Annotated in this window: 53 protein-coding genes, 1 tRNA gene and 1 pseudogene (1 of these 55 running past the window's edge); 36 read left to right on the forward strand and 19 right to left on the reverse strand. The window is 61.5% G+C overall.

What is annotated here, in order from left to right; translation table 11 throughout:
• From glmS to AC1D3C_RS15510, 3 genes are all read left to right on the forward strand, one after another.
• Positions 1–1,644: glutamine--fructose-6-phosphate transaminase (isomerizing) (glmS, locus tag AC1D3C_RS15500; protein ID WP_477483511.1), on the forward strand; the 1,644-nt coding region annotated here is incomplete at its 5' end.
• 92 nt (positions 1,645–1,736) lie between these two features.
• Positions 1,737–2,420: a DUF502 domain-containing protein gene (locus tag AC1D3C_RS15505; protein ID WP_477483512.1), complete on the forward strand. Its 684-nt coding sequence runs from the start codon at positions 1,737–1,739 to the stop codon at positions 2,418–2,420.
• Positions 2,421–2,553: 133 nt separating this feature from the next.
• Positions 2,554–4,038 carry an esterase-like activity of phytase family protein gene (locus AC1D3C_RS15510; RefSeq protein WP_477483513.1) on the forward strand — a complete coding sequence of 495 codons (1,485 nt, stop codon included), beginning with the start codon at positions 2,554–2,556 and terminating at the stop codon, positions 4,036–4,038.
• 103 nt (positions 4,039–4,141) lie between these two features.
• Here the strand turns inward: AC1D3C_RS15510 and recG are convergent, their stop codons facing one another.
• Positions 4,142–6,247 carry an ATP-dependent DNA helicase RecG gene (recG, locus tag AC1D3C_RS15515; RefSeq protein ID WP_477483514.1) on the reverse strand — a complete coding sequence of 702 codons (2,106 nt, stop codon included), beginning with the start codon at positions 6,245–6,247 and terminating at the stop codon, positions 4,142–4,144.
• 90 nt (positions 6,248–6,337) lie between these two features.
• Here recG and AC1D3C_RS15520 point away from each other — a divergent pair, with 90 nt between their 5' ends.
• On the forward strand, positions 6,338–6,667 hold the full coding sequence (locus AC1D3C_RS15520) for an FAD assembly factor SdhE (protein WP_477483515.1): 330 nt from the start codon (positions 6,338–6,340) through the stop codon (positions 6,665–6,667).
• Between the two features lie 11 nt (positions 6,668–6,678).
• Positions 6,679–10,185: a transcription-repair coupling factor gene (mfd, locus tag AC1D3C_RS15525; RefSeq protein ID WP_477483516.1), complete on the forward strand. Its 3,507-nt coding sequence runs from the start codon at positions 6,679–6,681 to the stop codon at positions 10,183–10,185.
• Here mfd and AC1D3C_RS15530 read toward each other — a convergent pair whose 3' ends face one another.
• The 3 genes from AC1D3C_RS15530 to AC1D3C_RS15540 are packed head-to-tail and all read right to left on the reverse strand — an operon-like array spanning position 10,186 to position 13,653.
• Positions 10,186–11,124, reverse strand: a complete 939-nt coding sequence (locus AC1D3C_RS15530; RefSeq protein WP_477483517.1) for a DMT family transporter — start codon at positions 11,122–11,124, stop codon at positions 10,186–10,188.
• Positions 11,125–11,138: 14 nt separating this feature from the next.
• Positions 11,139–11,810, reverse strand: coding sequence for a DsbA family oxidoreductase (locus AC1D3C_RS15535; protein WP_477483518.1), 672 nt, complete (start codon positions 11,808–11,810; stop codon positions 11,139–11,141).
• A gap of 37 nt (positions 11,811–11,847) precedes the next feature.
• Positions 11,848–13,653 carry an extracellular solute-binding protein gene (locus tag AC1D3C_RS15540; protein ID WP_477483701.1) on the reverse strand — a complete coding sequence of 602 codons (1,806 nt, stop codon included), beginning with the start codon at positions 13,651–13,653 and terminating at the stop codon, positions 11,848–11,850.
• Positions 13,654–13,938: 285 nt separating this feature from the next.
• Between AC1D3C_RS15540 and AC1D3C_RS15545 the strand changes: the two genes are divergently transcribed.
• Positions 13,939–14,586, forward strand: a complete 648-nt coding sequence (locus AC1D3C_RS15545; protein ID WP_477483519.1) for an invasion associated locus B family protein — start codon at positions 13,939–13,941, stop codon at positions 14,584–14,586.
• A 116-nt stretch (positions 14,587–14,702) separates the two neighbouring features.
• On the opposite strand, the gene hspQ is transcribed toward AC1D3C_RS15545, so the two are convergent.
• The 4 genes and pseudogenes from hspQ to AC1D3C_RS15565 all read right to left on the reverse strand — a co-directional run bounded on the left by hspQ (position 14,703) and on the right by AC1D3C_RS15565 (position 17,121).
• Positions 14,703–15,032 (reverse strand): heat shock protein HspQ, encoded by a 330-nt coding sequence (gene hspQ / locus AC1D3C_RS15550; RefSeq protein WP_007753924.1) that lies wholly within the window; start codon positions 15,030–15,032, stop codon positions 14,703–14,705.
• Positions 15,033–15,126: 94 nt separating this feature from the next.
• Positions 15,127–15,240, reverse strand: a pseudogene (locus tag AC1D3C_RS15555) (DMT family transporter); the annotation flags it as partial.
• 63 nt (positions 15,241–15,303) lie between these two features.
• Positions 15,304–16,713 (reverse strand): type I glutamate--ammonia ligase, encoded by a 1,410-nt coding sequence (gene glnA, locus AC1D3C_RS15560; RefSeq protein WP_037087011.1) that lies wholly within the window; start codon positions 16,711–16,713, stop codon positions 15,304–15,306.
• Between the two features lie 69 nt (positions 16,714–16,782).
• Positions 16,783–17,121, reverse strand: coding sequence for a P-II family nitrogen regulator (locus tag AC1D3C_RS15565; RefSeq protein WP_038542987.1), 339 nt, complete (start codon positions 17,119–17,121; stop codon positions 16,783–16,785).
• A 343-nt stretch (positions 17,122–17,464) separates the two neighbouring features.
• Here AC1D3C_RS15565 and AC1D3C_RS15570 point away from each other — a divergent pair, with 343 nt between their 5' ends.
• On the forward strand, positions 17,465–18,946 hold the full coding sequence (locus AC1D3C_RS15570; protein ID WP_477483520.1) for an NAD(P)H-hydrate dehydratase: 1,482 nt from the start codon (positions 17,465–17,467) through the stop codon (positions 18,944–18,946).
• Here the strand turns inward: AC1D3C_RS15570 and AC1D3C_RS15575 are convergent.
• Entirely contained in the window at positions 18,943–19,755 is an 813-nt protein-coding gene (locus AC1D3C_RS15575) for a DUF72 domain-containing protein (RefSeq protein WP_477483521.1), read from the reverse strand. The two genes, AC1D3C_RS15570 and AC1D3C_RS15575, sit on opposite strands and share 4 nt — an antisense overlap.
• A gap of 24 nt (positions 19,756–19,779) precedes the next feature.
• Positions 19,780–22,701, reverse strand: a complete 2,922-nt coding sequence (gene uvrA, locus AC1D3C_RS15580) for an excinuclease ABC subunit UvrA (RefSeq protein WP_477483522.1) — start codon at positions 22,699–22,701, stop codon at positions 19,780–19,782.
• Between the two features lie 247 nt (positions 22,702–22,948).
• Between uvrA and AC1D3C_RS15585 the strand changes: the two genes are divergently transcribed.
• Positions 22,949–23,497, forward strand: a complete 549-nt coding sequence (locus AC1D3C_RS15585; protein WP_247136297.1) for a single-stranded DNA-binding protein — start codon at positions 22,949–22,951, stop codon at positions 23,495–23,497.
• Positions 23,498–23,546: 49 nt separating this feature from the next.
• On the opposite strand, the gene AC1D3C_RS15590 is transcribed toward AC1D3C_RS15585, so the two are convergent.
• Positions 23,547–24,695: an HPP family protein gene (locus tag AC1D3C_RS15590; RefSeq protein ID WP_477483702.1), complete on the reverse strand. Its 1,149-nt coding sequence runs from the start codon at positions 24,693–24,695 to the stop codon at positions 23,547–23,549.
• Positions 24,696–24,801: 106 nt separating this feature from the next.
• Positions 24,802–25,431: a MarC family protein gene (locus tag AC1D3C_RS15595; RefSeq protein WP_247033031.1), complete on the reverse strand. Its 630-nt coding sequence runs from the start codon at positions 25,429–25,431 to the stop codon at positions 24,802–24,804.
• 227 nt (positions 25,432–25,658) lie between these two features.
• On the opposite strand from AC1D3C_RS15595, the gene gyrA reads away from it, so the two are divergent.
• Positions 25,659–28,475 carry a DNA gyrase subunit A gene (gene gyrA / locus AC1D3C_RS15600; protein WP_247033034.1) on the forward strand — a complete coding sequence of 939 codons (2,817 nt, stop codon included), beginning with the start codon at positions 25,659–25,661 and terminating at the stop codon, positions 28,473–28,475.
• A gap of 119 nt (positions 28,476–28,594) precedes the next feature.
• Here gyrA and AC1D3C_RS15605 read toward each other — a convergent pair whose 3' ends face one another.
• Together AC1D3C_RS15605 and AC1D3C_RS15610 are read right to left on the reverse strand one after the other, a co-directional pair.
• A complete protein-coding gene (locus tag AC1D3C_RS15605; protein WP_247033037.1) occupies positions 28,595–28,738 on the reverse strand; it encodes a hypothetical protein in 144 nt (47 codons plus the stop codon).
• 29 nt (positions 28,739–28,767) lie between these two features.
• On the reverse strand, positions 28,768–28,923 hold the full coding sequence (locus tag AC1D3C_RS15610; protein ID WP_155414821.1) for a hypothetical protein: 156 nt from the start codon (positions 28,921–28,923) through the stop codon (positions 28,768–28,770).
• 435 nt (positions 28,924–29,358) lie between these two features.
• Here AC1D3C_RS15610 and coaD point away from each other — a divergent pair, with 435 nt between their 5' ends.
• From coaD to tgt, 5 genes are all read left to right on the forward strand, one after another.
• Positions 29,359–29,853, forward strand: a complete 495-nt coding sequence (gene coaD, locus AC1D3C_RS15615; protein ID WP_038542997.1) for a pantetheine-phosphate adenylyltransferase — start codon at positions 29,359–29,361, stop codon at positions 29,851–29,853.
• A 27-nt stretch (positions 29,854–29,880) separates the two neighbouring features.
• Positions 29,881–30,453, forward strand: a complete 573-nt coding sequence (locus AC1D3C_RS15620) for a peptidylprolyl isomerase (protein ID WP_477483523.1) — start codon at positions 29,881–29,883, stop codon at positions 30,451–30,453.
• Positions 30,454–30,531: 78 nt separating this feature from the next.
• Positions 30,532–31,041, forward strand: a complete 510-nt coding sequence (locus AC1D3C_RS15625; RefSeq protein ID WP_038543001.1) for a peptidylprolyl isomerase — start codon at positions 30,532–30,534, stop codon at positions 31,039–31,041.
• Between the two features lie 65 nt (positions 31,042–31,106).
• Entirely contained in the window at positions 31,107–32,192 is a 1,086-nt protein-coding gene (queA, locus tag AC1D3C_RS15630; protein WP_477483524.1) for a tRNA preQ1(34) S-adenosylmethionine ribosyltransferase-isomerase QueA, read from the forward strand.
• Entirely contained in the window at positions 32,189–33,319 is a 1,131-nt protein-coding gene (gene tgt, locus AC1D3C_RS15635; protein ID WP_477483525.1) for a tRNA guanosine(34) transglycosylase Tgt, read from the forward strand. The genes queA and tgt overlap by 4 nt, the downstream gene beginning before the upstream one ends.
• Positions 33,320–33,330: 11 nt before the next feature.
• On the opposite strand, the gene AC1D3C_RS15640 is transcribed toward tgt, so the two are convergent.
• Complete coding sequence (locus AC1D3C_RS15640) at positions 33,331–33,756, reverse strand: DUF4864 domain-containing protein (RefSeq protein ID WP_247033048.1); 426 nt, start codon at positions 33,754–33,756, stop codon at positions 33,331–33,333.
• A 282-nt stretch (positions 33,757–34,038) separates the two neighbouring features.
• Here AC1D3C_RS15640 and AC1D3C_RS15645 point away from each other — a divergent pair, with 282 nt between their 5' ends.
• From AC1D3C_RS15645 to AC1D3C_RS15660, 4 genes are all read left to right on the forward strand, one after another.
• Positions 34,039–35,193 carry an MFS transporter gene (locus AC1D3C_RS15645; RefSeq protein ID WP_247136293.1) on the forward strand — a complete coding sequence of 385 codons (1,155 nt, stop codon included), beginning with the start codon at positions 34,039–34,041 and terminating at the stop codon, positions 35,191–35,193.
• Between the two features lie 128 nt (positions 35,194–35,321).
• The gene (locus AC1D3C_RS15650) at positions 35,322–35,939 is read left to right on the forward strand and encodes a J domain-containing protein (protein ID WP_247136292.1); all 618 of its coding nucleotides are present in this window, start codon (positions 35,322–35,324) and stop codon (positions 35,937–35,939) included.
• Positions 35,940–36,013: 74 nt separating this feature from the next.
• Positions 36,014–36,493 carry a GNAT family N-acetyltransferase gene (locus tag AC1D3C_RS15655; RefSeq protein WP_247136291.1) on the forward strand — a complete coding sequence of 160 codons (480 nt, stop codon included), beginning with the start codon at positions 36,014–36,016 and terminating at the stop codon, positions 36,491–36,493.
• A 54-nt stretch (positions 36,494–36,547) separates the two neighbouring features.
• Positions 36,548–36,637, forward strand: a tRNA-Ser gene (locus AC1D3C_RS15660).
• 142 nt (positions 36,638–36,779) lie between these two features.
• On the opposite strand, the gene AC1D3C_RS15665 is transcribed toward AC1D3C_RS15660, so the two are convergent.
• Positions 36,780–37,625, reverse strand: coding sequence for an alpha/beta fold hydrolase (locus AC1D3C_RS15665; protein ID WP_477483526.1), 846 nt, complete (start codon positions 37,623–37,625; stop codon positions 36,780–36,782).
• A 221-nt stretch (positions 37,626–37,846) separates the two neighbouring features.
• Between AC1D3C_RS15665 and AC1D3C_RS15670 the strand changes: the two genes are divergently transcribed.
• The gene (locus tag AC1D3C_RS15670) at positions 37,847–38,320 is read left to right on the forward strand and encodes a winged helix-turn-helix transcriptional regulator (RefSeq protein WP_477483527.1); all 474 of its coding nucleotides are present in this window, start codon (positions 37,847–37,849) and stop codon (positions 38,318–38,320) included.
• Positions 38,321–38,448: 128 nt separating this feature from the next.
• On the opposite strand, the gene AC1D3C_RS15675 is transcribed toward AC1D3C_RS15670, so the two are convergent.
• A complete protein-coding gene (locus AC1D3C_RS15675) occupies positions 38,449–39,168 on the reverse strand; it encodes a Crp/Fnr family transcriptional regulator (protein ID WP_477483528.1) in 720 nt (239 codons plus the stop codon).
• A gap of 145 nt (positions 39,169–39,313) precedes the next feature.
• Between AC1D3C_RS15675 and AC1D3C_RS15680 the strand changes: the two genes are divergently transcribed.
• The 16 genes from AC1D3C_RS15680 (at position 39,314) to AC1D3C_RS15755 (ending at position 54,731) form a co-directional block, all read left to right on the forward strand.
• A complete protein-coding gene (locus AC1D3C_RS15680) occupies positions 39,314–39,562 on the forward strand; it encodes a DUF6894 family protein (protein ID WP_477483529.1) in 249 nt (82 codons plus the stop codon).
• Between the two features lie 256 nt (positions 39,563–39,818).
• Entirely contained in the window at positions 39,819–40,874 is a 1,056-nt protein-coding gene (locus tag AC1D3C_RS15685) for a septal ring lytic transglycosylase RlpA family protein (protein ID WP_477483530.1), read from the forward strand.
• A 67-nt stretch (positions 40,875–40,941) separates the two neighbouring features.
• Positions 40,942–42,108 (forward strand): D-alanyl-D-alanine carboxypeptidase family protein, encoded by a 1,167-nt coding sequence (locus AC1D3C_RS15690; RefSeq protein WP_477483531.1) that lies wholly within the window; start codon positions 40,942–40,944, stop codon positions 42,106–42,108.
• Between the two features lie 49 nt (positions 42,109–42,157).
• Positions 42,158–42,856 carry a dTMP kinase gene (gene tmk / locus AC1D3C_RS15695; RefSeq protein ID WP_304655747.1) on the forward strand — a complete coding sequence of 233 codons (699 nt, stop codon included), beginning with the start codon at positions 42,158–42,160 and terminating at the stop codon, positions 42,854–42,856.
• Complete coding sequence (locus AC1D3C_RS15700; protein WP_477483532.1) at positions 42,853–43,881, forward strand: DNA polymerase III subunit delta'; 1,029 nt, start codon at positions 42,853–42,855, stop codon at positions 43,879–43,881. The genes tmk and AC1D3C_RS15700 overlap by 4 nt, the downstream gene beginning before the upstream one ends.
• Positions 43,882–43,987: 106 nt before the next feature.
• Positions 43,988–45,541 carry a methionine--tRNA ligase gene (metG, locus tag AC1D3C_RS15705; RefSeq protein WP_477483533.1) on the forward strand — a complete coding sequence of 518 codons (1,554 nt, stop codon included), beginning with the start codon at positions 43,988–43,990 and terminating at the stop codon, positions 45,539–45,541.
• 10 nt (positions 45,542–45,551) lie between these two features.
• The gene (locus AC1D3C_RS15710) at positions 45,552–46,334 is read left to right on the forward strand and encodes a TatD family hydrolase (protein WP_477483534.1); all 783 of its coding nucleotides are present in this window, start codon (positions 45,552–45,554) and stop codon (positions 46,332–46,334) included.
• A gap of 3 nt (positions 46,335–46,337) precedes the next feature.
• Positions 46,338–47,159: an MBL fold metallo-hydrolase gene (locus AC1D3C_RS15715; RefSeq protein WP_038543026.1), complete on the forward strand. Its 822-nt coding sequence runs from the start codon at positions 46,338–46,340 to the stop codon at positions 47,157–47,159.
• 256 nt (positions 47,160–47,415) lie between these two features.
• Positions 47,416–47,574, forward strand: coding sequence for a hypothetical protein (locus AC1D3C_RS15720; protein ID WP_167551672.1), 159 nt, complete (start codon positions 47,416–47,418; stop codon positions 47,572–47,574).
• 272 nt (positions 47,575–47,846) lie between these two features.
• Positions 47,847–48,194 (forward strand): DMT family protein, encoded by a 348-nt coding sequence (locus AC1D3C_RS15725; RefSeq protein ID WP_038543032.1) that lies wholly within the window; start codon positions 47,847–47,849, stop codon positions 48,192–48,194.
• Between the two features lie 65 nt (positions 48,195–48,259).
• Positions 48,260–49,177: a DUF72 domain-containing protein gene (locus AC1D3C_RS15730; protein ID WP_477483535.1), complete on the forward strand. Its 918-nt coding sequence runs from the start codon at positions 48,260–48,262 to the stop codon at positions 49,175–49,177.
• A 118-nt stretch (positions 49,178–49,295) separates the two neighbouring features.
• Positions 49,296–51,179: a peptidylprolyl isomerase gene (locus AC1D3C_RS15735; protein ID WP_477483536.1), complete on the forward strand. Its 1,884-nt coding sequence runs from the start codon at positions 49,296–49,298 to the stop codon at positions 51,177–51,179.
• Between the two features lie 19 nt (positions 51,180–51,198).
• Complete coding sequence (trpD, locus tag AC1D3C_RS15740; RefSeq protein ID WP_477483537.1) at positions 51,199–52,215, forward strand: anthranilate phosphoribosyltransferase; 1,017 nt, start codon at positions 51,199–51,201, stop codon at positions 52,213–52,215.
• A 4-nt stretch (positions 52,216–52,219) separates the two neighbouring features.
• On the forward strand, positions 52,220–53,035 hold the full coding sequence (trpC, locus tag AC1D3C_RS15745; protein ID WP_477483538.1) for an indole-3-glycerol phosphate synthase TrpC: 816 nt from the start codon (positions 52,220–52,222) through the stop codon (positions 53,033–53,035).
• Positions 53,035–53,514: a cyclic pyranopterin monophosphate synthase MoaC gene (gene moaC, locus AC1D3C_RS15750; protein WP_477483539.1), complete on the forward strand. Its 480-nt coding sequence runs from the start codon at positions 53,035–53,037 to the stop codon at positions 53,512–53,514. Before trpC ends, moaC begins: the two co-directional genes overlap by 1 nt.
• A 2-nt stretch (positions 53,515–53,516) precedes the next feature.
• Positions 53,517–54,731 carry a molybdopterin molybdotransferase MoeA gene (locus tag AC1D3C_RS15755; protein WP_477483540.1) on the forward strand — a complete coding sequence of 405 codons (1,215 nt, stop codon included), beginning with the start codon at positions 53,517–53,519 and terminating at the stop codon, positions 54,729–54,731.
• A 60-nt stretch (positions 54,732–54,791) separates the two neighbouring features.
• On the opposite strand, the gene AC1D3C_RS15760 is transcribed toward AC1D3C_RS15755, so the two are convergent.
• Positions 54,792–55,223 (reverse strand): VOC family protein, encoded by a 432-nt coding sequence (locus tag AC1D3C_RS15760; RefSeq protein ID WP_477483541.1) that lies wholly within the window; start codon positions 55,221–55,223, stop codon positions 54,792–54,794.
• A 93-nt stretch (positions 55,224–55,316) separates the two neighbouring features.
• A complete protein-coding gene (locus tag AC1D3C_RS15765; protein ID WP_477483703.1) occupies positions 55,317–56,459 on the reverse strand; it encodes a citrate synthase in 1,143 nt (380 codons plus the stop codon).
• Between the two features lie 79 nt (positions 56,460–56,538).
• Here AC1D3C_RS15765 and AC1D3C_RS15770 point away from each other — a divergent pair, with 79 nt between their 5' ends.
• Positions 56,539–56,636, forward strand: the 5' end (the start) of a protein-coding gene (locus AC1D3C_RS15770) for a citrate synthase/methylcitrate synthase (protein WP_477483542.1). It continues 991 nt past the right edge of the window; the window shows 98 of its 1,089 coding nt (coding positions 1–98); the start codon lies at positions 56,539–56,541; its stop codon lies off the right edge, out of view.

A 56,636-nucleotide genomic window follows, 5' to 3' on the forward strand; every position in this document is an offset into this window, starting at 1 on the left:
CCGCTGCCCGGGACGATCGGCATCGCCCATACCCGCTGGGCGACCCACGGTGTCCCGAATGAGACCAACGCCCATCCGCATTTCGTTGATGGCGTCGCCGTCGTCCATAACGGCATCATCGAGAACTTTTCCGAGCTGAAGGATGAACTGCTGGCCGAAGGCGCCGTCTTCGAAAGCCAAACCGACACGGAAGTCGTCGCACATCTGCTCGCAAAATACACCCGCGAAGGCCTCGACCACCGCGCCGCGATGCTGGCGACGCTGAACCGGGTCTCCGGCGCCTATGCGCTGGTGGTGATGTTCGAGGACGACCCGGGCACGATCATGGCCGCCCGTTTCGGACCGCCGCTCGCGATCGGCCACGGCCGCGGCGAGATGTTCTTGGGCTCCGATGCCATCGCGCTGTCTCCGTTTACCAACGAGATCACCTATCTAGTCGACGGCGACTGCGCCGTCATGACCCATAAGGGCGCCGAGATCATCGATTACGACGGCAAGCCGGTGACGCGGCAGAGCCAGATTTCCCAGGCGTCGGCCTTCATGGTCGACAAGGGCAATCACCGCCATTTCATGGAGAAGGAGATCTACGAACAGCCGGAGATCATCTCCCATGCGCTCAGCCATTATATCGATTTCGCGACCCATACGGTGAAGGCGAACGATACGGCGATCGATTTCGGCAAGGTTTCCGGCCTGGCGATCGCCGCCTGCGGCACCGCCTATCTGTCCGGCCTGATCGGCAAATACTGGTTCGAGCGTTATGCGCGTCTGCCGGTCGAAATCGACGTCGCCTCCGAATTCCGCTACCGCGAACTGCCGTTGTCCCCCTCCCAGGCGGCACTGTTCATTTCCCAATCGGGCGAAACAGCCGATACTCTGGCCTCGCTGCGTTACTGCAAGGACAACGGCCTCAAGATCGGCGCGGTCGTCAACGTCAGGGAATCGACCATCGCCCGCGAATCGGATGCGATCTTCCCGATCCTCGCCGGCCCGGAGATCGGCGTCGCCTCCACCAAGGCCTTTACCTGCCAGCTTGCGGTTCTTGCTGCACTCGCGATCGGTGCCGGCCGCGCCCGCGGCACGGTGACGGCGGGCGATGAGAAAGCGATGGTGAAACACCTCGCCGAAATGCCGCGGATCATGAGCCGGGTACTGAACGACATCCAGCCGCAGATCGAGGCGCTGTCGCGCGAGCTGTCGCGGTTCAAGGATGTCCTTTACCTCGGCCGCGGAACCAGTTTTCCGCTCGCCATGGAAGGCGCGCTGAAGCTCAAGGAAATCTCCTATATCCACGCCGAAGGTTATGCCGCCGGCGAGCTGAAACATGGGCCGATCGCGCTGATCGACGAACATATGCCGGTAATCGTCATCGCGCCGCATGACCGTTTCTTCGAAAAGACCGTTTCCAACATGCAGGAAGTGGCCGCGCGCGGCGGCAAGATTATCTTCATTACCGACGAAAAGGGTGCGGCGGCTTCCAAGCTGCCGACCATGGCGACGATAGCATTGCCGAATGTCGACGAGATCATCGCTCCGATGATTTTTTCGCTGCCGATCCAGCTGCTTGCCTATCATACGGCTGTCTTCATGGGCACCGACGTCGATCAGCCGCGCAACCTGGCAAAATCCGTCACGGTGGAGTGATATCCACCGGCTTTTCCTTGCATCGCAACATCGCATCCGGCATTGTCGCAACAGATGATTGCGGCGATGCTCAGGGTATGCAGGAAAATCGGATGAGCGACAGTCCAGAGCGAATATCGCTGGCCGGCCGTCTCAGGAACAACTTCCTAACCGGCCTGATCATCTGCGCGCCGCTTGCCATCACCATCTGGCTCACCTTCACCTTTATCGACTGGGCCGATAGCTGGGTTACGCCCTACATTCCGCGGCGCTACGATCCGCAATATTATTTCAACATCACCATTCCTGGCACCGGTCTGCTGATCGCCGTGGTGCTCATCGCCATTATCGGCTTTCTCGGCAAGAACCTGATCGGCCGCTCGATCGTCAAGTTCGGCGAATCGATCCTGCACCGGATGCCGCTGATCCGCAGCATTTATAAGAGCATCAAACAGATCTTTGAGACGGTGCTGAAGGAACAGTCGACCTCCTTCAAGAAATGCGGGCTGATCGAGTTTCCGAGCCCCGGCATGTGGGCGCTGGTCTTCATCTCCGGCGACGCGCAGGGAGAGATCGCGGCAAAGCTCAATGCGGACGGAGAGGAAATGGTCGGTGTCTTCCTGCCGCCGACCCCGGTTCCGACCGCCGGCTTCCTGATGTTCGTGCCGAAAAGCAAGATCATCATGCTCGACATGACGCCGGAAGAGGGTGCCAAGCTGCTGATATCGGGTGGCCTCATCGCGCCGGACTACAAGCCCATCCCCGGCCTGCCGACCGCCGTCCTGCCGGCACCATAAGCGCCCGTGCGGGCGTCACGTCAGTGTCACCGCAGCCGCCTAAGAGGAAGCAGGGAGCGCGCGTCGCAACATTCATTCGACGCGTAACGGCGGAAAGCCGCTGGCCCTCCGAGGCTCAACAAGGAACTATTCCATGGGTTATGCGCATAAGGCCGCACTGCTTGCGGCCACAATGATTGCTTCGTCTTTGATTTCGAACTCGGTCCTGCTGGCCGAGACAAGTGCAACGGGCGCCGGCATCACCGTCGTCAACAAGGGCCTCGTTGCCGTCGGCCGCATTCCGGCCGGCCAGCGCGACAAGTTCGGCGAGACTTTCGGGTCCGGTTCCGGCATGGCGATCGACCCGACCGACTGGAAGAAGGATGCCGATGGTTATGCCGGTTCCCTCTGGTTGCTGCCCGATCGCGGCTACAATGTCGACGGCACGACCGATTACAATTCGCGTATCAACAAGATCGAGATCCGGCTGGCGCCGGCTGCCGCCGGCCAGGCCCTGTCCTCCGACAAGCAGCAGGCTGGCGTTCAGGCAAAGCTCGCGGAGACCATGCTGCTGACCGACGACGCCGGCAAAAATATGACCGGTCTCGATCCGGAATCGGGCGTTCGCGCCGCTGCTGCCAAAATGCCGGCCATGCCGCAGGCCTCGACCGGCAAGGTCTCCCTCGATCCCGAGGCCGTCATCCGCCTGGCGGACGGTTCGCTTTTGATCAGCGACGAATACGGCCCCTATATCTATCACTTTTCCATTGATGGTAAGCTGATCTCCGCCACTCAGCCGCCGAAGGCCCTGCTGCCGATGCGCAAGGGCCGGTTGGACTTCTCTTCCAACAATCCCGGCCCTGGCGGCAAGGTACCGGATCCGAAGGATCCGGAAAGTGGTCGCCAGAACAACCAGGGCCTCGAAGGCATGGCGATGACCCCGGATGGCAAGTTCGTGATCGCTCTGCTGCAGTCCGCGCCCATTCAGGATGGCGGCGACTCCAGCTCGACGCGCATGAATACCCGCGCCTTGGTCTATGACGCTTCCGACATCGACAACCTCAAGCTCGCGCATGAATATGTCGTCCCGCTGCCGACCTTCGACAACAAGGGCAAGGTTGCCGTTGCGGCCGAGAGCGAAATCCTGGCGCTGTCCGACAAGGCCTTCCTGGTTCTGGCGCGCGACAGCAATAGCGGCCAGGGCGTGAAGGGCGACACGTCGGTCTACCGCAAGATCAGCCTGGTCGATCTCACCAGTGCCACCGATATTGCCGGCACCGATTTCGACGGTCTCAAGCCGGTCGCTTCGAAGGGCAAGGTCGACGAGACCGTGAAACCTGCGGTCCTGACGTCGTTCATCGACATAAACGACGCCCAGGAACTCGCTCGCTTCGGCCTTCATAACGGCGCGCCGAACGACAGGAACAATCTTTCGGAAAAATGGGAAGCCATGTCGATCGCAAGCGCGCTCGATGCCTCGGCTCCGGATGACTTCTTCCTGTTCGTCGCCAACGACAACGATTTCCTGACCCAGGACGGTTTCCAGGTCGGCAATGCCTATAAGGCGGCCGGCGGCGCAGATGTCGACACCATGTTCCAGGTTTTCCGCGTCACGCTTCCGGGCGTTGCCAAGAAATAAGTCCCTAACGCAAGCCTTCTCCCCGACGGTCGGGGGGAAGGGGGAAGGTCGAAGATCAACGTCAGATGATCTTGACCATCGTACCCCCCTGCCGACGGCCGCATCACCCGGCTCTCAGGAACCGGATCGCCTCGTCGCGGCGGTGCAGATAAAGCAGCACGCGCATGTTCTGGCCGCGCTCGCTGGTGAGTTCGGGATCCCGCTCCAGCAGATAGGCCGCGTCCTTGCGGGCGATTTCGAGCAGGTCCGCATGCGCCTCCAGGCTGGCAATCCGAAAACCGGGCGTGCCTGACTGCCGGGTGCCGAGCAGTTCTCCTTCGCCGCGCAGCTTCAGATCCTCCTCCGCGATCAGAAAACCGTCCTCGCTGTCGCGCAGGATCGAAAGCCGCGCCCGGCCAGTTTCGCTGAGCGGCCCTTTGTAGAGCAGAATGCAGGTCGAAGCCTCGTCGCCGCGCCCGACACGGCCGCGCAGCTGGTGCAACTGGGCAAGGCCGAACCGCTCTGCATGTTCGATGACCATGATCGTCGCATCCGGCACGTCAACGCCGACTTCGACGACGGTGGTCGCGACCAGCAGCCGGATTTCGCCGGTCTTGAAGGCGTTCATCACCGCGTCCTTCTCAGGCCCGCTCATCCGGCCATGGATCAACCCGACATCACGACCGAGTTCCCTGGCGAGAACAGCATAACGCTCCTCCGCCGACATCAGGTCGGAGGCATCCGATTCTTCGACGAGCGGGCAGATCCAATAGGCTTTTTTTCCTTCGCCGATCGCGCTCCTGAGCCGGGCGATGATGTCGCCGATTCGTTCGGTTGGGATGGTGACGGTCTGGATCGGCTTGCGGCCGGCCGGTTTTTCGGTGAGCTTCGAGACGTCCATATCCCCGAACGCGGCGAGCACCAGCGTGCGCGGAATGGGTGTCGCGGTCATTACCAGCATATGCGGTGAAATTCCCTTGGCCGTCAGCCGAAGGCGCTGATGCACGCCGAACCGGTGCTGTTCGTCCACTACGGCGAGCATCAAATTGTGATAGTTGATCGCATCCTGGAAGAGCGCGTGGGTGCCGACGATGATCTGCGCTTCGCCTGACGCAATCCGCTCGATGATCTGGTCGCGCTCGCGTCCCTTGGTGCGGCCGGTCAGCACCTCGACCGCGACGCCTGCAGCACCTGCGAGCTTGGAGATCGTCGCAAAATGCTGGCGGGCGAGAATTTCGGTCGGCGCCATCAGCACCGCCTGGCCACCAGCCTCGACGGCCGCCGACATGGCGAGCAGCGCCACCAGCGTCTTGCCGGCGCCGACATCGCCCTGTAACAGCCGAAGCATGCGGTCTTCGCCGGCCATGTCCTGGATGACATCCGCGACAGCCGCCTTCTGGCTGGGCGTCAGCGAGAACGGCAGGTTTGCGATGATCTTTGCGGCAAGATCGCCTTTTACCCGGATTGGCTGGCCCGGGACCTTACGTACTCGCTGGCGCACCAGCGACAGCGACACCTGTCCGGCGAGGAACTCGTCATAGGCAAGCCGCCGGCGGGCAGGGGCCTGCGGATCGATATCCGCTGCGTCGCGCGGATCGTGCAGCCCGCGAAAGGCTTCCGCGACCGAGGGAAAGCCCTGGCGCAAGGCCAGTTCGGCATCGGCCCATTCCGGCAGGTCCGGCAGCCGAGCTACGGCACCGTCCACGGCCTTGCGCAGAACCTTGGGCGTTAGGCCGGCCGTCATCGGATAGACCGGTTCGACCAGCGCCAGGTTTTCAGCCTCGGAGGATTTGACGATGAAATCCGGATGCACCATCGAGGGGCGGCCGTTGAACCAGTCGACCTTGCCACTGACCATCACCATCTCGTCGATCGGCAGCGACTTTTCCAGCCAGTTGCCTTTGGCACGGAAGAAGGTCAGCGCCAGCTCCCCGGTATCGTCATGCAGGAATACGCGGTAGGGCATGTTGGATTTGCCGGGCGGTGGCGGCTGATGCCGGTCGACCCGGCCCTCGATCGTGACGATCGCTCCTTGCGGCGAAAGCGCGATGCCCGGCCGGTTGCGCCGGTCGATCAGCGAGGAGGGGGCATGGAAGAGCAGGTCCACGACACGACAATCGTCAGGGTCCTCACGGCCGGTGACGCGGGCGATCAGTTCGGCAAGCTTCGGCCCGACACCGGCAAGCGAGGCGACGGGCGAGAACAGCGGATCGAGTATGGCGGGACGCATGGCGCGCAAAATGCGATGGATTTTGCCCATTTGGCAAGGTGACGAGGGCGGAAAAGCGTCCTATATGAACGGCAAAACAAGGACACGGCCATGACAGGACTATCCCGCACCAGCGCGGATCTCGACCCGCGCCGCCGGCGCATCCTCTATCGCTGTTGGCATCGCGGCATCCGCGAGATGGACTTGGTTCTGGGTAGCTTCGCGGAAGCCGAGATCGCCAATCTTGGGGATGCGGAACTCGACGAGTTCGAGGCGATCATGGGCGAGGACGACCACGACCTGCATGCCTGGATCACCGGGGCTCAAGTCCTGCCCGAGCGCAGGAAGACACCGCTTTTTGCGCGCGTCGCTGCCTATAACCCCGATTTCGATCCCGTCACCAAAGCCTCCCTGGAAGCAAGGCTCGGAAACAAGATATGAATTCTGGCCCGATGATTCCTGGATTCGACGCGAAGAAGATCGCCGCGGCGCAGACCCCGCTGACCATAGGCAACGTGCCACCGGGCATGGAGCCACTGATCCTTGCCGAACTCGCTCGTGCCGGCCAGGCGGTCGCCTATGTCATGTCGGACGGCCAGCGCATGCTTGATCTGGAGCAGATGTTGTCCTTCGTGGCTCCGGAAATCCCGGTCCTGACGCTGCCCGCCTGGGACTGCCTTCCCTATGACCGCGTCTCGCCGAGCGCCGACGTTTCGGCTCGCCGGCTGGCGGCCCTGTCCGGCCTGATCTCTCATGCCAGGAAGCCGCATGCAGCGATTGTGCTCGTCACCGTCAATGCAATGCTGCAGAAAATCGCTCCCGCCGAGATCATCGAAAGTCTCGCGTTCTCAGCCAAGCCGGGCAATCAGATCCGCATGGACGACATCGCCGCACGGCTGGAACGCAACGGTTTCGAGCGCGTCGCGACGGTCCGCGAAGTCGGTGAATTTGCGGTGCGCGGCGGCATTCTCGATGTCTTCGTGCCGGGCACCGAGGAACCGGTACGTCTCGATTTCTTCGGGGATACCCTGGAATCGATCCGCTCGTTCGATCCCGCCAGCCAGCGTACGACCGGCCAGGCGCGCGCCCTCGACCTGAACCCGATGAGCGAGGTGACGCTGACGCCGGACACCATCAGCCGCTTCCGGAAGAACTACCTCTCTCTCTTCGGCGCCGCGACCCGCGACGATTCGCTCTATCAGGCAGTTTCGGAAGGCCGGCGTTACCCCGGCATGGAACACTGGCTGCCGCTGTTCTACGACGGGCTCGAAACCGCCTTCGATTACCTCAAGGGCTTCCGGATCGTCACCGACCACACGGCCCGCGAAGCGGCCGCCGAGCGTTCGAAACTGGTGCTCGACTATTACGAGGCACGGCGCGACAGCGGCACCCAGGGCAAGGGTGCGGCCGCTCAAGCGGCGCCCTACAAGCCGGTTTCACCGGGGCAGCTCTACCTCGAAAGTAAGGCTTTTGCCGCAGCGCTCGATGCGGTCAACTCGGTGCGGCTGACGCCGTTCAACGAGATGGATGCGGAAGGTCGCCGGGTGGTGACTTTGGGCGCACATGCCGGTCCGCGCTGGGCGAAAAACCAGACGGAAGAGAAAGATCGCGACGAACGCGTCAACGTCTTCGACCTCGTGGTCAAACATATCGCCGACAAGCGTGCCGAGGGCGCCAAGGTTCTTGTCACCGGCTGGTCCGCAGGCTCGCTCGACCGGCTGCTGCAGGTGCTCGACGAGCGCGGGCTGAAGCGCATCAACCAGATCGATAAGCTCGCCGATCTCGACAAACTCGAGAAAGGCGAGGCGGCTTCTGCGGTCCTCAGCCTCGAAGCCGGTTTCGAGACAGGCAATATCGTCGTCATCGGCGAGCAGGACATTCTCGGCGACCGCATGGTCCGCCGCGGCAAGCGCCGCAAGCGCGGCGCCAATTTCCTGACCGAAGTCGCCGGCCTCGACGAAGGTTCTCTGGTCGTCCATGCCGAGCATGGCATCGGCAAATTCGTCGGCCTGGTGACGATCGAGGCCGCCGGCGCCCCGCGCGCCTGCCTCGAACTCCACTATGCCGACCAGGCAAAGCTCTTCCTGCCGGTCGAAAATATCGATCTCCTGTCGCGCTACGGTTCGGACGCCGCCGAAGCCCAGCTCGACAGGCTCGGCGGCGGCGCCTGGCAGGCTCGCAAGGCCAAGCTCAAGAAACGCCTGCTCGATATGGCGGACGCGCTGATCCGCATCGCCGCCACCCGCATCACCCGCCGCGCACCGGTTCTGACCACGCCGGAAGGGCTCTACGACGAATTCGCCGCCCGTTTCCCTTATGACGAGACCGAAGACCAGGCGAATGCCATCGATTCCGTGCGTGACGATCTCGGCGCCGGCCGGCCGATGGACCGCCTCGTCTGCGGCGACGTCGGTTTCGGCAAGACGGAAGTGGCGCTGCGTGCCGCTTTCTTCGCGGCGATGAACGGCGCGCAGGTCGCGGTCGTCGTGCCGACCACGCTTCTCTCCCGCCAGCATTTCAAGACGTTTCGCGAGCGTTTCCGCGGTCTGCCGATCAAGGTCGAGCAGGCCTCGCGGCTGGTGCCTGCCAAGGAACTGGCCCAGACCAAGAAGGACATTGCCGATGGCAAGGTCGATATCGTTGTCGGCACCCATGCGCTGCTTGGCGCTGGCATCCAGTTTGCCAATCTGGGGCTGCTGATCATCGACGAGGAGCAGCATTTCGGCGTCAAGCACAAGGAACGGCTGAAGGAACTGAAGAGCGACGTGCATGTCCTGACGCTCTCGGCAACGCCGATCCCGCGCACGCTTCAACTTGCCATGACCGGCGTACGCGAATTGTCGCTGATCACCACGCCGCCGGTCGACCGCATGGCGGTCCGCACCTTCATCTCGCCCTTCGATCCGCTGGTCATCCGCGAAACGCTGATGCGCGAGCATTATCGCGGCGGCCAGAGTTTCTACGTCTGCCCGCGGCTCGCGGACCTGCCGGAAATCCAGGCTTTCCTCCAGTCCGACGTGCCGGAATTGAAGGTCGCGGTTGCGCATGGCCAGATGGCGGCGGGCGAACTCGAAGACATCATGAATGCCTTCTACGACGGCAAATACGACGTGCTGCTCTCGACCACGATCGTCGAATCCGGCCTCGACGTGCCGACCGCCAATACACTGATCGTCCATCGCGCCGACATGTTCGGCCTTGCGCAGCTCTATCAGCTGCGCGGCCGTGTCGGCCGTTCCAAGGTGCGCGCCTTCGCGCTGTTCACCCTGCCGGTCAACAAGACGCTGACGCAGATGGCCGAGCGCCGCCTCAAGGTGCTGCAGTCGCTCGACACGCTCGGCGCAGGCTTCCAGCTCGCCAGCCACGACCTCGACATCCGCGGCGCCGGCAATCTGCTCGGCGAAGAGCAATCAGGCCATATCAAGGAGGTCGGTTTCGAGCTCTACCAGCAGATGCTGGAGGAAGCGGTCGCAGAAGTGAAGGGCGATGACGAGATCACCGATGCCGGCTGGTCGCCGCAGATTTCCGTCGGCATCACCGTGATGATCCCCGAAACCTACGTTCCCGACCTGCATTTGCGCATGGGCCTCTACCGCCGTCTCGGCGAAGTCACGGACCTGTCGGAGATCGATGGTTTTGGCGCGGAAATGGTCGACCGCTTCGGCCCGATGCCGGTCGAGGTGCAGAACCTGTTGAAGGTCGTCTACATCAAGTCGCTCTGCCGCAAGGCAAATGTCGAGAAGCTCGACGCCGGCCCGAAGGGCATTGTCGTCACCTTCCGCGACAAGCAGTTCCCGAACCCCGCCAATCTGGTCGGTTATATCGCCAAGCAGGGGACGCTCGCAAAGATCCGGCCGGACCACAGCGTCTTCCTCACCCGCGACCTGCCGTCCCCCGAAAAGCGATTGACGGCCGCAGCCCAGGTGATGACCCAGTTCGCCGAACTGGCAAAATCGTGACTATGTGTCGGAATTATTGTCGGGGACGGTGACGACGGCGGCTTGCTGATCGGTCGCGACGGACGCGGGCAGACGCACATCGCGTGCCCGCTCACGGGCGAGCGTCAGAAGGCCAGAGCCGATGATCAGCACGATGCCGACCAGCATCGGCAGGTCGACCTTGTCGCCGAAGATCAGATAGCCGAACAGGATGGCCCAGAGCATCTGGCTGTATTGGGTCGGCGCGATCACGGCGGCGGGCGCGTGATTGGCGGCATACATCAGCCAGACGGTGGCGAGCGCCGCCAGCAGGCCGTAACCCGCCAGCATCGCCCATTGCGGTAGTGTCGGCCAGTGGAAGTCCGGGATCATCAGGATGCCGAGGATGACGAGAACGCCAAGGACGCCGGCGCCGTAAAGCGAGATGTGCTTCTCCGATGGCCCGACGGCGCGATAGACGATGATCGAGATCGCCCCGGAAAACCCTGCAAACACCGCGCCGACATGCCCGATCGAAAGCTCGCGGAAACCGGGGCGCAGGATGACAAGAACGCCGATGAAGCCGATGATCACGGCGCTCCAGCGCCGGATACCGACTGTCTCCTTGAGGAACAGCACAGACATGATCGTCACGAAGGACGGCAGCAGGAAAATCAGCGCGAAGGCTTCCGCCATCGATAGATAGGTGAAGGCTGCGACGCTGCCGATCGTCCCCATCGCGGCTGAGAAGAAGCGCAGGATCCATAGCGGCCGGTTGGTACTTCTTACCACGTCGAGCCAGCTGTCGCCTGGTTTCATGAGATAGGGAAAACCGGCCAGCATGAAGACGGCGCCGAAAAAGCCCATTTCATAGGGCGTCAGGGCGCCCTCGATCATCTTGACGCTGGCATCGCTCCACGAATAGGCGGCAAACGAGGCGAAGGCGAGAAGAACGCCTTTCAGGGTCTGGTCGGTACGCACGCGTTTCGCCGTTCTCAGATCATGCCCTTGCGGGCTTCCGCCTTCAGCTTGGCGATTTCGCGCAGCGCGTTGGCAAATACGTCCGGCGTCTGGGCGCCGCTCACGGCATACTGCCCGTCGATGATGAAGAACGGCACGCCGGTCACGCCCATCTTCTGGGCCGCCTCGATCTCCCCAAGGACGGTGTCCTTGTCGGCGTCGCTTGCCAGCAGGTTTTCGATGACCTTCCGGTCGAGGCCCGATTTTTCGGCGATGTCGGCGAGCACGGCGTGGTCGCCGACATTGCGGCCCTCCTCGAAATTCGCCTTGAACAGGGCCGTCGCGACCTTGTCCTGAATTTGGCGGTCTTCGACGATCGCCCAATGCAGCAGGCGATGCGCATCGAGCGTATTGGGGCCGATCTTGATCGCCTCGAAGTCATACTTGATCCCGACCTCTTCGCCGAGCTTCTTCAGCATGCTATGGGCGCGTTCGACGGCATCCCTGCCGCCAAGCTTGGCGGCAAGATCCGCCTGATGGTCGACGCCTTCGGGCGGATGGTCCGGGTTGAGCCGATAAGGGCGCCAGTTGATGTCGACCCCGATCTCGTCCTGAACTTCGGCGACCGCCAGTTCCATCCTTGCCTTGCCGAGGTAACACCAGGGGCAGACGATGTCCGAAACGATGTCGATGGTTACGCGCTCCATGGCGGCGTCCTTTCTTCGGTAACCGTTAGAGACTGGATTATTGCGCCCGCTTATCCCACCAGGTGTTGAGCTGGTAGCCATAGAGCGGCAGTTTCTCCGGATAACCGATATACTTGCGACGCGCCACCCATTGATCGGGGATATGATAGAGCGGAACGAGATAGTGACCTGAAATCAGCATTCGGTCATAGGCACGCACGGTCGCCTCGAAATCCTCCTTGCTGCGCACCGTCAGCATGGTCTCGATCAGCTTGTCGAGATCGGCATCCGCAGTGCCGGCAAAATTGAAACTGCCGTCGCGATTGCGGGAATCCGATCCCCAGCGCCCGGCCTGTTCGATGCCGGGCGACAGCGACGAGGGATAGGATTTGACGATCATGTCATAGTCGAAATTGCCGGAGCGGGCCTGGTATTGGGCATCATCGACGGTGCGGATCGACATCTCGACGCCGATCATCTTCAGCGTCCGCTGATAGGCGATCGCCAGCTTTTCCTGGTCCTGGCTCTGTGTCATCACCTCGAAGGCAAGTGGTCTGCCGGAAGCGTCCGACATCCTGCCGTTCTTGATCGCGTAACCGCCCTTCTTGAGAAGATCGACCGCATTGCGCAGCACCTTGCGATCAGCACCGGAGGCATCGGTTTTCGGGAGGTGGTAGGTGCCAGTGAGGACAGCCGGCTCGATCCTGTTCTTGATGGCCCCCAGGATCTGGAGCTCCCGCTCGTCGGCCGGCTTGCCGAGCGAGGAGAGGGGCGAGTTCTGCCAGAAACTTTCGGTGCGGGTATAGGCGCCTTCGAAGAGGTTCTTGTTGGCCCATTCGAAATCGAAGGCGAGCGACAGGCCGGCGCGTACGTTCACATCGGCAAAGATCGCTCTTCTCGTATTGAACACGAAACCGAGCATGCCGGTCGGCAGCTGCGGCTTGAACGCATCCTTGATCACATCGCCGTTCTGGACCGCCGGGAAATCATAGGCCCGCGCCCAATGTGTCGGGCTGCCATCGAGATAGATGTCGATCGCGCCTTTCTTGAAGGCTTCGAACAACGTGTTGTCCTGCAGGAAATATTCGACGCTGATCTGATCGTAATTGTCGAAACCCACCTTGGCGGGAACATCCTTGCCCCAGTAATCCGGATTTCGCTCATAGACGATACGCTCTCCGGGAGAAACGGATTTGACCCGGTATGGGCCGGAGCCGACCGGCGGCTTCAGCGTCGACTGGTCGAACGTAGCCGGATCGATCACGTGTTTCGGCAGGATCGGCGTCGAGGTCGCGAGAATCAGCGGAAATTCCCGGTCAGCCTTGGCATTGAAGGTGAAGCGGACCCCATGCTCGCCGACCTTTTCAACCTTGTCGACCGGTGAGAGCCGGCTCGAAAACGGGATGCGCCCCTTGTCGCGAAGCAGCTCAAAGGTGAAAATCACGTCGTCAGGCGTCACCGGCTGTCCGTCGGACCATTTGGCTTTCGGATTGAGATTGAACTGGATGAAGCTGCGGTTGTCGTCCCATTCCACGCTTTCCGCCAGCAGTCCGTAAAGCGTGAAGGCTTCGTCGCTGGAGCGGGTCATCAGCGGTTCGTAGATCAGGTGCCCAAGGATCGTATCCCAGAGGCCACGCGCCGTCGTGCGCATGCTTTTGAGGATGAACGGATTGAGGTTGTCGAACGTGCCGACGACGCCATAGGAAATCTTGCCGCCCTTCTTCACGGCCGGGTTTACATAGGGGAAATGCTTGTAATCGGGGCCGAGCGCCGGGCTGCCGTGCATGGCTATCCCATGGACCGGTTCGGCAAATGCCGGAGCGCCGATCAGAAATGCGGCGATGAGGGGAAGGAAGCGTCGCATGGCACCCATGGCGGTGAAATCCTCGCTGATTCGCCTGCAAAATAGCGCATGCCATCAGGCCCACCAACCACCGCCATGTGCAAAAGAGTGATCGTCGGCATTAACTCCTTGTCAAAAAATACGAAAGAGGGACTGGATATCGATGCCTGCCCGATGTAACAGGTTGGCCAGACGGGCGGGTCATTCAATTGCCTCATTTGACCGACAGGTCACAGGCAGTAGGACACCCCGAGGGAGTTGACGGCGTCTGCCGTACCCAGCTGATTTCAGGAGACGGATCTCGTTATGATGCTTAAGGCAACCCAAGTTCTGCGGACGGCAATGTCTGCTCTCGCTCTTTCGGCCGGCGCAATCGCGCTGCCGGTTGCAGCTCTTGCACAGGATGCTCCGGCCGCGGGGGCTCCTGGCGCACCGCCGCTCGGCTGGTTCAAGACCTGCACAAAGCAGGACGACAGCGACCTCTGCGTCGTGCAGAACATCATTGCTGCCCAGAACGGTCAGCTCATCACCGCCGTCGGCCTGATCACGGTCGAAGGCAAGGTCAACCGCAAGATCATGCAGGTCTCTGTACCGACCGCGCGCCTCGTGCCGCCCGGCATCGTCATGCAGATCGATGGCGGCAAGGGCCAGAAGCTCGATTATATCGTCTGCCTTCCGGACAAGTGCACTGCCGAAGTGCCGCTGACGGACGCGATGGTCGCCAGCCTCAAGAAGGGCAGCGAGGTGGTCTTCACCTCGATCAACTTCCGTCGCGCGCCGAACCCGATCAAGGTTCCGCTGACCGGCTTTACCGGCATCTTTGATGGCCCGGCCATGCCGCAGGAACAGATCGCCCAGAGCCAGCGCAGCCTTGAAGAAGGCATGCAGCGCAAGGCGGAAGAAACCCGCAAGAAGCTGGAAGACGCCCAGAACGCTGCAAAGCAGGGCCAGTAAGCTTTCAGCGGGAGCCAGACAATTTCAAAGCCCGGCCACGCGCCGGGCTTTCTGATTCCGGACACAAAAAAGCGCCGGCTGGGATGCCGACGCCTTTCCAGTTCTCGGAATGGAGTTTAGTGGGCCAGTATGATCTTGGGCTTCAACTGGCCCGATGGTCCGCGATCGAAGATCTGGTAGACCTGCGGATTGCGCAGCGGGGCATCATTTTCGTCATGCTCCAGGTTTTGCTCTGAAACATAGGCGACATATTCCGTCTCGTCATTCTCCGCGAGGAGATGATAGAAGGGCTGGTCCTTGTTCGGCCGGATTTCTGCGGGAATGGAATTCCACCATTCTTCCGTATTGGCGAATTCCGGATCCACATCGAACACGACGCCCCGAAACGGAAAAACCTTGTGGCGGACCACTTCTCCGATGGTAAATTTAGCGTTGCGTTGTTTCATGGTGCGATGTCCTTTCGCATCCTAATGTGGGAATAAAATTCTCCGACATCAAGAGATTAATGCAGACCGGCCCGTATCGTTCCACGGGATAGACTTAAGGCTTAGTAGCCCCCTGCGGCCGTTTCGTCGCCAGAACTACGCCGCCCGCAACGAGAACGATGCCGGGTGCGCGAGATGTTTCGAAAGTCTCGCCGAGGAATATCGCTGCTATGGAACGACAAACGGCGGGCTTGCGACCCGCCGTTTCCAGTTTCACGAGACACTGATCGGATCAGGCCGAGTAATACATGTCGAATTCGACCGGATGCGGCGTCATTTCGAAGCGCATGACTTCCACCATCTTGAGCTCGATATAGGCATCGATCTGGTCGTCGTCGAAGACGCCGCCGGCAGTCAGGAACTTGCGGTCGCGATCGAGGTTTTCGAGCGCTTCACGCAAAGAGCCGCAGACCGTCGGGATCTTCTTCAGCTCCTTCGGCGGCAGGTCGTAGAGATCCTTGTCCATGGCCTTGCCGGGATGGATCTTGTTCTTGATGCCGTCGAGACCGGCCATGAGCATGGCGGCGAAGGCCAGATAGGGGTTTGCCAGCGGGTCCGGGAAACGGACTTCGACGCGCTTCGACTTCGGCCCGGTGCCGAACGGAATGCGGCACGAAGCCGAGCGATTGCGGGCCGAATAGGCAAGCAGAACCGGCGCTTCATAACCCGGAACGAGACGTTTGTAGGAGTTCGTCGTCGGATTGGTGAAGGCGTTGATCGCCTTGGCATGCTTGATGATGCCGCCGATATAGAAGAGGCAGCTTTCGGAAAGGCCGGCATATTCGTCGCCGGCGAAGGTCGGCTTGCCGTCCTTCCAGATCGACTGGTGCACGTGCATGCCCGAGCCGTTGTCGCCGAAGATCGGTTTCGGCATGAAGGTCGCGGTCTTGCCATAGGCATTGGCGACCTGGTGGACGACATACTTGTAGATCTGGATCTTGTCGGCGTTGCGCACCAGCGTGTCGAACTTGACGCCGAGCTCGTGCTGGGCGGAAGCCACTTCGTGGTGATGCTTTTCGACGACCACGCCCATTTCGGCGAGCACGGTCAGCATTTCGGAGCGCATGTCCTGGAGGCTGTCGACCGGCGGAACCGGGAAATAGCCACCCTTGACGCGCGGACGGTGACCAAGGTTGCCGGTTTCGTAATCGGTGTCGTCGTTCGACGGCAGTTCCGACGAGTCGAGCTTGAAGCCTGTATTATAAGGATCGGCCTTGTATTTGACGTCGTCGAAGACGAAGAATTCCGGCTCGGGGCCGACAAACACCGTATCGCCGATGCCAGATGCCTTCAGGTATGCTTCGGCCTTCTTGGCGGTGCCGCGCGGATCGCGGTTATAGGCTTCGCCCGAGATCGGATCGAGAATGTCGCAGAAGATGACCATGGTCGACTGAGCGAAGAACGGGTCCATGTGGACCGTCGCCGGGTCCGGCATCAGCACCATGTCCGACTCGTTGATGGCCTTCCAGCCGCCGATCGAGGAACCGTCGAACATGACGCCATCGGCAAACATGTCCTCATCGACGCAGACGACGTCCATGGTCACATGCTGCAGCTTACCCTTCGGGTCGGTAAAGCGCAGGTCCACGAACTTGACGTCGTTTTCCTTGATTTGTTTCATGATTTCGCTTGCGCTCGTCATATGACCTCCTCGATGTACGATGACGATGAAACCCCGGCCTTTGGCCTTGGGGCGGTATTTTGCGGGCGTTTAGATGGCGTCCACGCCCGTTTCACCGGTGCGGATGCGAATGACTTCCTCGATGTTGGAGACGAATATCTTGCCGTCTCCGATCCGTCCAGTCTGTGCAGCGTTGCGGATCGCCTCGATGACCGCATCCGCATTCTCGTCCGCCAGGACGACCTCGACCTTCACCTTGGGCAGAAAGTCGACGACGTATTCAGCGCCGCGATAGAGCTCCGTATGGCCCTTCTGGCGGCCAAAGCCCTTGGCTTCGGTCACTGTGATCCCCTGCAAGCCGACTTCCTGAAGGGCTTCCTTCACTTCGTCGAGCTTGAAAGGCTTGATGATCGCTTCGATCTTTTTCATGAGAAACTATATCTCCGCTTCTCTCTTGAAGCAGGCCGTTACCCGCTCGCCCATGCCAATGCAGTTATCGTGCCAAACTCACATGGCACTTTCAAAAAAACAATGCGGTTTTGCACCGATTCCCCATAAAACAGCAGGTTCAGTGGCAAAACTGCTTCCGTTTTTCTCGAAATTTGTGCGTTGCGACACAAGAATCGGAGTTTTTTGAAGTTTTTTCGGAACTTAAGTGATATCGAATATAGTCAAGGCGAGGTCACTTATTTAGGCAATTGCATAATTTTTATGCCATTCTGGCTAGAGAAGTGGCGCTTGTTTTCTGATCATCTTTCCGTTCAATAGCGCTATGGATGCTTCGCTTGTTTCACTGCTGCTGACGCCTGACGAGATGACGGCGGCGGATGCCGCCTCTGCCCGATCCGGCATTCCGTCCTTCGACCTGATGGACAGGGCAGGCCGCGCGATTTCTGCCGCCGCGCTTCGGCATTTTCCCGGCGCGTTGCGTTTTGTCGCACTCTGCGGTCCCGGAAACAATGGGGGGGACGGATATGTCGCGGCCCGCGCGCTTGCCGAAGCCGGCGCCGCCGTTGACGTCCATCATCTCGGCGATCCCAGAACACTGAAAGGCGATGCAAGACGGGCGCGCGACCTCTGCGGCCTGCCGTCGAAACCGCTCGAAGCCTATCAGCCGCGGACCGGTGACGTGGTGGTCGACGCGCTGTTCGGTGCCGGCCTGACGCGCGAAGTGCCGGACATTGTCGCGGAGGTGATCCGCGAGGTCGGCGAGGCGGGGATATCAGTTCTTGCGGTGGACCTGCCGTCCGGTCTCTGCGGGAGGCGGGGCGTGCCGCTCGGCGCCGCCTTTCAGGCCGCCCATACGGTCACTTTCATGACTCGCAAGCCGGGCCACCTGCTGCTGCCGGGCAGGTCTCTCTGCGGTGACGTCGAAGTTTTCGATATCGGCATTCCAGCCCGCATCATTCGCGAGGTTGCCGGCAGGACGAAAGAGAATTGCCCTGAATCGTGGCGCGGTCTCCTGATCGAGCCGGGAAGTGAGACCCATAAATACCGACGGGGACATCTGGCCGTGTTTTCCGGCGAGGCCGGCAAAACCGGGGCCGCCCGCCTTTCGGCAACCGCGGGCCTGAGGGCCGGGGCAGGGCTGGTGACGGTCGGTTCGCCGGAGGACGCCATGCCGGTCAACGCGGCCTCGCTGACCGCGATCATGCTGCACCGGGTGGACACGCTCAAAGACCTGGAAAACTGGCTTCGCACGGCAAAACTTGCCGCTTTCGTGCTCGGACCGGGTTTCGGCATCGGCAAGAAGGCGAGGCAATTTGCACTGGCGTTGAAGGACCGCCCCCTGGTGCTCGACGCCGACGGCATTACCTCCTTCAAGGAAAAGCCCTCGGACCTGTTCGATGCCTTTGCCGGCGGAGAGCCCCATCTGGTGCTGACGCCGCACGAAGGCGAATTCGCCCGGCTTTTCCCCGACATCGCCGCGGATGACAACCTGAGCAAGGTGGAAAAGGCGGTGGCGGCTTCCGCCCGCGCTCACGCTGCCATTGTCTACAAGGGCGCCGACACGGTGATCGCCAGCCCCGACGGACGCGCCTACATCAATACCAACGGACCGCCGTGGCTGGCGACTGCCGGTTCCGGAGATGTGCTCGCGGGCATGATCGGCGCATTGCTCGCCCAAGGCATGACCGCATTCGAGGCGGCCGCTGCGGGCGTCTACCTGCATGGCGAAGCCGGCAAGTGGGCGGGCAGGGGCGTGACGGCCGAAGACCTCGCCACCCATGCCGGCGTACGGCTGGATCTCTAACTGCGGCTTTCCAGAAGTTCGCGCATCGCCATCGCGCCATAGGGCGCGTTCACCTTGCCCTCATGGATGAAGAAGGCGAAAACGTCGCGCGGCTCCTTCTTCGGCTTATGTTTGTTATCGACCAGCGGCAGGTCGTCCGGCACGCCGCCCTCGGCCCAGGTTTCCAGCCTTTTCGCCCAGGCCTTCATATCCTCTTCGGCGTAGCAGGTTTTGATCTCGTCCGAGCCTTTTTGCAGGCGCGTGTAGACGAAATCCGCCGTGACATCCGCGATCATCGGATAGTCGAAATGGTCGGCACAGACCGGCGCGATATTATATTTCGCCAGCAGCGCGATAAATTCCGGGACCTTGAACGTGTCGTTGCGGACCTCGACCACATGGGTCAGCTTCAGCCCGTCCAGCTTGTTCGGCAGCAATTTCAGGAAGGCCTCGAAATCGTCCGCTTCGAACTTCTTGGTCGGCGCGAACTGCCAGAGCAGCGGCCCGAGATGATTGCCGAGCTCGGTCAGGCCCTGGGTCAGGAATTTTTCGATCGACTCCCCCGCCTCGGCCAAAACCTTGCGGTTGGTAGTGAAGCGGCTGGCCTTCAGCGAAAAGATGAAGCCGTCTGGAACCTCGGATGCCCATTTGGCAAAGGTCTCCGGCTTCTGCGATCCGTAATAGGTGCCGTTGACCTCGATCACCTTCAGCTTGCTTGCGGCATATTCGAGCTGTTTTTTCTTGGCCAGTTTTTCAGGATAGAACGTGCCTTCCCACGGCTCGAAGGTCCAGCCGCCGATGCCCGTGCGAATTGTCCCGGCTTTGGTCATCAATTCCCTCCCACATGCAGAGATTCACTCCGCCGCTTCCACCTTCTTGACCGGCCGACGCTCCAGCAGTTCCTTCAGGAATTGGCCGGTATAGGACCGCTTTTCCTTGACGATCTGCTCGGGCGTGCCGGCCGCGATCACTTCGCCGCCGCCTGTGCCGCCTTCAGGGCCGATATCGATGATCCAGTCGGCCGTCTTGATGACCTCGAGATTATGCTCGATAACCACCACGGAATTGCCCTGGTTCACCAGTTCCTGCAGCATTTCCAGAAGCTTGGCGACATCATGGAAATGCAGCCCGGTCGTCGGCTCGTCGAGGATATAAAGCGTGCGTCCCGTCGAGCGTTTCGACAGTTCCTTGGCTAGCTTGACGCGCTGCGCCTCGCCACCCGAAAGCGTATTGGCCTGCTGGCCGACCTTGATATAGCCGAGCCCGACCTCGAAAAGCGACTGCAGCTTGTCGCGCACCGCCGGTACCGCCGAGAAGAACTCGACGCCTTCCTCGACCGTCATGTCGAGCACGTCGGCGATCGATTTGCCCTTGAAGGTGACGTCGAGCGTTTCGCGATTGTAGCGCTTGCCGTGGCAGACGTCGCAGGTGACGTAGACGTCGGGCAGGAAGTGCATCTCGATCTTGATGACGCCGTCGCCCTGGCAGGCCTCGCAGCGGCCGCCCTTGACGTTGAACGAGAAACGGCCCGGCTGGTAGCCGCGGGCTTTTGCCTCCGGAAGACCGGCAAACCAGTCACGGATCGGCGTAAACGCGCCGGTATAGGTGGCCGGGTTGGACCGCGGCGTGCGGCCGATCGGCGACTGGTCGATATCGATCACCTTGTCGATATGCTCGAAGCCGTCGATCCTGTCGTGTTCGGCCGGAATCTCGCGCGCACCCATGACGCGGCGCGCGGCGGATTTATAAAGCGTCTCGATCAGGAAGGTCGATTTGCCGCCGCCGGACACGCCTGTGACGGCGGTGAAGACGCCGAGCGGAATGGCAGCCGTGACATTCTTGAGGTTATTGCCACGGGCGCCAAAAACCTTGATTTCCTTGCCCTTCTTCGGCTTGCGGCGCTCGGCCGGTACCGGCACGCCGAGCTCGCCCGACAGATATTTGCCGGTCAGCGATTTCGGATTGGCCATCACCTCGCTGGGCGTGCCTTCGGCCACCACCTGTCCGCCATGGATGCCGGCCGCTGGGCCGATATCGACCACGTAGTCGGCACTCATGATCGCGTCTTCGTCATGCTCGACGACAATCACCGTATTGCCGATGTCGCGCAGGTGTTTCAGCGTGTCGAGCAGGCGGGCATTGTCGCGCTGGTGCAGGCCGATTGACGGCTCGTCGAGAACGTAGAGCACGCCGGTCAGGCCGGAGCCGATCTGCGAGGCAAGCCGGATGCGCTGGCTTTCGCCGCCGGACAATGTGCCGGAATTGCGCGACAGGCTGAGATAGTCGAGGCCGACATCGTTCAAGAACCGCAGGCGTTCGCGGATCTCTTTCAGAATGCGGACCGCGATCTCGTTCTGCTTGGCGTTCAGCTGCTCCGGCAGCACCTCGAACCAGTCGCGCGCGATCCGGATCGACATCTCGGTAACCTGGCCGATATGCAACTTGTTGATCTTGACCGCCAGCGCTTCGGGCTTGAGGCGATAGCCGTTGCAGGCCGGGCAGGGGGCCGCCGACATGTACCGTTCGATCTCCTCGCGCGCCCAGGCGCTGTCGGTTTCCTTCCAGCGGCGCTCGAGGTTCGGCACGATGCCTTCGAAATTCTTGACCGTCTTGTAGGAGCGGGCGCCATCGGCATAGTGGAATTCGATCTTTTCCTCGGTGCCCTCGAGGATCGCCTTCTGTGCGTCCAAGGAAAGCTCGTTCCAGCGGCTGGACAGCTTGAAATCGAAAACCTTGCCCAGTGCTTCGAGCGTCTGATTGTAATAGGGCGAGGTAGATTTTGCCCATGGCGCAATCGCGCCGTCGCGCAACGTGCGGGCAGGCTCCGGTACGATCAGCGCCTCGTCCACCTTCTGTTGCGAGCCGAGACCGTCGCAGGTGGGGCAGGCGCCAAATGGATTGTTGAACGAAAACAGCCGCGGTTCGATCTCCGAAATGGTGAATCCGGAGACGGGGCAGGCGAACTTTTCAGAAAACAGCACCCGTTCGTGCGTTTCGTTGAGGGACTTGTTGGCGGATCCGCCGGCCGAAGTCTCTTCCGGCGGCAGCGGCTTGTCGGCGAATTCGGCAACCGCCAGCCCATCGGCAAGTTTCAACGAGGTTTCGAGACTATCGGCCAGGCGCGCGGCAATATCGGAGCGAACCACGAGCCGGTCCACGACGATATCGATATCGTGCTTGTATTTCTTGTCGAGCGCCGGAACGTCGGCGATCTCGTAGAACTGGCCGTCGACCTTGACGCGCTGGAACCCCTTTTTCATCAGGTCGGCGAGTTCCTTTTTATACTCGCCTTTGCGTCCGCGGATCATCGGTGCCAGAATATAAAGACGCGTACCTTCCTCGAAGGCGAGGATGCGGTCGACCATCTGGCTGACCGTCTGGCTTTCGATCGGCAGGCCGGTCGCCGGCGAATAGGGCACGCCGACGCGCGCAAAAAGCAGGCGCATGTAGTCGTAAATTTCGGTGACAGTGCCGACCGTCGAGCGCGGATTGCGCGACGTCGTCTTCTGCTCGATCGAGATCGCCGGGGAAAGCCCATCGATCTGGTCGACATCTGGCTTCTGCATCATTTCCAGGAACTGGCGCGCATAGGCCGAAAGGCTTTCGACATAACGCCGCTGGCCTTCCGCATAAATCGTGTCGAAGGCGAGCGAAGACTTGCCCGAGCCCGAAAGGCCGGTCATGACGATCAGCGAATTGCGGGGCAAATCGAGATCGATGCCCTTCAAATTGTGCTCGCGCGCACCACGTATAGAAATGCTCTTCAGTTCGCTCATCTTCATGCTCTCGGGAGGATTGAAGGTCCTTATGTAGTGATTGATCCGCGGCTGTCGAGACGAAACTGCTGCGATGCGGCGCCGTTCCCGAGTCGGTTGACAGCACTATAGGAATAAAATAGAACAAATAAAGAACAAATTTGCCTGTGGATTAAAGATCGCAAAAGCCCAACGGCTGGCCCCAATGGGCTAGAGTGTCGCGATTGATTTTTGGTGCCGTTACCGGGCGGCAGATGAGGTGATGAATATGGCTGGTAGTGTGAACAAGGTAATCCTGGTGGGGAATGTGGGGGCTGATCCTGAAATCCGCCGGACGCAGGACGGCCGGCCGATCGCCAACCTTCGCATCGCCACGTCCGAAACCTGGCGTGACCGCAACAATGGCGAACGCCGCGAGAAGACCGAATGGCATACGGTCGTCGTCTTCAATGAAGGCCTCTGCAAGGTCGTCGAGCAATATGTGAAGAAGGGCGCCAAACTCTATATCGAAGGCGCGCTGCAGACCCGCAAGTGGCAGGACCAGACCGGCAACGACCGTTATTCGACGGAAATCGTGCTTCAGGGCTTCAACTCGACGCTGACCATGCTGGACGGTCGCGGCGAGGGCGGCGGCGACCGTGGCGGTGCTGGCGGCAATCGTGTCGGCAACGATTTTGGCGGCAACGACTTCGGCGGCGGCGACGATTACGATCGCCGGCCTGCTGCGGGCGGTGCGAGCCGCGGCGGTCAGTCCTCCGGCGGTCAGCCGGCAGGCGGCAATTTCTCCCGTGATCTCGACGACGACATCCCGTTCTGATCTGTCGGTTACCATCGATCTCTGAAATGGCGGCTGCCTGAATTGTTGTTCAGGCGGCCGCCTTGTCGGCGAGCATCGCGACCAGGACGTCTGATTGCGATAGAATGCCCACCAGTTTGTTGTTCTCCCGGGTGACCGGCAGGTAGTGCAGCCCTTCTTCGGCAAAGATGACGATCGCATCTGCGATCGGCGTGGCCGGGCCAACCGTCCTGACCGGCGCCGTCATGATGTCCTTGACCGTGTCGTTCGGTGCGCTGGCGCCCGACAGGACGAGGCGCATACGCTGGGCAAAACCGATTTTCGGCCGACCTCTCGTCCAGTTCGCCTTGTCGAGAAAATCTGTCTGGGTGACGATCCCCACCACTTCCGCCCTGTCGTTGGTAACCGGCAGGGCCTTGAAATGGTGGGCGCGCATCAGGTCGTGCGCCTCCTTCAGCGTATTGTCGGGTGCGACCGCCACCACGTCGCGCGACATGATGCTGGCGCAATCGAGGTGGCCGGCGCGCCGGCGATAGGAGCGCAATTCCGTCCGGCGCAGGATCGTTTCGAGGTCGTCGCGATCGATATCCAGGAACTCGTCGTATTCTTTCAGGACATCGTCGAGGTCGGCGGAGGTAAAGCCGATGCGCTGGATCGAGGCGGGATCTCTCGTGCCGTGATCGGCCGCCGCCGGCTTGGCCGCGTGCGGGTAACGACGTCCTGTCAGATTGTTGAAGGCCAGCGCGATCAGCAGCAGGACGAGCGAATTGCCGGCGACCGGCCAGATCACGAAACCGTATCCGAGTTCATGGATCGTCGGTCCGCCGAGCACTGCGGTCAGCGCGATCGCGCCGCTCGGGGGATGCAGGCAGCGAAGCGTCATCATCGCCGCGATGGCAACGGCGATCGCCACCGCCGAGGCCAGGAACGGATTGGTTATCAAAAGAGCGGCGGTCACGCCGACCAGGGCGGCGACGATATTGCCGCCAATGATCGACCAGGGCTGTGCAAGCGGGCTGGAAGGCACTGCAAACAGCAGCACGGCCGAAGCCCCCATAGGGGCGACCAGTGCCGGAAGCGTTGCATCTGCCTTCAAAGCCAGGCTTCCCAGCAGTCCGGTCACCAGAATGCCCGCGAGTGCGCCAAGCGCTGCACGCAATCTTTCCTTGGGACTGACGGGGGTGGCTTCCGGCAGGAGCCGGCGCAACATGCGGCGCATCATGGAGACCTTCGAGTGAGGTGGGGTTGAATCGCGTTTTAGCAGAAAATTCCGCTCTGTCGCCCGGGTCTTACCGAAGGCTGCGTCCTACCCGAAGAGTGCGGGCCTAAAGATTGAAGGCCGAGCGTACTCCGTCGACGACGAACTGGACGGAGAGCGCCGCAAGGATCACGCCGAGCAGACGGGTGAGGATTGCCCGTCCGGTGACCCCGAGAAAACGGTCGAGCCGTTCGGCGACCAATAGCGTTGCGTAGACGAGCAGCATGATCAGCGCGATGACGCCGATAAGAAGCGCCCGGTCGAGAATGCCGGGCAGGGTGCCGGAAAGCAGGACTGTGGCTGAGATCGCGCCCGGACCGGCAATCAGCGGCAACGCCAGCGGAAACACCGCGATATTGTGGATATGGTCGATGGTGATTGCGGCCTGGGACGTCTTTTCCTTCCGCTCCTGGCGTTTCTCGAACACCATTTCGAAGGAGATCCAGAAGAGCAGCAGGCCGCCGGCAATGCGGAAGGCGCCGATCGATATGCCGAGCAGCCCGAGCACGCTCGAACCGAACAGCGCAAAGACGGCGAGGATGCCGAAGGCGATCAGCGATCCTCGGAAGGCGACCTGGCGGCGCTGAAGGGCAGTCATGCCGACGGTCAGGCCCAGAAAGACCGGCGCCAGCCCGGGCGGGTCGAGTGTCACGAGCATCGTGGTCAGGGCATTGACCAGCATATCGGGGGTCGCCATATCCTCTCCCTGTCAGGCTGCAATCCTTGCAGTCGCATGCGAAGATTGTTAGGACAGGCCGGCAGCGAAAGAAACCCCACTCCGTCCGCGTCGCGGCATGTTTCGACCTTGTTCAAAAGCCGTGTTAAAGCCGCAAAAGCTGTTCAAAACCATTGTGGAAATTGGCGCTCGGAACCGCTTTCCGCTATAAAAAAGAAACTGATTCCGAACAGAGATCGTGATCCGATTTGACTGAGCAAAGCACACCCGGCGGCGGAAAGCTGCCTCCAGGCATCGAACCCATTTCCATCATGGAAGAGATGCAGCGGTCCTACCTCGATTACGCAATGAGCGTCATCGTCAGCCGCGCCCTTCCTGACGTCCGCGACGGATTGAAGCCGGTCCACCGGCGCATCCTCTACGGCATGTCGGAACTCGGCATCGACTGGAACAAGAAATACGTCAAATGCGCCCGTGTGACCGGGGACGTGATGGGTAAATTCCATCCGCACGGCAACTCGGCGATCTATGACGCGCTGGCCCGTATGGCGCAGGATTGGTCGCTCCGCCTGCCGCTGATCGACGGTCAGGGCAATTTCGGTTCGATCGACGGCGACCCGCCGGCAGCCGAACGTTACACCGAATGCCGCCTCGAGAAGGCCGCCCATGCGCTGCTCGACGATCTCGACAAGGAAACCGTCGATTTCCGCGACAACTATGACGGCACGCTCTCGGAGCCCGTCGTGGTGCCGGCGAAATTCCCGAACCTTTTGGTCAACGGCGCAGGCGGCATCGCCGTCGGCATGGCGACCAACATCCCGCCGCACAATCTGGTGGAAGTGATCAACGGCTGCATCGCCCTGATCGACAACCCGGCCATCGAACTTCCGGAAATGATGGAGATCATTCCCGGTCCGGACTTTCCGACAGGGGCGCTGATCCTCGGGCGCGCCGGTATCCGTTCCGCTTACGAGACCGGTCGCGGCTCGGTGATCATGCGCGGCGTCGCGGCGATCGAGCCGATGCGCGGCGATCGCGAGCAGATCATCATCACCGAAGTTCCCTTCCAGGTGAACAAGGCGACCATGGTCGAGAAGATCGGCGAATTGGTGCGCGAAAAGCGTATCGAGGGCATTTCCGACCTGCGCGACGAATCCGACCGCCAGGGTTACCGGGTTGTCGTCGAGCTGAAGCGCGATGCTAATGCGGACGTGATCCTCAACCAGCTCTATCGCTACACGCCGCTGCAGACCTCCTTCGGCTGCAACATGGTGGCACTGAACGGCGGCAAGCCGGAACAGCTCGCGCTGCTGGACATGCTGCGCGCTTTCGTCTCCTTCCGCGAGGAAGTGGTGAGCCGGCGCACGAAATACCTGCTGCGCAAGGCTCGCGAACGCGCCCACGTCTTGGTGGGCCTTGCGATCGCAGTCGCCAATATCGACGAGATCATCCTCCTGATCCGCCGCGCTCCCGATCCGCAGACGGCGCGCGAGCAGTTGATGACCCGTCGTTGGCCGGCTCAGGACGTCGATGCGCTGATCCGCCTCATCGACGATCCGCGCCACAAGATCAATGAGGACGGCACCTACAATCTGTCCGAGGAACAGGCCCGCGCCATCCTCGAGCTCCGTCTCGCCCGCCTGACGGCGCTCGGCCGCGATGAAATCGGTGACGAACTCAACAAGATCGGCGCCGAGATCAGCGACTATCTCGACATCCTGTCGTCGCGCCTGCGCATCCAGACGATCGTCAAGGACGAACTCGCCGCCGTGCGTGACGAATTCGGCACCCCGCGCCGTACGCAGATCCTCGATGCCGGCCTCGAAATGGACGACGAGGATCTGATTGCCCGCGAGGACATGGTCGTCACCGTTTCGCATCTCGGTTATATCAAGCGCGTCACGCTCGGCACCTATCGCGCCCAGCGTCGCGGCGGCAAGGGCCGTTCCGGCATGGCGACGCGCGACGAGGATTTCGTCACGCGCCTGTTCGTGGCCAATACCCACACACCGGTACTGTTCTTCTCCTCGCGCGGCATCGTCTACAAGGAAAAGGTCTGGCGCCTGCCGATCGGCACGCCGCAGTCCCGCGGCAAGGCCCTGATCAACATGCTGCCGCTGGAACCCGGCGAACGCATCACCACGATCATGCCGCTGCCCGAGGACGAGGCAACCTGGGATAACCTCGACGTCATGTTCTCGACCACTCGCGGCACCGTTCGCCGCAACAAGCTGTCGGACTTCGTGCAGGTCAACCGCAACGGCAAGATCGCCATGAAGCTCGAGGAGGAGGGCGACGAAATCCTCTCCGTCGAGACCTGCACCGATCAGGACGACGTGCTGCTGACCACCGCGCTCGGCCAGTGCATTCGCTTCCCCGTCGGTGACGTGCGCGTCTTTGCCGGCCGCAATTCGATCGGCGTGCGCGGCATCACGCTGGGCGACAGCGACCGCATCATCTCCATGACCATTGTCGGCCATGTGGATGCGGAGCCCTGGGAGCGTGCGGCCTATCTCAAGCGTTCGGCGACCGAACGTCGCGCCGCTGGCGTGGACGAGGAGGACATCGCTCTCGTGGGTGAGGAAGTCACCGAAGAGGGACAGCTCTCCGACGAGCGTTACGAGGAATTGAAGGCACGGGAACAGTTCGTGCTGACGGTTTCGGAAAAGGGTTTTGGCAAGCGGTCGTCCTCTTACGACTTCCGCACATCGGGCCGCGGCGGCAAGGGCATCCGCGCCACCGATACGTCCAAGACCGCGGAGATCGGCGAACTGGTCGCCGCCTTCCCGATCGAGGACAACGACCAGATCATGCTCGTGTCCGATGGCGGCGTGCTGATCCGCGTTCCGGTCAACGGCATCCGCATCGCCAGCCGCGCCACGAAGGGCGTCACGATCTTCTCGACGGCGAAAGACGAGAAGGTTGTTTCGGTCGAGCGTATCAGCGAGCCGGAAGGCGACGAGGAGAACGGCAATGGCCTGCCGGAGGAAATCGTCAGCGAAACCGGTGATCTCGGCGCCGCCGCCCCGGAAGCCGGCCCGACGGATGAGGGTGCGGCCGAATAGGCCGCATTCCCCCTAAAAACCGGGCACACTAAAAAGCCGGAGGATGAAAATCCTCCGGCTTTTGTTTGAACCGCTTGCGACGGGAAAGTCTGTGAAGGCGGTTCGCTACAGTGAAATCGTCAGAATGCGCTGTGACGGCGCGCGAAATCCCTGAAATCCTTCATGTCGGCACGTTCGCGCTGGAGCTCGGAAATCGTTGAGGCCACGGAAGCCACGAACATGATGCTGATCAAACCTGCAAGTACTGTCAACGTCACGAACATGGGAATCCTTTCTGGTCCATGTATCCGCCTCAGTAGTACGAGAGATCGCTATAACGACCCGTTACCTGCGGATAATTCAGATCTGCCAATTGGGATTTATCTTGATAAAGGGTTACTGTTGCCGTCAGCATCACCGCAATCATGGCCGTCCAAACCAGGTTGATCATGGTGATCTTGTCCAGCATGATCGTTTTCCTTCTCGCGATCATCGCCATCTGTCCTTCTTGTTAGCCTGAACGCGCACCGCGCAAACAGGTTCCACCGCATTTTGAGAGATACTTAACCTTGCCGCTCTGAAGCCTCCTTGAATGCTCTGTTCATCTGGCGTTCAGAATTCAAAGTCTTTCAGGCTTCTTCCGATCCGAAGGCGACAACGAAAGCCTCCAGTGCAAAAGCGAGAACCACGGCTCCCATCACCATCAAAGCCAGCATTTGTCGTCGTTTCTCCCGAGATACGGACGGGTCTTTCACCCGCCACGATCGTCATAAGACCACAGGGCCGCTGAAACGCCCTTGAACGGGCCATTCATCTTTCGTTCAGAATTGCGAGATGCTTGCGGTAGAGCGGCTTCCGTGACAAAAGGCGTCAAAATTTCGCTGAAACAGGCCCGGACCTCGGCATGACAACTGCTTTTTATCCCGGTTCTTTCGATCCGATGACACACGGCCATCTGGACGTGCTTGTCCAGGCGCTGAATGTCGCGGACACGGTAATCGTCGCCATCGGCATTCATCCAGGCAAGGTGCCGATGTTCACCTTCGAGGAGCGGGCCGAACTCATCAGGGCGTCGCTTGCAGAGGCGCTGCCGGACAGGGCGGGCCATGTTTCGGTCGTTTCATTCGACAAGCTGGTGGTTGACGCCGCCCGCGCCAACGGCGCCGGGCTTCTGATCCGAGGCCTGCGCGATGGCACCGATCTCGATTATGAAATGCAGATGGCTGGCATGAACCGGCAGATGGCGCCGGATATCCAGACTGTTTTCCTACCGGCCGGCACCGCCTCGCGGCCCATTACGGCCACATTGGTCCGGCAGATCGCGGCCATGGGCGGCGACGTCAGCGCCTTCGTGCCTGCCGCGGTCCTCAAGGCCCTGAACAACAAGCTGAAACGCTGATCGTTTCCGAACCCCGGAGTTCTTCCCATGAGACTGCTTCGTCTTGCCGTTGCCGGCGCTTTTGCACTCGCTTCGATGGTCCTGCCGGCTCTTGCCGCGCCGGATGACTTCCTGACCATCCAGCTGAAGGATGGCCCGGTGGTGATCCAGCTGATGCCGGAAGTCGCGCCGAAACATGTGGCGCAGATCAAGGCGCTCGCCGTCAAGGGCGAATACGACAACGTCGTCTTCCACCGCGTCATCAACGGCTTCATGGCCCAGACGGGCGACGTGCAGTTCGGCAAGCAGGGCGGCAAAAGCTTCAACCCGGCCCGCGCCGGCATGGGCGGTTCTGAAATGCCCAACATTCCGGCCGAATTCTCGAAGGTACCGTTCGAGCGCGGCATCGTCGGCATGGCGCGCTCGCAGGATCCGAATTCCGCGAACTCGCAATTCTTCATCATGTTCACCAAATATCCGAGCCTGGACGGCCAGTACACGGCGGTCGGCAAGGTCGTGTCGGGCATGGAATTCGTCGACAAGATCAAGCGTGGCCAGGGCGGCAACGGCGAGGTCACCGATCCCGACAAGATGATCAAGGTCACTGTCGGCAAGAAGTAGGCGCCCAAAAGGCGAAGAACTAAACGAAGGGCGCCCCGTCGCGGACGACAATCGGGCGCCGAATTAAGGAGAAAGCACATGGCCGAGATCAAGGATCCGGAAAACACCCTCATTGTGGAAACCACCAAGGGCAAGGTTGTCATTTCGTTGCTTCCGGATCTGGCGCCGGGCCACGTTGCCCGCATCAAGGAACTTGCCCGCGAAAATGCCTATGACGGCGTCGTTTTCCACCGCGTCATTCCCGATTTCATGGCCCAGACGGGTGACGTGAAGTTCGGCAAGCAGGGCTCCGAGAGCTTCAACCCGGCCCGTGCCGGCATGGGCGGCTCGGAAAAGCCGGACCTGAAGGCTGAATTCTCCGCCGTTCCGCATGTCCGCGGCACCTGCTCCATGGCCCGTTCGCAGAGCCCGAACTCGGCCAATTCGCAGTTCTTCATCTGCTTCACCGATGCACCGTGGCTGAACAAGCAGTACACCGTCTGGGGCCAGGTCATCGAAGGCATGGACTTCATCGACCAGATCAAGAAGGGCGAGCCGGTCAAGGATCCGGACTCGATCGTTTCGGTCCGCGTCGCCGCCGACGTCTGATCTCGACGGAATGAATAGCCCGCTCCGTCTGCCGGCGGGGCGGGCTTCGCTTTTTTGGAAAATCCATGCGCGTCGATCTCTTCGACTTCGATCTCCCGGAAAAAAATATAGCGCTGAGGCCCGCCAGCCCGCGTGACAGCGCCCGGTTGCTCGTCGTGCGGCCGGAAGCCCAGACGGTGCTTGCCGATCACCGCGTGTCGGATCTGCCGGGTTTCCTGAGACCGGGCGACGCGCTGGTCTTCAACGACACCAAGGTCATACCGGCGCAGCTGGAAGGCATCCGCCATCGCGAAGGAGCCGGCGGCCAGCAGGTTTCCGCGACGCTCCATATGCGCGTCGCCCCAGATCGCTGGAAGGCCTTCGCCAAGCCTGGAAAACGCATCAAGACCGGCGACCGGATCGAATTCGGTGATAGTGGCAACGCCTGCCTGATCGGTTCGCTTGCCGCAACCGTGGAAGGCAAGGGCGAGGGCGGCGAAGTCACCCTGCGCTTCGATCTTTCCGGCCCGGCACTTGACGAAGCGATCATGGCGGTAGGCCACATTCCGCTGCCGCCCTATATCGCCGCCAAGCGCCCGGAAGATGCACAGGATCAAAAAGACTACCAGACCATCTACGCCCGCGAGGAGGGTGCCGTCGCGGCTCCGACCGCCGGCCTGCATTTCACGCCGGAGCTTTTCTCGAACCTCGACGCCGCCGGTATCGAACGGCATTTCGTAACGCTGCATGTGGGGGCAGGGACGTTCCTGCCGGTCAAGGCCGACGACACGGCCGAGCACAAGATGCACCAGGAGATCGGCCATGTCAGCGCCGAGACCGCCTCCCGGCTGAATGCGGTGAAACGCGCCGGCGGGCGCATCGTCTGCGTCGGCACCACCTCGCTGCGGCTGATCGAAAGCGCCGCTGCCGATGACGGCACGATAAAACCCTGGAGCGGCGCGACCGGCATATTCATCACGCCGGGCTACCGCTTCAAGGCGGTCGATATGCTGATGACCAATTTCCACCTGCCGCGATCGACGCTGTTCATGCTCGTTTCGGCCTTCTGCGGTCTGGAGACGATGCGGGCGGCCTATTCCCACGCGATCGAAACCGGTTACCGCTTTTACTCCTATGGCGATTCCAGCCTTCTTTTCCGGGACAACCGATGACCGAGACTTTCCAGTTCAATCTCAAGGCCACCGATGGCGGCGCGCGGCTCGGTGAGATCACCATGCCGCGGGGCACGATCCGCACCCCGGCCTTCATGCCGGTCGGCACGGTCGGCACCGTCAAGGCCATGTATCTCGACCAGGTGCGCGATACCGGCGCCGATATCATTCTCGGCAATACCTACCACCTGATGCTGCGCCCGGGTGCGGAGCGCGTCGCGCGGCTGGGCGGTCTGCATGAACTGATCCGCTGGAAACATCCGATCCTCACCGATAGCGGTGGTTTCCAGGTCATGTCGCTGTCGGGGCTTCGAAAGCTCGACGAGAAGGGCGTCACCTTCAAGAGCCATGTGGACGGCAGCCTGCATCATATGTCGCCGGAGCGTTCGATCGAGATTCAGGGCCTGCTCGGCTCCGACATCCAGATGCAGCTCGACGAATGCGTGGCGCTGCCTGCCGAGCCCAAGGAGATCGAACGGGCGATGGAACTGTCGCTGCGCTGGGCCGAGCGCTGCCGCGCCGCTTTCGGCGATCAGCCGGGTAAGGCGATGTTCGGCATCGTCCAGGGCGGCGACCAGCCTGAGCTTCGCATTCGCTCTGCCGAAGGGCTGAAACAGCTCGACCTGAAGGGCTATGCGGTCGGCGGCCTTGCCGTCGGCGAGCCGCAGGACGTCATGCTGAAGATGCTCGAAACCACGCTTCCCATTCTGCCGTTCGAAAAGCCGCGTTACCTGATGGGCGTCGGCACGCCGGACGACATGCTGAAATCGGTGGCGCGCGGCATCGACATGTTCGATTGCGTGATGCCGACCCGTTCGGGCCGCCACGGGCTTGCCTTCACCCGGCGCGGCAAGGTCAATATCCGCAATGCCCGCCATGCGGAGGACATGCGGCCGCTGGACGAGGAATCGAACTGCCCGGCGGCGCGCGATTATTCCCGCGCCTATCTGCACCACCTGGTGCGAGCCGACGAAGCGCTCGGCGGCATGCTGCTCTCCTGGAACAACCTGAACTATTATCAGGACCTGATGAATGGCATCCGTCAGGCGATCGCCGAGGGCCGGTTCGCCGATTTCTATGCCGAAACCCAGGAAATGTGGGCGAAGGGCGATATCGATCCCGTCTGATCAAACGGGCGTCAGATACCCTGGCTGGCGGTGTTGCGGATCATCCGCACGCCGTTGACCTTGTAGGACCCATCGTCCATCAGCCGCATCTCGTAGATGGCCGTCCAGTCCTTGCCTTCCCTGGCGCTGATCATCACTTCCTGCAGCACCACTTCACCGCCGCCGATCATCTTCGAGCGGCCGAAGGCATAGTTGCCGGCGTGATAGACCGGCTCGTAGGTTTTCCGCACCATATCCAGGAACCGATCCTTGTTGGGATAGAGACTGCGGATCCCGGGCGAGGCGAAGAAATAGGCCTTTTCCGCGTCGTCATGCATCAGCGCAGCGATCTGGCTGGAAATCACCGCCTGCGCATTGGCGACGGGGTCCTCGGCTTTGACGGCGGTAAAGGAACAGAGAGCGAAACACAGAACGACAGCAACAAATCGAACCAGCATCGGGCTTTCTCCAAGGGCGAGCACCAGAAGGCTAGCGCCTTTAGGCGCAAGGAGAAGATGGCGCCTGCAAAAATTTCGCGCAACGCCTTCCTGAAGGCAAGCGAATCCGAATGATTACAGAATGATGACGTGTCGAAGCGGCCCCTGCCGTTATCCGCACGTTTTCGTGATATTCCGCCTGTGGGTGGCGCAAGGCAGCGTCCCGTTATCGCGGCTTGTCGGTATCCATCGACGCTGTCAGGAATGCAGCGGGAAATTTGATTCGCCCGGACATGCATTTCGATGAAAAATCTTTTACCGCCGGCGCTGCTTTATTTCAGCAATGCCATCCTCTTCATTTCGCTGTTCACGCGGTTGCCGGCTATCCAGGCGTCGCTTGGAATCGACAAGGCCGGCCTCGGTCTGGCCCTGCTGAGCGCACCTGTCGGCACCTTTCTCGCGTTGCCGCTGGCCGGCCGCATCAACGACCGTCTGACGCCGCGGCTGACGGCGCTCGTCACCTTGCCGATCTGCGCCCTGCTAACGCCGGCGCTGACAATTCTTCCGGTCGCCGGGTTCGTGATCTGTTTCTTTCTGTTCGGTTTTTTCCGCACCATTTTCGACGTGGCGGCCAACATGATTTCCGCCGGCATAGAGCAGCGGACGGGCCGGAAGGTACTGTCCCGCAGCCATGGTTTCTGGTCGGTCGGCCTGCTGGCCGGCTCTCTTTGTTCCGGCTTCCTCGCCGAAAAGGCGGTGACGCCCTTTGTGCAGCAGACGCTCGCCACCGGTTTCGTTATCGCCGCCTGTTTGTTCGTCTTCTGGGTTACCCCAAGAGACCCGGCACCGGAGACGCCGCCCGATCGCAAGGGATCTGCCTACGTGCTTCCCGACAGGACGATCGTGTTGATCTGCGTGATGGTTTTCGGCCTCTGCATCGTCGAGGGCGCGGTCTACGACTGGGGCATCTTTTTTCTGCGCGAACAGCTGAAGGCCGACCCGGCGATTGCCGGCGTGCTTTATGCTGCCTTTACCGTCGGTATGGGGTTGACGCGGCTTTCCGGCGACATGCTGCGGGATAGTTTCGGCCCCATGATCCTGGTGCGGGCCTCGGCCGTTTCCGTTGCTCTTGGGATTGTACTCCTTGTGGCGATGCCGAGCCTGACGCTTGCCGGCGCCGCACTTTTTCTGATCGGTTGCGGCGTGGCGCTGGCTTTTCCGCTGGCAGTCTCGACGACGATCGCGCTCGGCAAGGGCAGGCCCTCGGAAAACCTTGCGGCGCTGTCGCTGACGCTGATGCTGTCGACGATCGGCGTGCCGCCACTGCTCGGCTTCATCGCCGAGCATGTCAGCCTTGTCGCGACCTTCCTGGTATTGTTGCCCTGCGTGCTGGTCAGCTTCCTGATGGCGCCCGTCGCCGAAGGCCGCCGCCTGTCCTGGCCGCGCCGGCGGAGATAGCCCGAACGGGCCAGCCTGCGGGCCCATCGGACTAGCCTGTGGGAAAGGCGGGCAGGGGCATGACCCTGCCCATAATTGGCCATAACAGTGGGCGAGGGGTTGAGACCACTGGCCTTAGCCGTTAGACAATGAAATCGGATTTGCCGAAAACAGGTGACACTGTGATCGACCCTTATGAGATGCTTGGTGTTTCGCGGGAGGCGGATGGCGTTGCCATCAAGTCGGCCTATCGCAAACGCGCAAAAACGGTTCATCCGGACGCCGGCGGCGACGTCGATGCGTTCGGAAAACTGACGGCATCCTATGAACTTCTTTGCGATCCCGTCCGCCGCAAGGTCTACGACGACACCGGTTACGACCCGGAACTCGCCGATACCAAGGATCTGCAGGGGCTGATGATTCTCGAAACGCTGGTCAACGAGATCATCCTCGACGAGCGCGAGCCAGGCAGTTTCGATCCGGTCGCTGCCATGCGCCGCAAGCTGACCGACAAGATCGTCAACGCCCGCTTCCATATTCTGGAGATGGAGCGCCATCGCGCCCGCATCCGCAATCATATCGATCGCATCGGCCGCAAGCCTAACGCGGACGTCCTAGGGCGCATGCTGAAATCCCGCTGCGTGGCGATCGACGACGCGATCGGCAAGGCCGAGACCGAGATTGGCAACATCGAGCAGGCCTATGGCATGCTGGATGGCTATTCCTACGAGGTCGAGGTGATCGAGATCAAGACCGCGGCGGAGTAGGCCGTACAGCCGGTCTTGACACCCAATATAGCTTCAAGACATAGCTTCAGCCCGTTCAATCCAAAGGGTTTTCGATGGCGTTGACCATACGTGAGGCCGTCCGCGAGGATGCGGCGACATTACTCGGTTTCATCCGCGAGTTGGCGATCTACGAAAAAGCCGAGCACGAGGTCGCGGCGACCGCCGAGACGATTGGGAACTCCATCTTCGGCACCGGATCGGTGACCCATGCGCTGGTCTGCGAACAGGACGGCATTCCCATCGGCATGGCCATCTGGTTCTTCAGCTATTCGACCTGGCAGGCGAGAAACGGGCTTTATCTCGAAGACCTGTATGTGACGCCGAAGGCGCGCGGGCTCGGCGCCGGCAAGGCGCTGCTGAAACGGCTGGCGCAGATCGCCATCGACAACAATTGCGGCCGTTTCGAATGGAGCGTACTCGACTGGAACGAACCGGCGATCCGCGTCTACGAGGCGATCGGCGCCGAGCCGATGAACGAGTGGATCCGTTACAGGCTTTCCGGCGAGACGCTGAAAAGCTTTGCCGAGGGCTGATAGAGCAGGTGAGGTTGACGCTGGACCTGCGACCGTTATAAAGCCAGCGCACGGGGAAGAGTGTCCGAGTGGTTTAAGGAACCGGTCTTGAAAACCGGCGTGCGGGAAACCGTACCGTGGGTTCGAATCCCACCTCTTCCGCCATCCCGCCGCCGATTTCCCGGTTGCATCCTCCATAGCTGTCGATTGCCGCAGCGTCCCAGTCGGGAATAGTGGCTGCGCCAATGCGGACTTCGCCCCAGTGAGAACGCCACTCGTCTCCTACGCCGACCCGCTCGCGCCGTGATCAGGTTTCGCCGATGAAGTCCGAGATCAGGCCGACGACGGCTTCTGGCGAATCCTCGAAGCAGTAATGCCCGACGCCCGCGAGACGTCTAACTGGCGCCGCAGGAAAAACCGCAGTGAAGACTTGGAGGAAATGCTCGGCCCGGAGGGTGCGGTCCTGCTCGCCCCAGATCGCCAGGGCCGGCTTGCCGCGGATGATCCGGTCGGCCGCGGGATCGGGCGTCTCGAAGCGGTGCATGCCGGTCGCAAAGCCTTTCGCCCAACCGATCGCGCCGCGGCAGTCGGCGGGACTTGCGAAGGGCGCGCCATAGGCGGAGAGCCATGTGTCGGTGATGAGCGCATTGTTCTCGAAGCCGTTGAGTTTGAGGGTGCTCAGGATGTTGAAGCCGAGCTGCCCGAGGACGGGCTCGAGAGTACCGTCCGCCTCGGCCTTGGCGATCCACTGAAACCAGGGCGAGACGGAAGCATTGGCCGTGACGTGGTCGATAAGGTCCGGCTGGCCGAACGGTGTCGGCCCATTTGCCGAGATGATCCGGCGGATGCGTTCCGGCTGCCGGGCAGCCAGCCCCATGCCCGCGGGACCGCCGAAATCGTGCATCACAAGGCTGATATCGGTGAGACCGAGGGCAAGGACGAATTTCTCCAGATTGTCGATGTGGTCCTGTAGCCAATAGCTTCGGTCGGAAGGCGTCTCGCTCTTTCCGAAGCCCATGTGATCCGGGACGATCACCCGGTGCGTCTGGCGCAGGACCGCAATCAGATGGCGGAACAGATATCCCCAGGTCGGCTCACCATGCAAGCAGAGAACGACCTCGCCGTCGCGCGGCCCTTCGTCAACATAGTGCATCTGGAACCCTGGGGCTCCGGTAAAATACGGCGCGAAGGGGAATGTGTCACCGAACGTGGCTTTGGGTGGGATCATCGTGGTCCTCGACAAATTGTGGTTTCAAATTAAAACCACTGATGCTTAGCGCTTGTAGTTTTAACTTGCAACCATTATGATCACAGCAGGAGCCGCCGCCTTTCCGGATAGGTCACGCACGGCAATGAGAGGACGGGCTGGTAACGATGGCCAAAAGGATAAGTCACAAGCACGCGCCGTGCGGCGTCGCTCGCCCACTGGATGCGATCGGCGACTGGTGGTCGCTGCTGATTGTCCGCGATGCCTTCGATGGCCTGCGTCGGTTCGGGGAGTTTCAAAGGAGCCTGGGGCTGGCCAGGAACATCCTCTCGGCCCGCCTGCGCAGTCTGGTGGCGCATGGCATCATGGACACCGAACCTGCGTCGGACGGCAGCCCCTATCAGGAATACATCCTGACCGAGAAGGGACGCGGGCTGTTCCCCCTTCTTGTCGCGCTTCGGCAATGGGGGGAGGACTTTTTCTTTGAGCCAGACGAGATGCGTGCGCAACTGGTCGACAGGAAGACCAGCCAGCCGGTTCAGAGATTGGAGCTACGTTCGCAGGACGGGCGCATACTCGGGGCGTCGGATACTGTGGTGCAGTTGCCGCCTGCGGCGAACGAAGCCCCGCATTCAAGCTGAGCCGCGCAGATGAGTATGGCAGACCGCCCGTGACATCGACTTCCGCGCGGTGTCGTTAATGGCGCGGTGGCGCAGGGTCTGCCATCCCCCTGGCGTATCTTGATACCGCAGCGATAGCTTACCTCTTGTCACCGCGGCTCCACGGAGAGGCTCAGGTAGGTCGGGTCGAATTCCGCCACTTCCTGCAACCGGTCCCAGTCGAGAATGGTGATCGTGTGGTTGGACCAGGAGATCAGGCGTTCCCGCCTGAGCGTCTGGATGACGCGGTTCATGTGGACGAGCGACAATCCCAGGACATCAGCCATCTCGCCTTGCGAGAGCGGAAGGTGAAAGGTCCACCCGTTGGTGCGGCGGACCACGTCCAGCCGGACGTAGAGTTCGCAAAGAATGTGGGCGAGATGCGAGACTTTGGAACGTCGCCCCATGGCGACGATCCAGGCTCGATGAATCGAGCCGTGGATCAGCGTATCGAGCCACAACATCCGGGTCAGGTGCGGATGCTGTTCCGTCACCTGTTTCAGGTCTGAATGGTCGCAAAGGCTGACATGGCATGGGGAAAGCGCGACGACGCCGTGGTCCATGGTTTTCAGCAGGAAGGCGTGCAGGTCGACAAAATCCCCGGCGACGTGGATTGCCGTGATCTGCCGCGTGCCTTCCGCCGTCAGTTTGTATCGGGCAGCGAACCCGTCGACGAGCAGGCTGCTGTAGCCGGGCCTCGATCCCTCCGCGACGAAATCCTCTCCCGCCAGAAAACGCCTTTCGCGGCCGACGATGCGCCTGAGAATGTTGCGCTCTTCATCGGTAAGAACGTCATGCTGTTCGAGGTTGAGAAGTAGAGAGTCGATCACGGTTATCCTCGGCGGGGCATCAATATCGAGGTAAAGAACGGATGAGGAGGCTATATAGATCCATCGGAAAGACTGACCCCTGGCCGGGAACAAATGCCTGCAAAGGAAATTCGGGACGATAAATACTCAGGGCAGTGAGCATGGCATGGCGCGATACTTCTTCGATTTGATCAACGGTGACGGACCTGTGCGTGACAATGAGGGCCAGGAAATATCGACCCGCGAGGAGATCAGCCGGGAGGTCAGCCGGATCTTGGCGGACATTGCCCGCGAGGAGTTCCCCGAGCGGGGGAAGGGGGCGATCTCGATCGAAGTCCGTAACGAACATGGTCAGCCGGTGTTTACCGGGCGCCTGTCGTTCCAGACGCAGTGGCATGATGAACCGGAACTCTGACTATGTAACCTCGAAGTTATTCGGGTGTGTACTTGGCTTTTAAAGCAGCCGTTATTTACGCATCATTAACCATATTGAATAGAATTTTATCTATGTGTCCAATTTCACTCGCATTTTCGCCACGTTGCCAGCAAAAGTTCATTTCCATTAAGTCCGCGGCATAGGGGTATGTCTCGGATCGGTTCAATGGCTGTGAAAAGTGGCGCGGTTACGAGGACCGTTTGCGGCGTATCGCAGTGAAGGCGGCATGGGACGGATGAGTTTGGGTTTGAGTGGCGGCAAGCTTTCGCTGGGTGCGAAATGGCTCGGGATGACGATGGTCTGTGCAGGGATGGCGTCCTGCGCCACGACCGAGGCACCGAAATCGAAACCCCGCAGCAAAGAGTATTTCTCCGAAAAGGAATATGGCGTTAAGGCGAGCCCGCGCGTGGTCGGCGACGGCCGGCCCGTGCCGAAGGGTGGCGGCCGGTTCATGGTCGGCCAGCCCTATGAGGTGAAGGGCCAGACTTACGTTCCGAAGGAAGATCCGAATTATAACAGGAGCGGTCTCGCCTCCTGGTACGGCTCGGCGTTTCACGGTCGCCTGACTGCCAATGGCGAAGTTTACGATAGCGACCACCTGTCTGCCGCGCATCCGACCTTTCCGCTGCCGAGTTATGCCCGCGTGACCAATATCGACAACGGCACCTCGGTCATCGTCCGGGTCAATGACCGCGGCCCGTATCATCCGGGCCGCATCATCGACGTTTCCGACAAGACGGCCGAGATGCTCGACATGAAGCGGATCGGCACGGCTCATGTGAACGTGCAATATGTGGGCCGCGCCCGCATGGACGGAAAGGACATGCCTTTCCTGATGGCGTCCTACATCCGTAAGGGCGATCGCCTGCCGTCGATCCGGCCGGAAGGCCAGATCGCCACGGGCGTCATGGTCGCGTCGAACCAGACGCTGGGCGACCAGCTCCAGAGCTACGGCTCGGCCATACCGCGTCCGATGGCGCTGGCCGGCCGGACGCCGAGTGGCCCGGCGCCGGTATCCACCGCGCCAGAGGCCTTCGAGGCCTTCGAGAATTTCTCGACATTGCCGCAGGTCGGTCCCCACCCGATCGAGCGGCCGGTTGCTGGCGGCGTCGTTGCCGCGCAGACCCGCCAGGTTGCGTCTTCCTATCCGCTCGAAACTCAGGCAAGGCCACCGCAGGGGCGGAGCGTGGAATCCGCCTACGCATCGGCGCCTCAGGCTAAAACTCCGCAGGTTATGTTCGGTAACATGGTGCTGGAAGGTCCCAAGGCCGCTCAAAAGCCCGGGCGCTGACGCATGGGCGATTGCCGGGTGCAATCGCCGCTGCTACGCATAGGGCGGAACGGTTCGTGGGGTGATCATGCGGCGCCTGCTGATTCTTCTTTGCCTGGTATTCCTGCAAGCCGGCTTGCTTTCGCAAGCCGTCGACGCGCAGGAACCGCCACCCGCCTTGGTGACCAAGGCGAAGCAGATCTATATGGTCGAGGCAAAGACCGGCACGGTGCTGCTCGCCTCCAACGAAAACCAGGGTTTTCCCCCGGCGTCGCTTGCCAAGCTGATGACCATGGAAGTGGTCTTCAGTGCGTTGAAGCGCGGGGAGATCAGCCGCGACACGACCTATCCGGTTTCTGAATTTGCCTGGCGCACCGGCGGGGCGCCCTCGGGCACCACGACCATGTTTGCGGCGCTGAAATCGCAAATACGCGTCGAAGACCTCGTCAAAGGCGTCGTCGTCCAGAATGGCAACGATGCCTGCATCGTGCTGGCAGAGGGCATTTCCCATTCCGAACGCGAATTTGCAGCCCGGATGACGGCGCGCGCCAAGGATCTGGGTCTCGGCCGGTCGGTCTTCGGCAATTCCACCGGTCTGCCGGACACGGAGAGCCGCACGACCGCGCGAGACCTCGTCGAACTCTCTCGCCATATCTTCCGCGAATATCCGGAATTCTATCCGATCTACGCGCAGCCGGATTTCACCTGGAACAAGATCTTCCAGCGCAACAAGAACCCGCTTTTTTCACTCAATATCGGCGTTGACGGCCTGGGCGCCGGTTTTGCCGAAGGTTCGGGTTATGCCCTGGTGGCCTCGGTGGCGCGCAACCGCACGCGGCTGTTCCTCGCCATGGGTGGGCTTGCAAGCGACAAGGAGCGGCTGGATGAAGCGAAAAGGGTGCTCGAATGGGGGCTTTCCTCGTTCGAGACCAAGGTCCTGTTCAAGCAGGGCGAAGTGATCGGCCAGGCGAGCGTCTATGGCGGTACGACGGGCCATGTGGATCTCGTCGCCAAGGAACCGGTCGATATCTACCTGCCCGCCAATAATCCCGACCGCCTTTCCGGGCGAATCGTCTATCGGTGGCCATTGCGGGCTCCGGTAACCGAAGGCCAGGATGTCGGCGTGCTGAGGATTTCGGCAGGCGACCGGGTGGTGCGGGAAGTGCCGCTGGTAACCGCCAAACCGGTCGGAACGGGCAGCCTCGTCAGCCAGGCGACGGATGCGTTGCTTGAACTGATGTTCTTCTGGCTTTGACAACACGATGTTTCGCAGCGCACCCTTATGCGTTATAAGCTGACAAAAAATGAGTGCGGAAAGACGCGTGGCAGAACATTCCGGATTGTTCGTAACTTTCGAAGGCGGCGAGGGGGCTGGCAAATCCACCCAGATTCGCCGGCTGGCGGATCAGTTGCGCCGCCGCGGCCATGATGTGCTGATGACGCGGGAGCCTGGCGGCTCGCCGGGCGCGGAAGCCGTGCGCCATGTTCTGCTTTCGGGTGCGGCGGAAGAGTTCGGCGTGCGGATGGAGGCGATCCTGTTTGCCGCGGCCCGTAACGATCATGTCGAAGAGGTGATCCGCCCGGCGCTTGAAAGCGGCGCGGTCGTGCTCTGTGACCGGTTCATTGATTCCTCGCGCGTCTACCAGGGCGTCACCGGCAATCTGGAGCCTGACTATATCGAGGCGCTGCAGCGGGTGGCGATCAACGGCGTGGTGCCGGATTGCACGCTGATCCTCGATCTGCCGGCCGAAGTCGGCCTGAAACGTGCCCGCAAACGCGGAGCCGACAGCGCGCCCGATCGTTTTGAGCGCGAAGAGATCGAAACCCACGAAAAACGCCGCGAGGCCTATCTCGAAATCGCCGAGGCGGAACCGGAACGCTGCCATGTGGTCGACGCCGAGCGCTCCGAAGACGAGATCGCCGACGAGATTTTCGCGATCGTCGAGCCCTTGGTGCGGGAACTGAGCTTTACCCAGAAGAGCAGTGCGGAATCGGTCGGATGAGCGAGGAAACCGCCGGTATTCTGGAAGGCGCCGTGCCGCCGGCGCGCAATCCGCATCTTTATGGCCACCAGACCGCCGAGGATTTTCTGGCCCGCAGCTATCGTTCGGGGAAGGGTCACCATGCGATCCTGATCGAAGGACCGGAAGGCGTAGGCAAGGCGACGCTCGCTTTCCGTTTTGCCAACCACGTGCTTTCGCATCCCGATCCCGCGACTGCGCCCGAGCATCTCGCCGATCCCGATCTCAATTCGTCCGTCAGCCGGCAGATCGCGTCCGGCGCCTCACATAACCTCCTGCATCTCGCCCGCCCGGTGGACGAGAAGACCGGCAAGACGAAAACGGCGATCACGGTCGACGAGGTGCGTCGGGCCGGGCATTTCTTCTCGCAGACGTCAGGCACCGGCAATTGGCGGATCGTCATCATCGATCCGGCCGACGATCTGAACCGCAATGCGGCGAATGCCATCCTGAAGATCCTCGAGGAACCGCCGCGTCGGGCGCTTTTCCTGGTCCTCTCCCATGCGCCCGGAAAGTTGCTGCCGACGATCCGTTCGCGATGCCAGTCGTTGAGGCTATCTCCGCTCGGTGACAGCGATCTTGCGAAGGCGCTCGCGGGTCTGGGTACGCCGCTTGACGGCGGCAAGATGGAAGAGATGGTGCTCCGCATGTCCAAGGGCAGCGTTTCCCAGGCGCTGAAACTCCTGAACTATGGCGGCACCGAGATCATCTCCGCCTTCGAGGAGGTCGTCGCAGCCGACGGTCCGACAGCCCGCAAGGCGATGCACCGGCTCGCGGATGTGCTGTCCGGCAAGGACAGCGAAGTGATCTTCGGCTTTTTCCTGGAGCACCTGGGCGATCACCTGATCGACAAAGCGCGCAACGCAGCCCTTGCCGGCGATCTACCAACGGCCGACCGGCAGGCAAAACTGGTCAGCGACATGACTGAGAAGATCACCATCGCGCAGGCCTATAATCTGGACCGCAAGCAGACGATCCTGTCGATCCTCGAAGCGGCGCGACGCTGAACTTTAAGCGCAGGGGCGGGAACCGCATAAGGAACTTTGTGTTTCGCATCAGCGAAACATGCGCTAAGAGCGGCATGATCCAAATCCAAGTGCCCGAGTGCCCCCGATGTCCGACAAGACGCCCTATTACATCACCACTGCGATTTCCTACCCGAACGGCAAGCCGCATATCGGCCATGCCTATGAGTTGATCGCGACGGATGCCATGGCGCGCTTCCAGCGCCTGGACGGCAAGGATGTTTTTTTCCTGACCGGCACGGACGAACACGGCCAGAAGATGCAGCAGACGGCGCGCGCCGAAGGCATTTCGCCAGAAGCGCTTGCCGAGCGCAATTCGAGCGAATTCCGGGCGATGGGCAAGCTGCTCAACGCGTCCAACGACGATTTCATCCGAACCACAGAGCCGCGCCACCACGAGGCCTCCAGGAACATCTGGAACCGAATGGCCGATAATGGCGACATCTACAAGGACACCTATGCGGGCTGGTATTCGGTGCGCGACGAAGCGTTTTATGCCGAGGACGAAACGTCGGTCCGCGATGGCGTCCGCTATGGACCGCAGGGAACGCCGGTGGAATGGGTGGAGGAGTCGAGCTATTTCTTCAAGCTCTCCGAATACGGCGACAAGCTGCTGAAGCACTACGAGGAGAACCCGGATTTCATCGGCCCCAACGAGCGCCGCAACGAGGTGATCTCCTTCGTGAAATCCGGCCTGCGGGACCTGTCGGTATCGCGCACCACGTTCGATTGGGGTATCAAGGTACCCAACGATCCGGCGCACGTCATGTATGTCTGGGTCGATGCGCTGACCAATTACATCACCGCAACCGGCTACATGGAAGACCCGAACGGCCCGCGCGCCAAATACTGGCCGGCGGACGCGCATATCATCGGCAAGGACATCATCCGCTTCCATGCGGTCTATTGGCCGGCCTTCCTGATGTCGGCCAAGCTGCCGCTGCCGAAGCGCGTCTTTGCCCACGGCTTCGTGCTGAATGCCGGCGAGAAAATGTCGAAGTCAGTTGGCAATGTGGTCGATCCGTTCGAGCTTCTGGAGAAGTTCGGGCTCGACTACGTGCGCTATTATCTCTGCCGCGAGATTTCCTTCGGCCAGGACGGCAATTGCAACGACCAGCTGATCGCCACCCGCGTCAATGCGGATCTGGCCAACGGCATCGGCAACCTTGCAAGTCGCTCGCTGTCGATGATCGTCAAGAACTGCGACGGCCATGTTCCGGAACCGGGCGAACTCACCGACGCCGACAAGCAACTGCTTGCGGCTGCCGACGGCCTGATTGCCGTCTGCCGCGAGGAAATGGACAAGCAGCTGATCAACCGCGCTCTTGCGGCGATCATCGGTATCGTTTCCGACACCGACCGTTATTTCGCGGCGCAGGCGCCGTGGGTGCTGAAAAAGACCGATCCGGCCCGCATGGGCACGGTGCTCTACGTGACGGCGGAAGTCGTGCGCCAGATCGCCATCCTGCTGCAGCCTTTCATGCCGGACTCGTCGGCCAAGCTGCTCGATCTTGTGGCGTCTCCGATCGATAAACGGGATTTTGCGGCACTCGGCGAAGCCGGTCGCCTGAAGCCCGGCACGCCGCTCGAAGCGCCGACGCCGGTGTTCCCGCGTTACGTGGCGCCGGAAGCGAGCGCATAAGGCCTTATCCATGCTGATCGATACCCATTGCCACCTGGATTTTGCCGATTTCGCCGAGGAGCGCGACGCGATCGTGTCGCGCGCCCACGAGGCCGGCGTCGCCCAGATGGTGACGATTTCGACGCGGGTTCGAAAACTGGACGGACTGCTGGCCCTCACCGAGCAATATCCGTCGGTTTTCTGCTCAGTCGGAACGCATCCGAACAACGCCGGCGAAGAGCTGGACATCCAGACCAAGGACCTGGTGCGGCTTGCCAATGCGCATCAGAAGATCGTCGCGATCGGTGAGGCCGGGCTCGACTATTTCTACGATACGCAGACGCCGGCCGACCAGAAGACCGGGCTGATCCGCCATATCGCCGCCGCCCGAGAAACCGGCCTACCGCTCGTCATCCACAGCCGCAGCGCCGACGAGGACATGGCCGAGATCCTGACGACCGAAAGCGGGAAGGGGGCCTTCCCTTTCATCCTGCATTGCTTCTCCTCGGGCGCAGACCTTGCCCGGATCGGCGTCGAACTCGGCGGTTACGTCTCGTTCTCCGGCATCCTGACATTTCCGAAATCGGAAGACCTGCGCGCGATCGCCAGAACCGTGCCGCTCGACCGTTTGCTGGTCGAGACCGATGCGCCGTACCTGGCGCCAAAACGCTGGCGCGGCAAGCGCAACGAGCCGTCCTACGTGGTCAACACGGCCGAAGTGCTGGCCGAATGCATGGGCGTCAGCTACGAGGAAATCGCTGAGGTTACCACGCAGAACGCGTTCCGTATCTTCTCCAAGATGCCGAGGCTCTGACCTGTGGCGAGGTATCGGCGACGCTTCACCATTCTTGGCTGCTCGTCGTCGCCGGGCGTACCGCGGCTGAATGGCGACTGGGGCGCCTGCGATCCTAACAACCCGAAGAACCGCCGCACGCGTGCCGCCTTCATGGTCGAGCAGATCGGGCCTGATGGCGGCAGCACGGTGGTGGTGGTCGATACCGGCCCCGATTTTCGCGAACAGATGATCGCCGCCAAGGTGCAGCGGGTCGATGCGGTTCTCTATACCCACGCCCATGCGGATCATCTGCACGGCATCGACGACCTGCGCGGTTATTTCATCCTGCAGCATCATCGCATCCCGATCTATGCCGATGCATTCACCATGGAACGGATTCGCCAGGGTTTTGGCTATTGCCTCGAAACCCCGGCGGGCGGCAACTATCCGCCGATCGTGCGGCCGTTCCTGATCGACACCCTTGAGGAGCCGATCGTCATCGACGGACCCGGCGGACAGATCCGTTTCCTGCCGCATCTGCAGGTGCATGGCGACATCCATTCGCTGGGTTTCCGGATCGGTGACGTGGCCTATTGCAGCGACGTGAGCGACTTTCCGCCTGCAAGCGTTCCGAGGCTCGGCGGGCTTGATACGCTCATCATCGATACGCTGCAGTACCGATATCACCCGAGCCATCTGTCGCTGGAACAGGCGCTCGAATGGATCGCGAAATTTGCGCCGAAGCACGCTATCCTGACGCACATGCATCTTCCGCTCGACTACGATACGGTAATGGCGGAAACGCCGCCACATGTCGAACCGGCCTATGACGGCCTGACGTTCGAAGTTGCCGTCGATCTCTGATCGCTGCGGGGTTATGGAGTGACCAAGAACCCCAGGTCTGCCGGGCTTCTTTGCAATTCGGTTAGTTCCATAATCTATCTTATGCGATCTTCGCATATGGTCGGGGAACGTTATCAGCGTATTCCCGTTCCCTCCCGCTGAAGATGCCCGGCGGCTTGTCTTGGTCGTTGGCACAAGTCGTCAAGCTTGGTGCAAGCCAGCGTCCCTACCGTCGACCTCACCCGGAATGATTCCGGTTCAGATTGAGGACAATGATATGTCGAACGAAGCCAATACCCACCAGCCGTCTGAACAGTCTCTTGCGCTGTTCCTTCAGGACAACGACGCCGACAAGCTGACCGATATCCTGGTCGAGGCGCTCTATGAAGCCTTCCGCATTCTCGAAGACGAAGTCCGTCCCGAAACTTTTCACTAAATCTTGCCGCGCCGTTCGAACGCCGGGCCATGAAGGCCTCTAGCGCCAGGACGTCGCGAAAAGCACTGCCATCCCGTTATCCTCATGCAGCGGCAACGAATGCCTCTAGCGGTGCCGCAGCAAAGTCGAGCCCAACGGTCCGCCTTCCGCCTGAGTTGCAAAGCTCTGCGGGCTCGCATGCCCGGGCTGCACCTTACTTCACGAAGTCTTGTGTTTGGCAGACGAACCCGGTTGCCGTATGGCATCGGCCACTTCCAACGGATTCTCCCATTATGTTCGCAAGCGCCACGCCCTTCCTCACGATCGGTCTTCTGATTCTGTCGAACGTCTTCATGACCTTCGCGTGGTACGGACACCTGAAATTCGAAAGCAAGCCGCTTTATCTTGTCATCATGGTGAGCTGGGGCATCGCGTTCTTTGAATATTGCGCCCAGGTGCCAGCCAACCGCATCGGCTACGGTTACTTCAATGCAGCGCAGCTGAAGACCATCCAGGAGATCATCACGCTCTCTGTCTTCGTGATTTTCTCCGTACTTTATCTTGGCGAGCCGATTCACTGGAAGCAGATCGTCGGCTTCGGGTTCATCGCGCTGGGATCCTTCTTCATCTTCACGAAATAGCGCAGACGTCGGGAACCCGCGCACCACAGATGGGTTCGGATCACCATGACGACGTCAGGTGTGCGATGAAAAAGCAGTCGGGCGATATCCGGATTGGCATTTCGGGCTGGACCTACAAGCCCTGGCGCGGCGTTTTTTATCCTGAAGGCCTGCCGCAGAAGCGAGAGCTGACCTACGCCGCCGAGCATTTCCGCTCGATCGAGATCAACGGCACCTTCTACGGACTTCAACGGCCGCGGAGCTTTGCCGCCTGGCATGATGCAACGCCCGACGACTTCGTCTTCGCAATCAAAGGTTCGCGCTACATAACCCATATGCGCCGCCTCACCGACATCGAGACGCCGCTTGCCAATTTGCTGGCGTCCGGCGTCCTGCGCCTCGGCAAGAAGCTCGGACCCATTCTCTGGCAGTTTCCCCCGCGGATGAAATTCGATGCGGAACGTTTCGAGCCCTTTCTGAAGCTGTTGCCGAAGAGCACGGAGGATGCCGTCGCGCTCGCCCGGCGGCACGACGCGCGTCTCGATGGGCGCTCCTATGTCGAAACGGATGCGAACCGGCCGATTCGCCACGCGTTGGAAATCCGTCACGACAGCTTCCGCTCGCCGGAGTTCGTCGACCTGCTGCGTCGCTACAAGGTCGGCCTGGTCGTCGCAGATACGGTCGAATGGCCTCTCCTGATGGATCTCACTGCCGATTTCGTCTATTGCCGCCTGCATGGCTCCGAACAACTTTACGTCAGCGGATATGACGACAAGGCCCTCGACCGGTGGGCGCAGCTCATTCGCCAATGGGCCAAGGGTCGCGACCCGAAGGACGCGGAGCGCGTGGGGCCGCCCTCCCCGCCGCGGGCGCATGGGCTGGATGTCTATGTCTACTTCGACAACGACGTGAAAGTGCGCGCACCGCGGGACGCACAGGCCTTGGCCGACCGGCTGAATGCAGGTCCGATTGCGGCGAGTGTGAAGACCGCCAGACGCGCCTGAACGGGAGCTTTTCGCTTTTCCGTCAGCATGCCTTCATTTCCATCTCGGTTTGATTTAGAGACAGTCCTTCAATCCGCCTTTTCCGGGCGGCAGGACTGTTCGCAAGGTATGTTGATCGATGCTTGATTCCCTCAGAAACGCCGCCCGCTCCTGGGTTGCCAAGTCGCTTCTCCTGCTTCTGGTCGCGTCTTTCGCTATCTGGGGCGTTTCGCACTCCCTGGTGACGGCGAGCGGCAACACGGTGATGACCGTCGGTGACCAGCAGATTTCGAGCCAGGAATTCCGCCTCGCCTATCAGCGCCAGATCGCCAATCTCAGCCGCCAGTTCGGCACGCAGCTGACCGCCGAGCAGGCTCGCGCCTTCGGCGTCCAGAACGAGGTGTTCACACAGCTCGCGGCTGGTGCAGCACTCGATCAGCTTTCCCGTGACATGAACCTCGGCCTGTCGGAAGACCGCCTCGCCAAACTGATCGCCGAAGACCCGGCCTTCAAGGGCGTCAACGGCCAGTTCGACCGCAATCTCTTCACCTCGCGCCTGCGCAATGCCGGCATCCGCGAAGACGATTACATCAAGGAGCGCAGCAAGGTTGCGGTGCGCAGCCAGATCGTCGAGGCGGTTTCGGATGGCTTCCAGCCGCCGAAAGTGCTGGTCGATGCTTTGAAGAGCTATCGTGACGAGACCCGCTCGATCGATTATGTCCTGCTCTCCAATGCCAATATCGACCCTGTGAAGGCGCCGGCGAACGATGTGCTTTCTGCCTGGTTCGAAGGCGTGAAGACCCGTTACCGCGCACCTGAATACCGCACCTTTGCCTATGTGAAGCTGCAGCCGGGCGATATTGCCGATGCATCTTCGGTGACTGACGAAGCAGCGCGCGCCGAATACGAAAAGCGCAAGGATAGCTACAAGACGCACGAAACCCGCACCATCGAGCAGCTCCCCTTCCCCAACAAGGAAATGGCGCAGGCCGCAGCGGCACAGCTGAAGGACGGTACCGCCACTTTCGACCAGATCATCAAGGATCAGGGCAAGACCGCGGCGGACGTTCTGCTCGGTGATTTCACCAAGGAGAACGTGCCTGATCCGGCCTTTGCCGATCCGGCCTTCAAGATCACTGCCAGCGGCGGAACGACGGCTGTCATCGCCGGCACCTTCGGCCCGGTCATCCTGCGCGTCACCAATATCCGCCCGGAGACGACGCGATCGTTCGACGAGGTCAAGGAGGAGATCCGCAAGCGGCTTGCCGTCTCTTCCGCGTCCCAGGAAGTCTTGAGCGTCCACGACCGTTTCGAGGATATGCGCAGCGGCGGCACCTCGCTGGAGGATACCGCCAAGGCGCTCAACCTCAAGGCTGTCACCGTGACGTCGGATGCCTCCGGCCGCAACGAGAAGGAGCAGCGGATCACCGAGCTTCCCGCTTCGAACACGCTGCTTGGAGACGTTTTCCGCACCGAACCGGGCGCCGACACCATTCCTGTGAACCTCGGCAATGACGGTTATGTCTGGTTCGAGGTGCGTAACATCGTGCCCGAGCGCGACCGCCCCCTCGCCGATGTGCGCGACAAGGCCGTTGCCGACTGGACTGCCGAACAGCAGCGCCAGGCGCTTGCCGCCCGCGCGACCGAACTCAAGGGCCGCCTCGACAAGGGCGAGACGCTGGCAGCCATCGCCACCGAACTTGGCGTTGCGGTCGAAAACAAGCAGGGCCTGCGCCGCGGCGCCGAGGATGCGATCTTCGGCAACGAGGCGATTTCGGCAGCCTTCGCCGGCCCGGTCAATACAACCGCGACCGCGCTCGGCTCCGACGGCGAAAGCCGCCTTCTGATGAAGGTCGCCGCCGTCGACCAGGCGACGACGGATGCGCTCTCCGGCGACCAGCAGCTGCAGCAGATGGCGAACGCTGCCGGTGACGACATGCTCGATCAGATGGTCAACAGTCTGAAGACCAGCTACGGCGTGTCCGTCAACCAGACCGTGGTCGACCGGGCCATGCTCCAGTGAAACAGAGGGACGGCCGACCATGCCTGAGCTGAAACCCCTGCTTGCCAAGGTTGCCAATGGCGAGAGCCTCAGTCACGAAGAGGCGCGAGGCGCTTTCGACATCCTGATGTCCGGCGAGGCGACGCCGTCGCAGATCGGCGGCTTCCTGATGGCGCTGCGCGTTCGTGGCGAGACTGTTGCCGAGATCACCGGCGCGGTCGAAACAATGCGATCGAAGATGCTGCCCGTCTCCGGCCCCGCTAACGCCATCGATATCGTCGGCACCGGCGGCGACGGCCTCGGCACCTACAACATCTCCACGCTTGCCTCCCTGATCGTCGCCGGCTGCGGCGTCCCGGTCGCCAAGCACGGCAACCGGGCGCTGAGTTCGAAATCCGGCACGGCCGATACGCTTGGCGTTCTGGGCGTCAACCTGGAGATCGGTCCCGACCAGATCTCCCGCTGCATCCGGGAAGCCAGCATCGGCTTCATGTTCGCTTCCATGCATCACGCGGCCATGCGCCATGTCGGCCCGAGCCGCGTCGAGCTCGGCACCCGCACGATCTTCAACCTGCTCGGCCCGCTTTCCAACCCGGCCGGCGCCAAGCGCCAACTCCTCGGCGTCTTCGCGCCAAAATGGCTCGGTCCGATCGCCGAAGTCCTGCGCGATCTCGGTTCGGAGACCGTCTGGATCGTCCACGGCGACGGCATGGACGAGATCACCACCACGGGCATTACCCAGGTGACGGCGCTGGAAGACGGTAAGATCCGCTCCTTCGAGCTGACGCCGATGGATTTCGGGGTTCAGCCTGCAACGCTGGACGAGCTCAAGGGCGGCGATGGCGTCCACAACGCGGCGGCATTGCGCGCCGTGCTCGGCGGTGCGAAGAATGCGTATCGCGATATTTCGCTCTGCAATGCGGCCGCCTCGCTGATCGTTGCCGGCAAGGCGGAAACGATCGCCGACGGCATGAGGCTTGCCACCCGTTCGCTGGAGAGCGGCGAGGCGGCGGCAGCGCTCGACCGTCTGGTTGCCGTCTCGAACGAAAAGGATTGAGGTCATGACGGATATCCTCAAGAAGATCGAAGCCTATAAACGCGAGGAGATCGCTGCTGCCAAGGCGAGCGTACCGCTTGCGGAGCTGAAGGCCCGCGCTGCGGACCAGCCTTCCCCGCGCGGTTTTCATCGCGCGTTGAGGGCTAGGCAGGATACCGGTGCCTTCGGCCTGATCGCCGAGATCAAGAAAGCAAGCCCGTCCAAGGGCCTTATCCGCCCGGATTTCGATCCGCCGTCGCTTGCCGCCGCTTACGAAGCCGGTGGCGCCACTTGCCTCTCCGTCCTCACCGATGCGCCGAGCTTCCAGGGCGCGCCAGAATTCCTGAGCGCTGCCCGCAACGCCTGCTCGCTGCCTGCGCTGCGCAAGGATTTCATGTTCGAGACCTACCAGATCCACGAGGCGCGGGCCTGGGGTGCCGATTGCATCCTGCTGATCATGGCATCGCTTTCCGACGACGAGGCGCGCGAGCTTTACGATGTTGCCGCTGAACTCGGTATGGATGCGCTGATCGAGGTGCATGACGAAGAGGAAACAGAGCGGGCGCTGAAACTCCCCTCGCCGCTGATCGGCATCAACAACCGCAATCTGCGCACCTTCGAGCTCAACCTCGAAACAAGCGAGCGGCTGGCGCCGATGGTGCCGGCCGACAGGCTGCTCGTCGGCGAAAGCGGCATCTTCACCCATGAGGACTGCCAGCGCCTGAAAAAGGTCGGCATCAACACCTTCCTCGTCGGCGAAAGCCTGATGCGCAAGGACGACGTGGCCGCTGCTACCCGCCTTCTTTTAACCGGCGAGGCTGCGGCCCAGGCGGCGGAATAATGACGGGCCTCACCCATATCGGCGCGTCCGGCGAGGCGCATATGGTCGATGTCGGCGACAAGGCCGAAACCAGCCGCTCGGCGACCGCCGAAGGTTATATCCGCATGCTGCCGGAAACGCTGGCAACGATCCGGAAGGGCAATGCCAAGAAGGGCGATGTGATTGGCACCGCTCGGCTCGCCGGCATCATGGCCGCCAAGAAGACCTCGGATCTTATCCCGCTCTGCCATCCGCTGATGCTGACCAAGGTGGTCGTGGACATCACCGAGGACGAGCAGCTTCCGGGCCTCCGGGTGACCGCAACCGCGAAACTCACCGGCAAGACCGGCGTCGAGATGGAAGCGCTGACGGCCGCCTCGGTCGCCTGCCTGACGATCTACGACATGGCCAAGGCCGTCGACCGGGCCATGGAGATCGGCGGCATCCGCCTTCTCGAAAAGACCGGCGGCAAATCCGGAACCTATCGCGCAGAGGACTGAGAATGGCGCTACTGCCCGTTTCCGAAGCAAAGAACCGCCTGCTCGGCAAGGCCAATCCGATCGGCACGGTGGAGACGGTCGCGCTTGGCGAAGCGAACGGCCGAGTCCTTGCGACGGACCTCGTTGCCCGCCTCACCCAGCCTCCCTTCGAGGCGTCTGCCATGGATGGCTATGCGCTCAAGGCTTCCGACGCACCGGCGATCGGGGCCGAACTGACCGTGATCGGTACCGCCGCCGCCGGCCATGCCTTCGAAGGCACGGTTGGCAAGGGCGAGACCGTGCGCATCTTCACCGGTGCGCCCCTGCCGGAAGGGGCCGATTCCATCCTCATCCAGGAAGATGCCGAAAAGCTCGAAGGTGACCGCATTCGCACCAGGTTCGAAGTCACCAGGGGCCGGCATGTGCGCCCTCGCGGCCAGGATTTTGCCGAGGGCGAAACCGTGCTCCCGGCCGGCACGCTCATCGACTTCTCGCATCTGACGGTCGCCGCGGCCATGAACCACCCGGAGCTTTCCGTCTATCGCCGGCCCCGCGTCGCAGTCCTTGCGACCGGAGACGAGCTTGTGCCGCCCGGCGCCACGCCCGGGAACGCGCAGATCATCGCCTCCAACACCTTCGGCGTTTCCGCGCTGGTGCGCGACAATGGCGGCGAAGTTCTCGATCTCGGAATCGTCCGCGACCGGCCTGAAGATATCACCGCGGCCATTGACAAGGCCCGTGCGGCCAAGGCCGACGTGTTGGTGACCCTCGGCGGCGCCTCGGTCGGCGATCATGACCTGGTACAATCGACGCTGAAAGCCGCCGGCATGGAACTGGATTTCTGGCGCATCGCCATGCGGCCGGGCAAGCCCCTGATGGTCGGCGCGCTCGGCGAAATGCAGGTTCTCGGCCTGCCGGGAAATCCGGTTGCGAGCCTCGTCACCAGTCTGCTCTTCCTCGAACCGCTGATCCGCAAGCTCGCACACCTGCCGGAAAAGCGCAGGGAGGTGCAGGGTGTCGCGGCAAGCAAACTTCTCGCCAACGACCAGCGCCAGGACTATCTGCGCGCCAGGCTGACGAGAGACCGCGACGGCAATCTCGTCGCCGAGGCCTTCGCGAAGCAGGATTCATCGATGATGAAGATCTTTGCCCATTCCGATGGCCTCATCATCCGCCCGGCGCACGCGCCGGAGCTGCCGGCCGGCGCCCCCTGCCCGATCCTGCTGATCCGCCCTTGAGCTGAGCAGTTCCGTCAGCCGGCCCGGTCTCTATCCGCGCCCCGAACGGCCGCGACGATCCTATTCCTCGTCCTGCTCCCGCTCCCGCTCGATCAGCACCCAGACATGACCGGCCGGATCGAAGATCGACGCCACCTGGCGGCCGTTCATGTCCGTCTGGATTCTGTCGCGCATCATGCCACCGAATTCGAACGCCAAATCGACGACGCTTTCGACGTCCGGCACCGTCAGCTGAAAGATCGTGCTGACGGCGCCGTCGTTTTTCGGATGGTAAGGCCCTTGATAGGACGGCGCGGACTCCCTTTCCGGATCGGACCCGCAAACGACGATGCCGATCGGTCCGAGCTGCAGCTCGATCATCGTCAGGCGCAGCATTTCATAGGAATTGGTTTCCGTGGCGCCGAAGACGTTCTTGTAGAACTCGGCCGTGTTGCGTTCGCGCCCCTGCGCCACGAACAGGCTCAAACTCAAGCTGAAATTGCTGCCCAACATCGTCCATGCTCACCCGTGATTCCCCTTGCAGGATAAAGGAGTTATTGTGGTGGTGTCATGTCAGCCGTGGGGGCCGCCACCCTTTAACGGACGCTATGCACCGGATTCGCTGCCCGGGCCGGTATAACGCGCCCGTGGCCGGATCAGGTGTCCGCTCTCGACCTGCTCCATGGCATGCGCCAGCCAGCCGGCGGTGCGCGAAAGCGCAAAGATGACGAGCGGCGCGTCTTCAGGAAGCGCGAAAGTCGCGGCAAGCGATGCAAGTGCAAAATCGATGTTGATAGGCTCGCCAAGTAGTTCCTCCCCGGCTTCGGCAAGCGTGACGTAGAGCGGCGGCGCTTCGAAACTCGCCATCAGCGCCCGTGCCCGTGGATCGCCATGCGGATAGAGCCGGTGGCCGAAGGGCCTGACGACGCCTTCCGAGGACAGCATGCTGCGGATCGCCTCTCGCACGCCGACCGAGCCCGCCTTTTCCGCAAGCACCGTGACGCTGGTCCAGGCGCCTCCATGCCGCGGCCCCGTCAGCGTCGCAAGGCCGGAAAGCGTCGCAGCGGAGAGTGCGGCGCCCGACGACGCCGTCACGCGCGCCGCAAAGGCGGAAACGTTAAGTTCATGTTCGGCCGCCAGCACCAGTGCCCTGCGGATAGGCTCGGCCGCATCGGGACGCTGCCAGCCGAGCGCCAGTCGCTCATGCAGGGGCAGCGGGTCCGGCCATGGCGCAAGCGCCATGGCGACGGTCGAGAGAACATCGGCTGCTTCGGCGCGGAGGATGAAGGGTTTTCGCCGCAGCGCCGGCAGGTCGTTCATCACGCGGGCCGCCAGCCCGGCAAAGGCCACAGCCAGGCGGGTGGTGCCGCTCGACCGCGCCTCGCCTGCGGCGGCGCACACGCTTTCCGTATCCCAGAGAAGTGCTGCGACCTCTTCCAGCGTGGCATGTTCGCATAGTTCGGCGGCATCGCGGCCGCGATAGAAAAGCCGCTCATTGGAAATCGTCGAGATTGTCGTCGGCAGGACCGGATCGCCCCAACGGATCGCGTCCGCCGCCACCGCCGCCGATTGTCGCCGCCCGGCATGCCGTTCCGAAAGGCGCTTCACGTCGTCGGCCTGATAGAGGCTGCGGCGCGGATCGGCAGGATCCGGCTTCGCGCGGATGCGGCCGCGGCTGACATTGGCATAAAGCGTCTGCGGTTTGGTCCCGAGGCGGGAGAGCGCCTCTTCGGCGGTGATCCAGAGCATGTTCATGTTGATCGATTGCATCAAGATTGACGTCAATAAGACTAGGTCGGATCATCAAGCCCGTAAAGGAGAAACATCCATGAAAAACAACGGACTTGAAGATGTCATCGCCGCCGAAACCCGGCTTTCGGACGTGGACGGAGAAGCGGGACGCCTCGTCATTCGCGGCGTATCTCT

It is taken from the genome of Neorhizobium sp. P1_A6 (assembly GCF_056406795.1).

Excerpts from the sequence above, each read along its gene's own strand:
- AC1D3C_RS15585 (WP_247136297.1), top strand. The coding sequence starts at position 22,949 with ATGGCTGGTAGTGTGAACAAGGTAATCCTGGTGGGGAATGTGGGGGCT.
- AC1D3C_RS15575 (WP_477483521.1), bottom strand. The coding sequence starts at position 19,755 with ATGACCAAAGCCGGGACAATTCGCACGGGCATCGGCGGCTGGACCTTC.
- AC1D3C_RS15710 (WP_477483534.1), top strand. The coding sequence starts at position 45,552 with ATGCTGATCGATACCCATTGCCACCTGGATTTTGCCGATTTCGCCGAG.
- queA (WP_477483524.1), top strand. The coding sequence starts at position 31,107 with ATGCGCGTCGATCTCTTCGACTTCGATCTCCCGGAAAAAAATATAGCG.
- moaC (WP_477483539.1), top strand. The coding sequence starts at position 53,035 with ATGACGGGCCTCACCCATATCGGCGCGTCCGGCGAGGCGCATATGGTC.
- hspQ (WP_007753924.1), bottom strand. The coding sequence starts at position 15,032 with ATGAAACAACGCAACGCTAAATTTACCATCGGAGAAGTGGTCCGCCAC.
- tmk (WP_304655747.1), top strand. The coding sequence starts at position 42,158 with ATGAGTGCGGAAAGACGCGTGGCAGAACATTCCGGATTGTTCGTAACT.
- AC1D3C_RS15730 (WP_477483535.1), top strand. The coding sequence starts at position 48,260 with ATGAAAAAGCAGTCGGGCGATATCCGGATTGGCATTTCGGGCTGGACC.
- coaD (WP_038542997.1), top strand. The coding sequence starts at position 29,359 with ATGACAACTGCTTTTTATCCCGGTTCTTTCGATCCGATGACACACGGC.
- AC1D3C_RS15545 (WP_477483519.1), top strand. The coding sequence starts at position 13,939 with ATGATGCTTAAGGCAACCCAAGTTCTGCGGACGGCAATGTCTGCTCTC.
- AC1D3C_RS15665 (WP_477483526.1), bottom strand. The coding sequence starts at position 37,625 with ATGCACTATGTTGACGAAGGGCCGCGCGACGGCGAGGTCGTTCTCTGC.
- AC1D3C_RS15540 (WP_477483701.1), bottom strand. The coding sequence starts at position 13,653 with ATGCGACGCTTCCTTCCCCTCATCGCCGCATTTCTGATCGGCGCTCCG.
- AC1D3C_RS15610 (WP_155414821.1), bottom strand. The coding sequence starts at position 28,923 with ATGCTGGACAAGATCACCATGATCAACCTGGTTTGGACGGCCATGATT.
- glnA (WP_037087011.1), bottom strand. The coding sequence starts at position 16,713 with ATGACGAGCGCAAGCGAAATCATGAAACAAATCAAGGAAAACGACGTC.
- AC1D3C_RS15605 (WP_247033037.1), bottom strand. The coding sequence starts at position 28,738 with ATGTTCGTGACGTTGACAGTACTTGCAGGTTTGATCAGCATCATGTTC.
- AC1D3C_RS15505 (WP_477483512.1), top strand. The coding sequence starts at position 1,737 with ATGAGCGACAGTCCAGAGCGAATATCGCTGGCCGGCCGTCTCAGGAAC.
- AC1D3C_RS15535 (WP_477483518.1), bottom strand. The coding sequence starts at position 11,810 with ATGGAGCGCGTAACCATCGACATCGTTTCGGACATCGTCTGCCCCTGG.
- AC1D3C_RS15655 (WP_247136291.1), top strand. The coding sequence starts at position 36,014 with ATGGCGTTGACCATACGTGAGGCCGTCCGCGAGGATGCGGCGACATTA.
- AC1D3C_RS15685 (WP_477483530.1), top strand. The coding sequence starts at position 39,819 with ATGAGTTTGGGTTTGAGTGGCGGCAAGCTTTCGCTGGGTGCGAAATGG.
- uvrA (WP_477483522.1), bottom strand. The coding sequence starts at position 22,701 with ATGAGCGAACTGAAGAGCATTTCTATACGTGGTGCGCGCGAGCACAAT.
- AC1D3C_RS15570 (WP_477483520.1), top strand. The coding sequence starts at position 17,465 with ATGGATGCTTCGCTTGTTTCACTGCTGCTGACGCCTGACGAGATGACG.
- trpC (WP_477483538.1), top strand. The coding sequence starts at position 52,220 with ATGACGGATATCCTCAAGAAGATCGAAGCCTATAAACGCGAGGAGATC.
- AC1D3C_RS15565 (WP_038542987.1), bottom strand. The coding sequence starts at position 17,121 with ATGAAAAAGATCGAAGCGATCATCAAGCCTTTCAAGCTCGACGAAGTG.
- AC1D3C_RS15510 (WP_477483513.1), top strand. The coding sequence starts at position 2,554 with ATGGGTTATGCGCATAAGGCCGCACTGCTTGCGGCCACAATGATTGCT.
- AC1D3C_RS15595 (WP_247033031.1), bottom strand. The coding sequence starts at position 25,431 with ATGGCGACCCCCGATATGCTGGTCAATGCCCTGACCACGATGCTCGTG.
- AC1D3C_RS15645 (WP_247136293.1), top strand. The coding sequence starts at position 34,039 with ATGAAAAATCTTTTACCGCCGGCGCTGCTTTATTTCAGCAATGCCATC.
- trpD (WP_477483537.1), top strand. The coding sequence starts at position 51,199 with ATGCCTGAGCTGAAACCCCTGCTTGCCAAGGTTGCCAATGGCGAGAGC.
- AC1D3C_RS15760 (WP_477483541.1), bottom strand. The coding sequence starts at position 55,223 with ATGTTGGGCAGCAATTTCAGCTTGAGTTTGAGCCTGTTCGTGGCGCAG.
- AC1D3C_RS15640 (WP_247033048.1), bottom strand. The coding sequence starts at position 33,756 with ATGCTGGTTCGATTTGTTGCTGTCGTTCTGTGTTTCGCTCTCTGTTCC.
- AC1D3C_RS15590 (WP_477483702.1), bottom strand. The coding sequence starts at position 24,695 with ATGCGCCGCATGTTGCGCCGGCTCCTGCCGGAAGCCACCCCCGTCAGT.
- AC1D3C_RS15735 (WP_477483536.1), top strand. The coding sequence starts at position 49,296 with ATGCTTGATTCCCTCAGAAACGCCGCCCGCTCCTGGGTTGCCAAGTCG.
- AC1D3C_RS15700 (WP_477483532.1), top strand. The coding sequence starts at position 42,853 with ATGAGCGAGGAAACCGCCGGTATTCTGGAAGGCGCCGTGCCGCCGGCG.
- AC1D3C_RS15670 (WP_477483527.1), top strand. The coding sequence starts at position 37,847 with ATGGCCAAAAGGATAAGTCACAAGCACGCGCCGTGCGGCGTCGCTCGC.
- recG (WP_477483514.1), bottom strand. The coding sequence starts at position 6,247 with ATGCGTCCCGCCATACTCGATCCGCTGTTCTCGCCCGTCGCCTCGCTT.
- AC1D3C_RS15620 (WP_477483523.1), top strand. The coding sequence starts at position 29,881 with ATGAGACTGCTTCGTCTTGCCGTTGCCGGCGCTTTTGCACTCGCTTCG.
- AC1D3C_RS15755 (WP_477483540.1), top strand. The coding sequence starts at position 53,517 with ATGGCGCTACTGCCCGTTTCCGAAGCAAAGAACCGCCTGCTCGGCAAG.
- AC1D3C_RS15520 (WP_477483515.1), top strand. The coding sequence starts at position 6,338 with ATGACAGGACTATCCCGCACCAGCGCGGATCTCGACCCGCGCCGCCGG.
- mfd (WP_477483516.1), top strand. The coding sequence starts at position 6,679 with ATGATTCCTGGATTCGACGCGAAGAAGATCGCCGCGGCGCAGACCCCG.
- AC1D3C_RS15680 (WP_477483529.1), top strand. The coding sequence starts at position 39,314 with ATGGCGCGATACTTCTTCGATTTGATCAACGGTGACGGACCTGTGCGT.
- AC1D3C_RS15690 (WP_477483531.1), top strand. The coding sequence starts at position 40,942 with ATGCGGCGCCTGCTGATTCTTCTTTGCCTGGTATTCCTGCAAGCCGGC.
- AC1D3C_RS15650 (WP_247136292.1), top strand. The coding sequence starts at position 35,322 with ATGAAATCGGATTTGCCGAAAACAGGTGACACTGTGATCGACCCTTAT.
- AC1D3C_RS15765 (WP_477483703.1), bottom strand. The coding sequence starts at position 56,459 with ATGCTCTGGATCACCGCCGAAGAGGCGCTCTCCCGCCTCGGGACCAAA.
- AC1D3C_RS15725 (WP_038543032.1), top strand. The coding sequence starts at position 47,847 with ATGTTCGCAAGCGCCACGCCCTTCCTCACGATCGGTCTTCTGATTCTG.
- AC1D3C_RS15720 (WP_167551672.1), top strand. The coding sequence starts at position 47,416 with ATGTCGAACGAAGCCAATACCCACCAGCCGTCTGAACAGTCTCTTGCG.
- AC1D3C_RS15625 (WP_038543001.1), top strand. The coding sequence starts at position 30,532 with ATGGCCGAGATCAAGGATCCGGAAAACACCCTCATTGTGGAAACCACC.
- metG (WP_477483533.1), top strand. The coding sequence starts at position 43,988 with ATGTCCGACAAGACGCCCTATTACATCACCACTGCGATTTCCTACCCG.
- tgt (WP_477483525.1), top strand. The coding sequence starts at position 32,189 with ATGACCGAGACTTTCCAGTTCAATCTCAAGGCCACCGATGGCGGCGCG.